This window comes from Paenibacillus curdlanolyticus YK9 (assembly GCF_000179615.1).
Classification (GTDB): Bacteria; Bacillota; Bacilli; order Paenibacillales; family Paenibacillaceae; genus Paenibacillus_T; species Paenibacillus_T curdlanolyticus.
In genome coordinates, this window is record NZ_AEDD01000001.1 from 629,992 (window position 1) to 687,662 (window position 57,671).

The 57,671-nt window shown below is 49.9% G+C and carries 53 protein-coding genes and 1 pseudogene (2 of these 54 only partly in view); 53 read left to right on the forward strand and 1 reads right to left on the reverse strand.

The genetic code is table 11. The annotated features are described in order from the left end of the window. The 31 genes and pseudogenes from PAECUDRAFT_RS02955 to dut form a co-directional block, all read left to right on the forward strand. A protein-coding gene (locus PAECUDRAFT_RS02955; RefSeq protein WP_040711104.1) for a chemotaxis protein CheD crosses the window boundary here: on the forward strand, nucleotides 1-270 show its 3' portion. Its footprint begins 225 nt before the window's first position; 270 of the gene's 495 nt are visible here — the last part of the coding sequence; its start codon lies off the left edge, out of view; its stop codon occupies nucleotides 268-270. A gap of 1 nt (nucleotide 271) precedes the next feature. Continuing rightward, on the forward strand, nucleotides 272-712 hold the full coding sequence (locus PAECUDRAFT_RS02960; protein WP_006036610.1) for a hypothetical protein: 441 nt from the start codon (nucleotides 272-274) through the stop codon (nucleotides 710-712). A 4-nt stretch (nucleotides 713-716) separates the two neighbouring features. Beyond that, nucleotides 717-1,505: a FliA/WhiG family RNA polymerase sigma factor gene (locus PAECUDRAFT_RS02965; RefSeq protein ID WP_006036611.1), complete on the forward strand. Its 789-nt coding sequence runs from the start codon at nucleotides 717-719 to the stop codon at nucleotides 1,503-1,505. Between the two features lie 18 nt (nucleotides 1,506-1,523). Next, nucleotides 1,524-2,929 (forward strand): annotated as a pseudogene (locus tag PAECUDRAFT_RS02970) (DUF342 domain-containing protein). A 49-nt stretch (nucleotides 2,930-2,978) separates the two neighbouring features. Next, nucleotides 2,979-3,299: a hypothetical protein gene (locus PAECUDRAFT_RS02975; protein WP_006036614.1), complete on the forward strand. Its 321-nt coding sequence runs from the start codon at nucleotides 2,979-2,981 to the stop codon at nucleotides 3,297-3,299. Nucleotides 3,300-3,371: 72 nt separating this feature from the next. Then, nucleotides 3,372-3,932: a DUF6115 domain-containing protein gene (locus PAECUDRAFT_RS02980; RefSeq protein WP_006036615.1), complete on the forward strand. Its 561-nt coding sequence runs from the start codon at nucleotides 3,372-3,374 to the stop codon at nucleotides 3,930-3,932. Beyond that, on the forward strand, nucleotides 3,925-4,557 hold the full coding sequence (locus PAECUDRAFT_RS02985; RefSeq protein WP_006036616.1) for a hypothetical protein: 633 nt from the start codon (nucleotides 3,925-3,927) through the stop codon (nucleotides 4,555-4,557). The genes PAECUDRAFT_RS02980 and PAECUDRAFT_RS02985 overlap by 8 nt, the downstream gene beginning before the upstream one ends. A gap of 178 nt (nucleotides 4,558-4,735) precedes the next feature. Next, the gene (gene rpsB, locus PAECUDRAFT_RS02990; RefSeq protein ID WP_006036617.1) at nucleotides 4,736-5,434 is read left to right on the forward strand and encodes a 30S ribosomal protein S2; all 699 of its coding nucleotides are present in this window, start codon (nucleotides 4,736-4,738) and stop codon (nucleotides 5,432-5,434) included. Between the two features lie 107 nt (nucleotides 5,435-5,541). Then, entirely contained in the window at nucleotides 5,542-6,192 is a 651-nt protein-coding gene (gene tsf / locus PAECUDRAFT_RS02995) for a translation elongation factor Ts (protein ID WP_006036618.1), read from the forward strand. Nucleotides 6,193-6,303: 111 nt separating this feature from the next. Continuing rightward, complete coding sequence (gene pyrH / locus PAECUDRAFT_RS03000; RefSeq protein ID WP_006036619.1) at nucleotides 6,304-7,032, forward strand: UMP kinase; 729 nt, start codon at nucleotides 6,304-6,306, stop codon at nucleotides 7,030-7,032. Beyond that, nucleotides 7,032-7,586: a ribosome recycling factor gene (gene frr, locus PAECUDRAFT_RS03005; RefSeq protein WP_006036620.1), complete on the forward strand. Its 555-nt coding sequence runs from the start codon at nucleotides 7,032-7,034 to the stop codon at nucleotides 7,584-7,586. Before pyrH ends, frr begins: the two co-directional genes overlap by 1 nt. 58 nt (nucleotides 7,587-7,644) lie before the next feature. After that, nucleotides 7,645-8,409 carry an isoprenyl transferase gene (locus PAECUDRAFT_RS03010; protein ID WP_006036621.1) on the forward strand — a complete coding sequence of 255 codons (765 nt, stop codon included), beginning with the start codon at nucleotides 7,645-7,647 and terminating at the stop codon, nucleotides 8,407-8,409. Nucleotides 8,410-8,430: 21 nt separating this feature from the next. Then, entirely contained in the window at nucleotides 8,431-9,225 is a 795-nt protein-coding gene (locus PAECUDRAFT_RS03015) for a phosphatidate cytidylyltransferase (RefSeq protein WP_006036622.1), read from the forward strand. Nucleotides 9,226-9,270: 45 nt separating this feature from the next. Further along, nucleotides 9,271-10,413: a 1-deoxy-D-xylulose-5-phosphate reductoisomerase gene (locus PAECUDRAFT_RS03020; protein ID WP_006036623.1), complete on the forward strand. Its 1,143-nt coding sequence runs from the start codon at nucleotides 9,271-9,273 to the stop codon at nucleotides 10,411-10,413. A 106-nt stretch (nucleotides 10,414-10,519) separates the two neighbouring features. Further along, nucleotides 10,520-11,800, forward strand: a complete 1,281-nt coding sequence (gene rseP, locus PAECUDRAFT_RS03025) for an RIP metalloprotease RseP (RefSeq protein WP_006036624.1) — start codon at nucleotides 10,520-10,522, stop codon at nucleotides 11,798-11,800. 7 nt (nucleotides 11,801-11,807) lie between these two features. Continuing rightward, complete coding sequence (gene proS, locus PAECUDRAFT_RS03030; RefSeq protein WP_006036625.1) at nucleotides 11,808-13,256, forward strand: proline--tRNA ligase; 1,449 nt, start codon at nucleotides 11,808-11,810, stop codon at nucleotides 13,254-13,256. Between the two features lie 204 nt (nucleotides 13,257-13,460). Next, nucleotides 13,461-17,780, forward strand: a complete 4,320-nt coding sequence (locus tag PAECUDRAFT_RS03035; protein WP_006036626.1) for a PolC-type DNA polymerase III — start codon at nucleotides 13,461-13,463, stop codon at nucleotides 17,778-17,780. Between the two features lie 190 nt (nucleotides 17,781-17,970). After that, nucleotides 17,971-18,432 (forward strand): ribosome maturation factor RimP, encoded by a 462-nt coding sequence (gene rimP, locus PAECUDRAFT_RS03040; protein WP_006036627.1) that lies wholly within the window; start codon nucleotides 17,971-17,973, stop codon nucleotides 18,430-18,432. A 37-nt stretch (nucleotides 18,433-18,469) separates the two neighbouring features. Beyond that, complete coding sequence (gene nusA / locus PAECUDRAFT_RS03045) at nucleotides 18,470-19,570, forward strand: transcription termination factor NusA (RefSeq protein ID WP_006036628.1); 1,101 nt, start codon at nucleotides 18,470-18,472, stop codon at nucleotides 19,568-19,570. Between the two features lie 46 nt (nucleotides 19,571-19,616). Beyond that, nucleotides 19,617-19,928: an RNase P modulator RnpM gene (rnpM, locus tag PAECUDRAFT_RS03050; protein WP_006036629.1), complete on the forward strand. Its 312-nt coding sequence runs from the start codon at nucleotides 19,617-19,619 to the stop codon at nucleotides 19,926-19,928. After that, nucleotides 19,921-20,265 (forward strand): YlxQ family RNA-binding protein, encoded by a 345-nt coding sequence (locus tag PAECUDRAFT_RS03055; protein ID WP_006036630.1) that lies wholly within the window; start codon nucleotides 19,921-19,923, stop codon nucleotides 20,263-20,265. The genes rnpM and PAECUDRAFT_RS03055 overlap by 8 nt, the downstream gene beginning before the upstream one ends. Next, nucleotides 20,237-23,182, forward strand: a complete 2,946-nt coding sequence (gene infB / locus PAECUDRAFT_RS03060; protein ID WP_006036631.1) for a translation initiation factor IF-2 — start codon at nucleotides 20,237-20,239, stop codon at nucleotides 23,180-23,182. Before PAECUDRAFT_RS03055 ends, infB begins: the two co-directional genes overlap by 29 nt. A 7-nt stretch (nucleotides 23,183-23,189) precedes the next feature. Continuing rightward, nucleotides 23,190-23,546, forward strand: a complete 357-nt coding sequence (gene rbfA / locus PAECUDRAFT_RS03065; protein ID WP_006036632.1) for a 30S ribosome-binding factor RbfA — start codon at nucleotides 23,190-23,192, stop codon at nucleotides 23,544-23,546. After that, nucleotides 23,543-24,544 (forward strand): DHH family phosphoesterase, encoded by a 1,002-nt coding sequence (locus PAECUDRAFT_RS03070; protein WP_006036633.1) that lies wholly within the window; start codon nucleotides 23,543-23,545, stop codon nucleotides 24,542-24,544. Before rbfA ends, PAECUDRAFT_RS03070 begins: the two co-directional genes overlap by 4 nt. Then, complete coding sequence (truB, locus tag PAECUDRAFT_RS03075) at nucleotides 24,544-25,452, forward strand: tRNA pseudouridine(55) synthase TruB (protein ID WP_006036634.1); 909 nt, start codon at nucleotides 24,544-24,546, stop codon at nucleotides 25,450-25,452. The genes PAECUDRAFT_RS03070 and truB overlap by 1 nt, the downstream gene beginning before the upstream one ends. Before the next feature lie 40 nt (nucleotides 25,453-25,492). Beyond that, nucleotides 25,493-26,479: a bifunctional riboflavin kinase/FAD synthetase gene (locus tag PAECUDRAFT_RS03080; protein WP_040711111.1), complete on the forward strand. Its 987-nt coding sequence runs from the start codon at nucleotides 25,493-25,495 to the stop codon at nucleotides 26,477-26,479. A gap of 183 nt (nucleotides 26,480-26,662) precedes the next feature. Next, on the forward strand, nucleotides 26,663-26,932 hold the full coding sequence (rpsO, locus tag PAECUDRAFT_RS03085; RefSeq protein WP_006036636.1) for a 30S ribosomal protein S15: 270 nt from the start codon (nucleotides 26,663-26,665) through the stop codon (nucleotides 26,930-26,932). A 137-nt stretch (nucleotides 26,933-27,069) separates the two neighbouring features. Continuing rightward, nucleotides 27,070-29,175 (forward strand): polyribonucleotide nucleotidyltransferase, encoded by a 2,106-nt coding sequence (gene pnp / locus PAECUDRAFT_RS03090; protein ID WP_006036637.1) that lies wholly within the window; start codon nucleotides 27,070-27,072, stop codon nucleotides 29,173-29,175. Nucleotides 29,176-29,346: 171 nt separating this feature from the next. Continuing rightward, nucleotides 29,347-30,324: a polysaccharide deacetylase family protein gene (locus PAECUDRAFT_RS03095; protein WP_006036638.1), complete on the forward strand. Its 978-nt coding sequence runs from the start codon at nucleotides 29,347-29,349 to the stop codon at nucleotides 30,322-30,324. Nucleotides 30,325-30,429: 105 nt separating this feature from the next. Beyond that, a complete protein-coding gene (locus tag PAECUDRAFT_RS03100; RefSeq protein ID WP_006036639.1) occupies nucleotides 30,430-31,695 on the forward strand; it encodes a M16 family metallopeptidase in 1,266 nt (421 codons plus the stop codon). Next, nucleotides 31,676-32,119, forward strand: a complete 444-nt coding sequence (gene dut / locus PAECUDRAFT_RS03105) for a dUTP diphosphatase (RefSeq protein WP_006036640.1) — start codon at nucleotides 31,676-31,678, stop codon at nucleotides 32,117-32,119. Before PAECUDRAFT_RS03100 ends, dut begins: the two co-directional genes overlap by 20 nt. Nucleotides 32,120-32,273: 154 nt before the next feature. Here the strand turns inward: dut and PAECUDRAFT_RS25155 are convergent. Next, nucleotides 32,274-33,625, reverse strand: a protein-coding gene (locus PAECUDRAFT_RS25155) for an IS1182 family transposase (RefSeq protein ID WP_085979454.1) whose coding sequence is annotated in 2 segments (ribosomal slippage) — nucleotides 32,274-33,058 and nucleotides 33,058-33,625 — 1,353 coding nt in all. Because the reading frame shifts where the segments join, the coding sequence is not laid out codon by codon here. Between the two features lie 231 nt (nucleotides 33,626-33,856). On the opposite strand from PAECUDRAFT_RS25155, the gene dpsA reads away from it, so the two are divergent. The 22 genes from dpsA to PAECUDRAFT_RS03225 form a co-directional block, all read left to right on the forward strand. Then, nucleotides 33,857-34,756: a dipicolinate synthase subunit DpsA gene (gene dpsA, locus PAECUDRAFT_RS03120; RefSeq protein WP_006036641.1), complete on the forward strand. Its 900-nt coding sequence runs from the start codon at nucleotides 33,857-33,859 to the stop codon at nucleotides 34,754-34,756. Continuing rightward, nucleotides 34,753-35,349: a dipicolinate synthase subunit B gene (locus PAECUDRAFT_RS03125; protein WP_006036642.1), complete on the forward strand. Its 597-nt coding sequence runs from the start codon at nucleotides 34,753-34,755 to the stop codon at nucleotides 35,347-35,349. Before dpsA ends, PAECUDRAFT_RS03125 begins: the two co-directional genes overlap by 4 nt. A 156-nt stretch (nucleotides 35,350-35,505) precedes the next feature. Beyond that, complete coding sequence (gene dapG / locus PAECUDRAFT_RS03130) at nucleotides 35,506-36,717, forward strand: aspartate kinase (RefSeq protein WP_006036643.1); 1,212 nt, start codon at nucleotides 35,506-35,508, stop codon at nucleotides 36,715-36,717. 92 nt (nucleotides 36,718-36,809) lie between these two features. Continuing rightward, complete coding sequence (gene dapA, locus PAECUDRAFT_RS03135) at nucleotides 36,810-37,670, forward strand: 4-hydroxy-tetrahydrodipicolinate synthase (protein ID WP_006036644.1); 861 nt, start codon at nucleotides 36,810-36,812, stop codon at nucleotides 37,668-37,670. A 306-nt stretch (nucleotides 37,671-37,976) separates the two neighbouring features. Then, nucleotides 37,977-39,656 carry a ribonuclease J gene (locus PAECUDRAFT_RS03140; RefSeq protein WP_006036645.1) on the forward strand — a complete coding sequence of 560 codons (1,680 nt, stop codon included), beginning with the start codon at nucleotides 37,977-37,979 and terminating at the stop codon, nucleotides 39,654-39,656. A 147-nt stretch (nucleotides 39,657-39,803) separates the two neighbouring features. Then, entirely contained in the window at nucleotides 39,804-40,553 is a 750-nt protein-coding gene (locus tag PAECUDRAFT_RS03145) for a ClpP family protease (protein WP_006036646.1), read from the forward strand. Then, on the forward strand, nucleotides 40,550-40,774 hold the full coding sequence (locus tag PAECUDRAFT_RS03150) for a YlzJ-like family protein (RefSeq protein WP_006036647.1): 225 nt from the start codon (nucleotides 40,550-40,552) through the stop codon (nucleotides 40,772-40,774). Before PAECUDRAFT_RS03145 ends, PAECUDRAFT_RS03150 begins: the two co-directional genes overlap by 4 nt. A 77-nt stretch (nucleotides 40,775-40,851) precedes the next feature. Further along, on the forward strand, nucleotides 40,852-43,716 hold the full coding sequence (locus PAECUDRAFT_RS03155; protein ID WP_006036648.1) for an FtsK/SpoIIIE family DNA translocase: 2,865 nt from the start codon (nucleotides 40,852-40,854) through the stop codon (nucleotides 43,714-43,716). 148 nt (nucleotides 43,717-43,864) lie between these two features. Continuing rightward, nucleotides 43,865-44,650, forward strand: a complete 786-nt coding sequence (sleB, locus tag PAECUDRAFT_RS03160) for a spore cortex-lytic enzyme (protein WP_006036649.1) — start codon at nucleotides 43,865-43,867, stop codon at nucleotides 44,648-44,650. A gap of 159 nt (nucleotides 44,651-44,809) precedes the next feature. After that, a complete protein-coding gene (yfmF, locus tag PAECUDRAFT_RS03165; protein ID WP_006036650.1) occupies nucleotides 44,810-46,090 on the forward strand; it encodes an EF-P 5-aminopentanol modification-associated protein YfmF in 1,281 nt (426 codons plus the stop codon). Nucleotides 46,091-46,095: 5 nt separating this feature from the next. After that, nucleotides 46,096-47,388 (forward strand): EF-P 5-aminopentanol modification-associated protein YfmH, encoded by a 1,293-nt coding sequence (gene yfmH / locus PAECUDRAFT_RS03170; RefSeq protein ID WP_006036651.1) that lies wholly within the window; start codon nucleotides 46,096-46,098, stop codon nucleotides 47,386-47,388. 17 nt (nucleotides 47,389-47,405) lie between these two features. Continuing rightward, nucleotides 47,406-48,134: an elongation factor P 5-aminopentanone reductase gene (gene ymfI / locus PAECUDRAFT_RS03175; protein ID WP_199558714.1), complete on the forward strand. Its 729-nt coding sequence runs from the start codon at nucleotides 47,406-47,408 to the stop codon at nucleotides 48,132-48,134. A 129-nt stretch (nucleotides 48,135-48,263) separates the two neighbouring features. Next, nucleotides 48,264-48,512: a DUF3243 domain-containing protein gene (locus PAECUDRAFT_RS03180; RefSeq protein ID WP_006036653.1), complete on the forward strand. Its 249-nt coding sequence runs from the start codon at nucleotides 48,264-48,266 to the stop codon at nucleotides 48,510-48,512. 176 nt (nucleotides 48,513-48,688) lie between these two features. Further along, the gene (locus tag PAECUDRAFT_RS03185) at nucleotides 48,689-49,453 is read left to right on the forward strand and encodes a DUF3388 domain-containing protein (protein ID WP_006036654.1); all 765 of its coding nucleotides are present in this window, start codon (nucleotides 48,689-48,691) and stop codon (nucleotides 49,451-49,453) included. A 79-nt stretch (nucleotides 49,454-49,532) separates the two neighbouring features. Next, the gene (locus PAECUDRAFT_RS03190; RefSeq protein ID WP_006036655.1) at nucleotides 49,533-50,516 is read left to right on the forward strand and encodes a helix-turn-helix domain-containing protein; all 984 of its coding nucleotides are present in this window, start codon (nucleotides 49,533-49,535) and stop codon (nucleotides 50,514-50,516) included. Nucleotides 50,517-50,645: 129 nt separating this feature from the next. Continuing rightward, complete coding sequence (locus tag PAECUDRAFT_RS03195) at nucleotides 50,646-51,137, forward strand: YajQ family cyclic di-GMP-binding protein (protein WP_006036657.1); 492 nt, start codon at nucleotides 50,646-50,648, stop codon at nucleotides 51,135-51,137. Nucleotides 51,138-51,342: 205 nt separating this feature from the next. Next, nucleotides 51,343-51,918: a CDP-diacylglycerol--glycerol-3-phosphate 3-phosphatidyltransferase gene (gene pgsA, locus PAECUDRAFT_RS03200; protein WP_006036658.1), complete on the forward strand. Its 576-nt coding sequence runs from the start codon at nucleotides 51,343-51,345 to the stop codon at nucleotides 51,916-51,918. 80 nt (nucleotides 51,919-51,998) lie between these two features. After that, the gene (locus tag PAECUDRAFT_RS03205; protein ID WP_006036659.1) at nucleotides 51,999-53,261 is read left to right on the forward strand and encodes a competence/damage-inducible protein A; all 1,263 of its coding nucleotides are present in this window, start codon (nucleotides 51,999-52,001) and stop codon (nucleotides 53,259-53,261) included. A 239-nt stretch (nucleotides 53,262-53,500) separates the two neighbouring features. Further along, a complete protein-coding gene (gene recA / locus PAECUDRAFT_RS03210) occupies nucleotides 53,501-54,562 on the forward strand; it encodes a recombinase RecA (RefSeq protein WP_006036660.1) in 1,062 nt (353 codons plus the stop codon). An 80-nt stretch (nucleotides 54,563-54,642) separates the two neighbouring features. After that, nucleotides 54,643-55,320: a regulatory protein RecX gene (locus tag PAECUDRAFT_RS03215; RefSeq protein WP_006036661.1), complete on the forward strand. Its 678-nt coding sequence runs from the start codon at nucleotides 54,643-54,645 to the stop codon at nucleotides 55,318-55,320. 184 nt (nucleotides 55,321-55,504) lie between these two features. Continuing rightward, nucleotides 55,505-57,046: a ribonuclease Y gene (gene rny, locus PAECUDRAFT_RS03220; protein ID WP_006036662.1), complete on the forward strand. Its 1,542-nt coding sequence runs from the start codon at nucleotides 55,505-55,507 to the stop codon at nucleotides 57,044-57,046. A 178-nt stretch (nucleotides 57,047-57,224) separates the two neighbouring features. Beyond that, nucleotides 57,225-57,671, forward strand: the 5' portion of a protein-coding gene (locus tag PAECUDRAFT_RS03225) for a TIGR00282 family metallophosphoesterase (RefSeq protein WP_006036663.1). The gene runs 348 nt beyond the window's last position; the window shows 447 of its 795 coding nt (coding positions 1-447); its start codon is at nucleotides 57,225-57,227; its stop codon lies beyond the right edge, outside the window.

A 57,671-nucleotide genomic window follows, 5' to 3' on the forward strand; every position in this document is an offset into this window, starting at 1 on the left:
ATTGAGCGGATGGTAGCTTTAGGAGCATCTAGCAAACGAATGGTCGCAAAAATGGCGGGAGGGGCGCAAATGTTCGCATTTGCGTCGCAAAGCGATTCGATGCGTATCGGCCCACGCAATGTTGAATCCTGCAAGCTTGCAATTGCTCAGCTGCGAATTCCGCTGCATGCAGAAGATACGGGAGCCAATTATGGCCGCACGATTGAATTAGATAGCGGGACGGGAATTTTGACGATTCGAAGTGTTCAGTTTGGAATAAAGGAGATTTGACATGGTAGGAACATGGCGCTGGAATGTCGGATTCGGAGTGGCCGGAGGATTACTGACGCTGCTGTTTTCTATGAACAGCAACACGTTTGGTGTCAGTGTGATCAGAAGCGGATATGCATTGGCCGCATTCTTCGTACTGGCCTATCTATTCCGAGCGGTGCTGTCGTTCGCGCTTGCACCGACTCCGGGCCCTCTCGGAGCAGATGACCGTTCTGAGGAACAGACGGCGGGCAGCCGATTCGAAGCGGTTACGCCGGATGAAACCGATGAACTGCATGATATGCTCAAAACAACAGGTACGAACAACATGAACAATGAACAGAATGTCGCGTCGTCGTCAGGATCAGGCTTTCAGCCTTTAAAGCCGCCTAAGTTAGTCTCAACACAGAATAAAGAGCCCGAAGAACTAGCCAAAGCAATACGTCACCTGACAGGAGGGTGAAACGATGACTGAGCCGAAAACGCCTCATTTGTCTAACATCGAGAAATGGCGCAAATGGAAGACAGAGAAGGACATCGAAGCGAAGAAGCAACTCATTGAGCAGTATTTGCCTTTGGTAGATTATGTTACAAGCCGGATGGCGATCGGTCTGCCAAAAACGGTATCCAAGGATGACCTATACAGCAATGGCGTAATGGGTCTCATCGATGCGATCGAAAAATTCGATTATGAGCGGGGCTTACAGTTCGAGACGTATGCCTCGTGGCGAATTCGCGGCGGTATCATCGACGGGCTTCGCCAAGGGGACTGGGTACCGCGTTCCGTTCGCGACAAGGCCAAACGGATCGAGGAAGCCTACCAGCTTCTGGAGCAAAAATATTTGCGCTCCGTTACGGATGCGGAAATTAGCGATTATTTAAACGTATCTGAGAAAGAATTCACGGGGATTTTGCAAGAAATCGCAGTGACTACGATTTGTTCGTTAGAAGATCCGATTCGAGAAGAAGAATCCGAGACGCGGTTGTCTTTGTTAGTAGATGAGAAAGCCAAAAATCCGGATTACAAAGTACATGAGTTTTATTTGAAAGAATCGCTTGTGAAAGGCATCGAGCGTTTAACAGAAAAGGAACGTACAGTCGTTTCCTTATTTTATTACGAAGAATTGTCGCTCAGCGAAATCGCAGAGGTTATGTCGCTGTCTCCTTCACGAATTTCTCAGCTGCATTCGAAGGCGATATTGCGGCTTCGCGGAGCTTTAGCTAAAAATAAAGATCAATTGCTCCAAAACACATAACGTTAAGGAGGAGCTTCTGTGAGCGAAGCTGAACACCTAGAAACGCTTATCCAGATTCAGATAGCAGCGGATAAGCTTTCAGCATTTTTGCAGTTCAATCGTGCTGACGAAACGTTCTCATGTACGCCTGAGGCATTGGAAAACTTCGTTAAAAGCAATGCGTCATCTACGGGCTGCAGTATGACATAATCCACAAGGTTGCGAAAGATCCGAAAGCGTACTTTTACGCCCAGACTCAAATTGCAATTGGGGACGAGCCTAAACAAGGCGAGGACGGTTACATACGCCTCGCCTATCAGCTTGATGATGAGGATCACCAGCGTCCCGTTGAAACAGCTGATGGCAAAGTGGACCTGAAGGAAGTAAACCGGCTGAATAACGTGAAGCGTGGTCAGCTTATTGCCGAGAAAATTCCAGCAACCGATGGCGTTGAAGGCAAGAGCGTTACAGGTGAGGTTCTTCCGGGCAGGAATGGCAAGGAAGGCCGATTCCGCATTGGCAAAAATGTCGTAGTCAATGCTGAGCAGACAGCAATGTATGCTGCGATCGACGGTCTCATAACGAAGACCGAAAAAGAAAAAATTAATGTTTTTCCGGTCTATGAAGTGAATGGAGATGTCGATTATAGTACGGGGAACATCGATTTTGTCGGCACCGTCGTTATTCGCGGCAACGTCTTGACAGGGTTTCGTGTAAAGGCATCCGGCGATATCCGCGTCATTGGGGGAGTAGAGGGAGCAGAGCTTGAGAGCGAAGCTTCTATTGAAATAACCGGTGGCGTCATGGCGGGTGACAAAGGACATCTGAAAGCCGGCAAGAACATCAAGCTGACCTTCGTGCAAGATGGCAGGCTAACGGCAGGGCAAGATATCATTGTCAGCCAAAGCATCATGCATTCGCAAATTAAGGCTGGAAAGTCTGTTATATGCGCGGGACCAAAAGGTCTTGTCGTTGGCGGATCGATATTAGCTGGCGAACGTGTGGCGGCACGTACGATTGGCAATACGATGTCGACTGCGACGACCATTGAGGTAGGCGTTCGACCGGAGCTTCGCACAGATTTGCAGGAGCTGCGCGCAAGCCTTCGCCAGCTTGCAGACGGACTGGACAAGACGGAGAAAGCGCTTGGTCTTTTGGATCATTTGGCCTCAACCGGACAGCTTTCGGACGATAAGCTTGCACTGCGGATCAAGCTTACTGCTACCAAGCGCCAAGCGGTTGAACAGATCGAGTCGAAGCGCGAGCGTATTTTTGATATCGAGAAAGCGCTCGAAGATACCGATCTAGCTCGAGTTGACGTGTTAAACACTTGCTACGGCGGTACCAAGATTGTGATTGGCCGGTATACGCGATTTATAAAAGATACTACACCACGGATGTCGTTCCGGCTGCAAGAGGGCGAAGTCATGATGGTGCCTTATTAAGACGAAGGTGCATTAGCCGGAAACCGTTTATGGAAAGGAGATGTTGAAGATGTCGTATCGTTCGATTGACTTGCAGCTTTCCGTTTCTAGAATGCCTGACCATGGCGTTGCTCATAGCCAAGCTTTACAAAAGCCAGTTATGGATCAAACGCATTTGGAGGGCGCTGCTATGAAGCAAGCTGATTTGGCACGGACACGCAATGAGGGCGTCGAAGAGCCTTCCAAGTCCTCAATACGCGATGGCGGCGGAAACAACAGCTCAAACCAGCAGGGACGGAAGAAACGGGAAACGCAAGGAGAGCATGAGGATGATCGTTCCCGAAGCGACAATCATCCCTATAAAGGGAAGCACATCGATTTTTCTCTTTAATGCGAACTAGCATCAAATAAGAAGGCAACATGTTGGAGGGCAGCCTCTCAACAACGAAGCAGGTGAAAGAATATGCAATTGGCACCGTGGGGCTATATCGTCTTGCTTGGCGCGTTTGTGCTAGTGATAGCATTGGCGTTGCCGCGTAAAAAGCCGGTACCCGAGAAGACGAACCAAACGCAAAACATGGAAATTGCGCTTGAGCAATTTATGGAAAATATGGAGTCCGATAACCGCGAGCTGGTTGAGCTGGTAAAACAAAACCGGATCGAAAACACGGCGCAGCTGCAGCAGCGAGAGCAGCGCATCAATGATCTGGAGCAGCGCTGCGCGGATTTGGAGACGAAGCTTGAACAAGCAGCCCAATTTATGGTCCAGCAAGCAGCGTCTCCCGTTCACCCTGCGCAGCCAAGTCCAGGCGCTGCGCATGATGAAAGCGCAATTGCAGCATTAGACGAAGAGCCGCCGGCCGCTCCGCCTCGTCCATCGATTCGCAGCCGCTATGCTGAATTATTCGAGATGTACGATCAAGGCAAATCGGTTGAATCGGTCGCTCGAAAGCTGGGGATGAATAAAGGCGAGGTACAATTGATTCTTCAGCTTGCCAAACAGGAGGAGGGTGCGCGTGTTTAAAGATAAGCGCTTCCTTGCTGGTTTGGGCGTAGGGATTATTGCAGGCGGCCTGCTCCTTCAAGTTATGATTGTGGGTGAAGGCGGTACTGATAATAAGAGCGATGAACGATTGTATACCGAGCAAGAAGTTCAGCAGTTGGTGGAGAAGGCAAAATTGGACAAAGAAGCAGCAGAGGCTAGCGGTGAACAGGCGAAAGTAGACAACACCACCAATGCAGGTGATAGCGGGAAGAAGCCATCTGAGCCTGCAGAGGTCACGCCAACGAAAAAACCGACGGACCCTTCCGTTGACGCGCCTGTTGATTCTAAAGCGCCTGCAGCTCCTGAGCAGCCCAAACAAGGGGCAACCGATCCCGTTACGAAGCCGACAGTACAAGAAACGGCGAAACCGGTTATTATTCGGATAAAGCCGGGCTCGAATTTAACGCAAACAGCGAAGATTTTGGCGGATAATGGCATTATTGATAGCCAGAGCAAATTTATCGCGAAGATGCGCAACGATAAAAAACTGGTGCGAGCTGGTTATTTTTCATTTACAGGAAAGCCGACTTTACAAGAAACAGTGGATATTCTAACGAGTAAACCGCTCTCGCAACAAGAGGCTGATCGAAAACAGTCGAAATAATTGATTAAAAGCGCTATGCTTGCTTGCATAGCGCTTTTATTTATGATATAGTAATTCACGGTGTTAAAACACACGCCCTGTTAATTTCGTCAACGGTGCTTGCCGGGACGGTAAGTTTTGACGAAAGATGCGACGGGCGGAGGAACATTCCAAAACCAATTATAGGAGGTGTAGTGATATGGCGGTAATTTCCATGAAACAGCTTCTCGAAGCTGGTGTACACTTCGGTCACCAAACACGTCGTTGGAACCCGAAAATGGATCGTTATATCTTCACTGAAAGAAACGGTATTTACATCATCGACCTTCAAAAGACGGTCAAAAAAGTTGACGAAGCATACAACTTCGTTAAATCGGTTGCTGCAGAAGGCGGCACGGTACTTTTCGTTGGTACGAAAAAACAAGCTCAAGACTCCGTTAAAGAAGAAGCGGCTCGTTGCGGCAACTTCTACATCAATCAACGTTGGCTGGGTGGTACGCTTACGAACTTCCAAACGATTCAAAAGCGTATCGATCGCCTGAAGCAACTTGAGAAATGGGAAGAAGACGGCACGTTCAACGTGTTGCCTAAGAAAGAAGTTATCATTCTTCGCAAAGAAAAAGATCGCCTCGAGAAATTCCTCGGCGGCATCAAAGGCATGAAAGGTTTGCCGAGCGCGCTGTTCATCATCGACCCGCGCAAAGAGCGTATCGCAGTAGCGGAAGCTCGTAAACTTGGTATCCCAATCGTCGGCATCGTCGACACAAACTGCGATCCGGACGAAATCGACTATGTCATTCCTGGTAATGACGACGCGATTCGCGCGGTTAAGCTGCTTACTTCGAAAATGGCTGACGCTATCGTTGAAGCTAACCAAGGCGAACAAACGACTGCGTAATCAATATTCGACAGCAACAAGAAAGGGTGGTCAGAAGGTGTTATACCTCCTCACCGCCCTTTCTTTCTAAACATGGAATACGAACATTTATTCAGGAGGTTATACACATGGCAGTAAGTGCGAGTGCAGTAAAAGAATTGCGTGAAAAAACGGGCGCAGGTATGCTCGATTGCAAAAAAGCATTGGATGAAGCAAACGGCGATATCCAAAAAGCTTCCGAGATTCTTCGTGAGAAGGGCCTTTCCGCTGCAGCTAACAAAGCAGGTCGTGCAGCAACTGAAGGTACTGTTGAATCCTACATCCATGCAGGCGGCCGTATCGGCGTGCTCGTAGAAATCAACTGTGAAACGGACTTCGTTGGTAAAACGGATCAATTCCGCGAATTCGCACGCGACATCGCAATGCAAATCGCAGCAGCGAGCCCTAAATATGTTCGTCGTGAAGAAGTTCCGCAATCCGATATCGATAAAGAGCGCGAAATTCTGACGAACCAAGCGCTTAACGAAGGCAAACCAGCTAACATCGTTGAGAAAATGGTTGATGGCCGCATCAGCAAATTCTTCGAAGAATATTGCTTGATGGATCAATCGTTCATCAAAGACCCAGACAAAAAAGTATCGCAATTGCTGAACGAAAAAATCAGCACGATCGGCGAAAACATTTCGATCCGTCGCTTTGTTCGTTATGAACTGGGCGAAGGCCTTGAGAAAAAAGTTGATAACTTCGTAGAAGAAGTTATGGCTCAAGCAAAACTGTAATTGACTTACAGCAGGCGGGGCGGGGTGTCTGCCCCGCCCTCTTGTATGCCCGGCGATATATGCAGAAACGATCTCGGCAATTGTCGAGGTGCAAGATGGAGGTAATGATAAATGGAACGTCCAGTTTTTAAACGCGTAGTACTCAAAGTGAGCGGTGAAGCACTCGCCGGTCAAGGCGGTTATGGCATTGAAGCAAGCGTAATCGCATCTATCGCCGAACAAGTGAAAGAAGTTATTGAACTGAATGTAGAGGTTGCAATCGTCGTAGGCGGCGGCAACATTTGGCGTGGCATCGCAGGAACTGCAAAAGGCATCGACCGCGCTACTGCTGACTACATGGGCATGCTGGCAACGGTTATGAACTCGCTGGCCCTGCAAGACGCTTTGGAGCAAATTGGCGTGCCAACCCGTGTTCAAACGTCAATTGCGATGCAGCAGATCGCTGAACCGTATATTCGTCGTCGTGCTATTCGACATCTTGAAAAGGGTCGCGTCGTTATTTTCGCAGCGGGTACGGGCAATCCATTCTTCTCCACAGATACGACAGCCGCTCTGCGTGCTGCTGAGATTGAAGCTGAAGTCATTCTTATGGCTAAAAATAAAGTTAATGGCGTATACTCCGCAGATCCGTTCAAGGATCCAACTGCAGAGAAATACGACCAGCTTACTTACATGGAAGTGCTGAACAAAAACCTCGGCGTTATGGACGCTACGGCATCCTCGCTCTGCATGGATAACAATATTCCGCTGATCGTATTCTCAATTACGGAATCTGGTAATATTAAACGTGTTATTCTAGGTGAACGAATTGGTACGATCGTGAAAGGGAGTGTCAACTAGTGCCTCAAGCGATTAAGAAAGATGCAGAGGAACGGATGGAGAAAGCAATCGGAGCGCTGAAACGTGATTTGGCAACGCTCCGCGCAGGACGTGCGACGCCAGCGTTGCTCGATCGCATTCAAGTTGAGTATTACGGCGCAATGACGCCAGTGAATCAATTGGCGAACATCAATACGCCTGATTCGCGCACGCTTCTTTTGCAGCCATGGGACAAATCTTCATTAGCTGCAATCGAAAAAGCGATCATGAAATCCGATTTGGGATTGACGCCTTCTAATGACGGCAGCACAATCCGTTTGTCGATTCCAGCACTGACTGAAGAGCGCCGCTCTGAGCTTGTGAAGCTGACGAAGAAGTTCGGTGAGGAAGCGAAGATTGCCGTTCGCAACATTCGTCGTGATGCGAATGATGATATCAAGAAGCTTGAGAAGGATGCGATCTCTGAGGACGAATCGCGTCGCCATCAAGATGATATCCAGAAGACGACGGACCGCTTTGTCGGCGAAGTAGACAAAGTGCTTGCTGCTAAAGAAAAAGAAATTATGGAAGTTTAAATAGACGATGCTGCCCCTCCGATAGGTGGGGTTTGTTGTATCATAGGAGGGGTCCCGGATGATCGATCGTTTTTGGGCCAAGTTCGGTAAACCGTCATCCGACAGCGTACATACCTTAACCAAGGATAACATGCCTAAGCATGTTGCCATCATTATGGACGGCAATGGACGTTGGGCAAAAAGTCGCGGATTGCCTCGCATTGCCGGACATCATACCGGTATGAAGGTAGTTAAGCAGATTACGATGGCAGCAGATCGGTTGGGCATTCAATATTTGACGTTGTACGCCTTTTCGACGGAAAATTGGAAACGCCCTAAAGCGGAAGTTGATTTTTTAATGCGGCTTCCACAGGAGTTCTTGTCCATTGAGCTGGAGGAATTAATTGCGAACAACGTACAGGTCAGAATGATGGGCTATCGTGATGCGTTGCCAAGCCATACGATTCGCGCGTTGGAGGAAGCCATTGCAAGAACGGCTGATAACACGGGTTTGATTCTCAACTTCGCGCTTAACTACGGCAGCCGGACGGAAATGACAGATGCCGTAAAGCGAATAGCGGAAGCCGTGCGTGATGGCGAGTTAAAGCCGGAAGACATCGAGGAATCGACGATCGCAGAACGGCTCTTTACGAACGGGCTGCCGGATCCCGACCTGCTCATTCGAACAAGCGGAGAACTCCGCCTTAGCAACTTTATGCTCTGGCAATTAGCATACAGCGAAATGTGGTTTACAGACGTCTACTGGCCTGAATTTTCGGAGAGCCATTTTCACGAGGCGATCGCGGAATATCAACGCCGTGCGCGCCGGTATGGCGGCTTGTAACGAAATAATGGAGTGAACAAGTTGAAGCAACGAATTGTTACCGGAATATTGGCAGGCATCGTATTTGCTGGCGCGATTGTTGCTGGCAGCTGGCTATATGCTGGATTAATCGTACTGTTAGCCCTTATCGGTTTCCATGAATATGTGAAAATGAATGGTTTCGGCTTGCTTCATCCGTCCTCCCTCGTCGGGTTTCTTGGCGTATTGCTGCTGGTGCTCCCGTGGGACCTGTTCGGCGTCGACCAGCCATCGGTAACCTCCGTATTATGGTTGCTCATGCTCTTGCAATTGACGATCACAGTTGTAACCAAAAATAAGGTGACGATTGATGGTGCTTCACTATTGGTGCTTGGCTCGCTTTATGTCGGATATGGCTTCGACGCGATGCTCACAGTCCGTTCGATCGACCCGCACGGACTGTATTTGTCGTTTCTAGCGTTTGGCTGCATTTGGGCATCTGATATTGGTGCATATTTTGTTGGCAAAGCGATTGGCCGCAACAAGCTGTGGCCATCCATCAGCCCGAATAAAACGATCGAAGGTTCACTTGGAGGCATTCTTCTCTCAATCGGTGTCGGCGCGATATTTGCTTGGTGCGCACCCGATTGGATTCATTTTGGAACAGCAATCGCTATTGCGGCGGTAAGCGCTTTTGCAGGACAGATGGGCGATTTGATTCAGTCCGCGTACAAACGGGTACGTGGGATCAAGGATTCTGGCGCGCTTTTGCCTGGTCATGGCGGCGTGCTGGACCGTTGTGACAGCTGGATTATCGTGTTCCCGCTACTGGTTATTACTGGACTTCTGCCTGTATAACATCGAAGTGCTATGATCTCATTGTCTGGGGGAGGAGGGAAAGCAATGGCTAAAAAAGTGACAATATTAGGATCAACGGGTTCTATTGGTACACAAACCTTGGACGTCATTGCCAACGACCGCGAGCTTTACGAGGTTGAAGGGCTTTCAGCTGGCAGCAATATCGCTTTGTTGCTGGAGCAAGTGGATCAGTTTAAACCAAAGCGCGTATGTGTAGCATCTGCTGCTGATGCTGCAGAAGTGAAACTGCATGTGCCCGCTGGAACGGAAGTCGTACACGGCGAGCAAGGTTTAATTGATTTGGCTGCAGGCGGACAGTCTGATGTTGTCGTAACGGCTATCGTTGGCAGCAGAGGGTTAGGCGCAACTTTAGCAGCGATCGAAGCGGGTAAATCGGTTGGGTTGGCTAATAAAGAAACGTTAGTAACCGCTGGTCATCTCGTGATGTCTCTTGCGAAGCAGCGTTCCGTATCCATTATGCCGATCGATAGCGAGCACTCGGCTATTTTTCAATGCCTGAATGGCGAGAACCCTCGTTCAATTAAGCGTATAACGCTAACGGCCTCCGGAGGCTCGTTCCGCGATAGAAGCAGAGATGAGCTCGCTGGCGTTACAGTGGAACAAGCGCTTAAGCACCCGAACTGGTCTATGGGCGCCAAGATAACGATTGACTCGGCTACAATGGCGAACAAGGGACTCGAAGTCATTGAAGCCCGATGGCTTTATGATATCGGTTATGACGATATCGACGTCGTGATTCACCCAGAGAGCATCATTCACTCTTATGTCGAATTCGAAGATCACAGCGTCATGGCTCAACTCGGGTTGCCTGATATGCGGGTACCGATTCAATATGCTCTTACCTATCCTGAACGGCGTCCGACTCCGACAGGCCGTCTCGACCTGGTCAAGCAAGGCGCGCTTCATTTCCGTGAAATGGATGAGCAGAGATACCCGATGATGCGGTTGGCGTATGCTGCAGGACGTGCGGGCGGTACCGCAACTACCGCATTCAATGCTGCGAATGAAGTCGCCGTTGCACGATTCTTGCAGGGCGAAATCGGTTTTCTGGATATTGATCGTATCGTAGAGACAGTCCTTGAGAAACACGCTCCAATTGCTAATCCTGATCAGGCGACCATTGCTGATGCAGATGCTTGGGCAAGGATGACGTCTTCTTCAGCTTAGATCCTAATGGACGGGTTCTCTTGTATCGGGTAGCAGAATAATGATAAATTAGTAACAAGCTTTAACACCGATACATATTGGATCAGGAACAGGAGGCTGCCAAGCCATGCCTATGATACAAGTCATCTTTTTGACTGTGCTCGTATTTTTCGTCATCGTAACGATTCACGAGTGGGGCCATTACTATTTTGCGAAACGGGCAGGGATTCTCGTTCGCGAATTTGCGATCGGCTTCGGGCCTAAGCTGCTGTCGATTAAGCGGGGCGAAACGCGATATACGCTGCGGCTAATTCCAGCGGGCGGATTTGTTCGGATGGCGGGTGAAGATCCGGAAATCGTGGAAGTTGCCGAGGGCCAGACAATCGCTGTCAGAATTGCGAATGACCAAGTCACGCGGCTGTATTTGGATCGACTGGATGAACGGAGCCAAGTCATTCGCGGTGAAGTCATTGCTATTGATCTGGAGCGGAATCTATCGGTGACGCTTGACGTGGATGGCGTTTCGGAAACCTACCGCATACACCCGCAAGCGCTGATGATTACCAAGGGCAAAGAAACGCAAATTGCGCCGATTGACCGGCAGTTTGGAAGCAAGACGGTTGGGCAACGCGCATTGGCTATCTTTGCCGGACCATTCATGAACTTTGTACTCGCGTTCGTACTAGTTGGCATTTACGTTCAACTGTCAGGAGTCCCTGTTGACCATCCGGATAAGCTTCTCGTTGGCGAGATCGTGAGCGGCAAGCCAGCGGAGAAGGCTGATTTGAAGGTCGGCGACGAGATTCGGACGATTAACGGCGTGACAATCGGCGTTGATTCCGAGAAAATGATCAAAATGATTGGCGATTCACCAGGCAAGCCGACCACTTGGGAAATTGTTCGCGATGGCGAGCTGCGCAAGCTTACCGTGACACCCATCCTCGATAAGGAATCAGGGGTAGGGAAGGTCGGGATCGCGTTTGCATATCCGACGAGAGCTGCTTCCTTTGGTGAAACCATCTCATTGTCGGGCCAATATATGAAAAACATGACGGTCGCGATATTTGATGGCTTTAAGAAGCTAGTCCTGGGACAGTTCAAGCTGGATGATCTTGGCGGTCCCGTGCGTACAGCTGAAGTAACGGGACAGATTGCAGCGCAGGGAATTACGAAGCTGACAAGCTGGGCGGCATTGTTAAGCTTATACCTCGGTATATTCAACCTGTTGCCAATTCCTGCGCTTGACGGCAGCCGGCTTATTTTCTTGGGCGTCGAGGCTGTTCGTGGGAAGCCGCTGGATCCGAATCGAGAGAGTCTGGTTCATTTCATCGGATTCGCGATGATTATGCTATTAATGGTCGTTGTTACCTACAACGATATATTGCGATTGTTTAGAGGGGAGCATTAAGGCGTCTATGGCGAAGGAGAAAGGTTTTGTAACAGAAATTACGCCGCAAAGTGAAGATTTCTCGCGTTGGTATATTGATGTAATTAAGAAGGCGGAACTTATGGATTACTCCCCGGTGCGGGGTTGTATCGTATTCCGTCCTGAAGGTTATGAATTATGGGAAAATATTCAACGCGATCTCGACCGCCGTTTCAAGGAAACGGGCCATCGTAATGCTTACTTCCCGCTGTTTATTCCAGAGAGCTTTTTCCAGAAAGAGAAAGAGCACGTGGAAGGCTTTAACCCAGAGCTTCCGTGGGTAACGGAAGCAGCAGGCGAGAAGCTGGAGGAGCGCCTAGCCGTTCGTCCAACCTCTGAGACAATGTTCGGGCATATGTATGCCAAATGGATTCAATCGTACCGCGACCTGCCGGTTCTTATTAACCAATGGGCGAACGTTGTTCGGTGGGAGAAGCGCACGCTTCCTTTCCTGCGTACAAGTGAATTCCTCTGGCAGGAGGGCCATACCGCGCACGAAACCGAGACGGAAGCGCGCGAAGAAACGATGCGGATGCTGCACGTATACCGCGATTTTGTCCAAGACTTCTTGGCAATTCCGGTTGTAGTGGGCCAAAAGACGCCTTCGGAGAAATTCGCCGGCGCAGTCGATACGTATTCCATTGAAGCGATGATGAAGGACGGCCGTGCTGTCCAAGCGGGTACGTCCCACTACTTGGGAACGAATTTCGCCGTTGCATTTGATATCAAATTCCTTGACCGGGAAAATCAACTGCAATTTACGCATACGACCTCATGGGGCGTAAGCACACGTTTGATCGGCGCATTGATCATGGTGCACGGCGACGACCGCGGTTTGGCTCTGCCACCGAAGGTTGCGCCTACGCAAGCGATCATGATTCCAATTGGACCGCCGAAGACGAGAGACGTCGTTATGCCTCGCGTAGATGAGCTGTTCGCTCAGCTGAAAGCTGCAGGCGTGCGTACTCGGGTAGACGATCGTTCAGACGTAAGCCCAGGCTGGAAATTCAATGAATACGAGATGCGAGGCGTTCCGCTTCGCATTGAGATCGGCCCTCGCGATTGCGAGAACGGACAAGCAGTGCTCGTATCCCGAGTATCGGGCGAGAAGCGTGTTGTGCAACAAGCGAATTTGGTGGAGGAAGTCGAGCGTATGCTCGAAGAAATCCACCACGACATGTTCGAGCGCGCGAAGCAATTCCGTGAAGATAACTTCAAGTCGCTTGAAACGCTGGATGAGATGAAGGCGTTCCTCGAAGACAAGCGCGGATTTGTTGAGGCTGGCTGGTGCGGTTCCGCAGCTTGCGAGAAAACTGTCAAAGAAGAGACTGGCGCTACGAGCCGAAACATTCCGTTCGAGCCAACCTCGCATAAATCGACTTGCCTCGTTTGCGGAGAGAAATCCGAGCATACGGTCGTCTTTGCAAGAGCGTACTAATTGCTCGTTCGTGCATGATTGAACAACGGCTCCCCTATTGCAACAGAGGGGGGCCGTTTTCGTTTCGGCGTCAACTGGAACAATTCCTGCATGCCATTACCGATCAGAATCAAGTATAATGAGATTCGATGAACACAAGATTCGACAGGGCTAGACAATGTCGATGAGTACGGGTCCAAGGCCGATGGAAGGGGCAAGAGGTACATGACGAATCATAAGCGTCAACGTTTTGAGCTGCTTATGAACCAAGCACAAATTCCTGAAGATTTAGTACGCTCTCACTTTCAAGATGGACAGATTGAGCGGGTCGTCGTAAGCGAGAGCAATCGTGAATGGACGATTCATCTTCATAAAACGGCGATTGTGCCGTGGGCTTCATTTTCGTTATTTTGCAGAGCGATAGCTGAACGACTTTCCCATATTGCTGCAATCTCAGTGGTTATGCATTATGATCAATCAATCGAAACATCAGCCATTACACAAGAATATTGGCCATTGTTTGTCGAATGGGCGCAGCGGGAGATGGCTTCCGTTAATGGATGGCTGGCACGCGCTGGCACTGAATCGGATGGCGACCAATTCAGCTTGAGCATGATGGACGCGACAGGCTTAGAATTAGCGAAGAAAAAAGGAATTGACGAGGCGATCGCTAGCTTTTATATGGACCGGTTCGATCGAACGGTACACGTAAAGTTGAAAGCAGGCGCTCAGAGCAATCAGGGACGCCAGGAAGCTTACGAGGAATTCCAGCGTAAAGTGGAGCAAGAAGAGCGCGAAGCGATCCAGCAGATTATGGAAAGCTCGCAACCGGAATCGTTTGACGACGCCGCCGATGAAGGGGATCTGCCCTTGGCTGTCGGATATGATATTCGCGAAGAAGCTGTGCCGATTATGAACATCCGCGAAGAAGAGAAGAAGATCGCGGTCCAAGGTACCGTGTTCGGCTTAGAATCGAAGGAGCTGCGAAACGGCAGCACGTTGTTCACCTTTAACGTAACCGACTTCTCGGATTCGATTGCGATGAAGATGTTTGCGAAGACGAAGGAAGACGTTAAGATTCTTAGCCAGCTCTCGAATGGCAAATGGATTAAAGCAAGAGGACGCGTTGAATACGATCGTTTCATGATGGAGCCCGAGCTCGTAATGATGCCAAACGATTTGCATGAAGTCAAAGCGCCTGCTGACCGTAAGGACGAAGCGGCTGAGAAGCGCGTCGAGTTTCATCTGCACTCCACGATGAGCACGATGGATGCCGTTGCGTCGATAAGCGATTATGTGAAGACCGCTGCGAAGTGGGGGCATAAGGCCATTGCGGTTACGGACCACAGCAACGTGCACTGTTATCCAGAGGCGGCGAAAGCGGCCAAAAAGCATGGCATTAACGTATTGTTTGGTTTGGAAGCGAACGTCATCAACGATGCAGTGCCGATGGTCATCCATCCGAGAGAAGAGACGCTAGCGGATGCAGAGTATGTCGTATTCGATATCGAGACGACGGGTTTGTCCATCATTAACTGCAAGATTATCGAGTTAGCTGGCGTTAAGATGCGGGGCGGACAAGAAATTGACCGATTCTCCACATTCATTAATCCACATGAGAAAATACCGTACCATATCCAGCAACTGACGAATATCACAGACGAAATGGTGGTTGATGCGCCAGAGCTGGAGCCGAAGCTGCGGGAGTTTGTCGAATTTATCGGCGATGCTGTTCTTGTTGCGCACAATGCACGGTTCGATATTGGGTTTATCCAAGCGAATTGCAAAGCGATCGGTCTGCCAGAGGTGATGAATCCGGTGCTTGATACGCTGGAGCTCGCGCGATTTCTTCATCCATCGATGAAAAACCATCGGCTGAACACGCTGTCAGCACGGTATAAAATTAATCTTGAAAATCATCACCGCGCTATAGACGATTCCATCGCATTAGGCGGCGTTTTATTCGGCTTGATTAAAGACTGTAACGAACGTAACGTAACGGGCCTTCATCAATTAAACGATTATGTCGGATTAGATTTGTCGAATAGCCGTCCTTTCCATTGCGGGATCTATGCATTAAACGCAGTAGGGAAGAAGAACTTGTTTAAGCTGATTTCGCTTTCGCATACGGAGCACTTCAAACGGGTGGCATGCATCCCTAAGAGCAAGCTGACGGAGCTGCGCGAAGGTTTGCTTATCATATCTGGCTGCGAGAAGGGCGAGTTTTTCGAGAGCGTGCTGAATAAGACCGAGGAGGAAGCCGAGGATGTTGCGCAGTACTATGATGTCCTCGAAATTCAGCCGGTTGATTTTTATATGCATCTTGTTGAAAAAGGCCTTGTCGGCAGCCGTGCCGAAATTGAAGAAGCGCTGCGTCGGGTTGTTCGAATTGGCAAGAAACTGGACAAAATGGTCATCGCAACGGGGAACGTGCATTATTTGAACCCGCGTGACAAAGTGTTTCGGGATATTACGATTCAAGGCATCACCGGCTTCAGCCCGCTCAAAGGGATGCGAAAGCCGGATGCGCATTTCCGGACGACGGACGAGATGCTTCGGGAATTTGCTTTTCTAGGCGAGGAGAAGGCGTTCGAGGTTGTCGTGCGCAACACGAATGAGCTGGCAGACCGCTTCGAGAAGTTTGATATGTTCCCTTCCAAGCTGTTCACGCCAATCATCGAAGGAGCAGAGGAAGAAATTCGCGCGACCTGCTATGATACAGCCAAGCGCTTGTACGGCGATGAAGTGCCGGATGTTATCGTACAGCGTCTGGAGAAAGAACTCGTTCCGATTATCGGCTACGGCTTCTCCGCCAACTATTTGATTTCCGAGCGATTGGTTAAGAAATCGAATCAAGACGGTTACTTGGTCGGTTCGCGGGGTTCCGTAGGCTCGTCTGTCGTTGCTACGTTCCTTGGCATTTCGGAGGTAAATCCGCTTCCCCCGCATTATCTGTGCCCGAATACAGCATGCAAGCATAGCGAGTGGTTCCTCGACGGCAGCATTCGCAGCGGCTTCGACTTGCCGAACAAGGCGTGTCCGAACTGCGGGACGAACATGAAGGGCGAGGGCCAGGACATTCCGTTCGAAACGTTCCTTGGATTTAAAGGGGATAAGGTACCGGATATCGACTTGAACTTCTCAGGCGAATATCAACCTATTGCCCATAACTATACGAAAATCATGTTTGGCGATAAAAACGTGTTTCGTGCCGGTACCATTGGTACGGTTGCGGAGAAAACGGCGTACGGCTTTGCCAAAAAATATGAGGAAGAGCAAGGGAAAAAGTGGCGCGGCGCAGAGCTAAGTCGTCTTGCATCGGGCTGTACAGGCGTGAAGCGGAGCTCGGGACAGCATCCCGGCGGTATCGTCGTCGTGCCTGATTATATTGAAGTCGAGGACGTTACGCCGGTTCAATATCCAGCGGATGATGTGAACGCAGAGTGGAAAACGACACATTTTGACTACCATGCCTTCGAAGAAAACTTGCTCAAGCTTGATATTCTCGGACACGACGACCCGACGATGATGCGGATGCTGCAGGACTTAACCGGCGTCGACCCGACGACCATTCCGATGAACGATCCGAAGGTTATGAGCATGTTTAACTCGACGGATGCGCTCGGCGTGCTGCCGCAGCAGATTCGTTCGGCTGTAGCGACCTACGGCGTGCCAGAGATGGGCACAAAGTTCGTACGGCAAATGCTTGAAGAGACGAAGCCGTCAACCTTTGCGGATTTGCTGCAAATATCAGGGCTGTCGCACGGTACGGGAGTTTGGCTGGGCAACGCCCAGGAATTAATCAAAAACAATACGTGTACGATCAAAACCGTAATCGGTTGCCGGGATGAGATCATGCTCTTCCTTATTTACAAGGCTGGCATGGATGCTGCGCTAGCTTTCAAAATTACCGAGAGCGTGCGGAAGGGCAGAGGCCTTACGCCGGAATGGATCGAAGAGATGAAACGATGCAAGGTGCCGCAATGGTACATTGATTCTTGCCTCAAAATCGAGTACATGTTCCCGAAGGCCCATGCTGCTGCTTACGTTATTTCAGCCGTTCGTACGGCGTTCTTCAAGCTGTATCATCCGATCGAATATTATGCGACGTATTTCACCGTTCGTGCGGAGGATTTTGATCTGGATTTGTTATGTCAAGGCTATGACGCAATCATGCGCAAATTAGTAGAGATAGAGGAGAAGGGCTTCAACGCTACGCCGAAGGAGAAGAACAGTGTCTCCCTGTTGGAAATGGCGCTTGAAATGACGGCACGCGGCTTCTCGTTCAAGCCGATCGACTTGTATCGCTCCGATGCGACGAAGTTTATCGTGGATGGACAATCGCTCATTCCGCCATTCGCAGCGATTGCGGGCATTGGCGACAACGCGGCACGAAACATTGCGGCGTCACGTGATGACGGCGAGTATTTATCGATTGAGGACTTCCAGATGAAATCCAAAGCGACCAAAACAATTATCGAGGTGCTCGGATCGATGGGCTGCTTCCGCGGCTTGCCGGAATCGAATCAGCTCTCGCTCTTCTAACTGTTGCAATCAGTTGCAACGCTGGCGGCACCTGTGCTTTTCGAATAGGCGGTTGTCACCTGTGATATGGTTATGTTATAATTTTTCTGGTAAAGATGTGGATAGGCTGGCTAACGAAGAGTGGGGAAACCCACTCTTTACGTTTTGTCTCGCCATTTTTCCATTGTCACATTCGGGAGGTCCGTAACATTTGAGTATTTCGATAATCAAAAGCACCGTTGAAGAAATGGTTAAACCTTTCATTGACGAGAATGGGTTCGAGCTTGTAGACGTGGAATATGTGAAGGAAGGCAGCAACTGGTTTCTTCGCATTTTCGTTGATAAGGAAGGCGGCATCGACATCGATGAATGCGGTCGTGTCAGCGAATATTTGAGCGAGCAGCTCGATCAGAAGGATCCGATTACGGATGCTTATTTTCTTGAGGTTTCATCACCTGGTGCGGAACGCCCGCTTAAGAAGCCGGAAGACGTGCATAAAGCCGTCGGGAAGCATGTCTATATGACTACTTATGAACCTGTGCATGGCCAAAAGGAATTCGAAGGTCTGCTGCAGTCGTTTAATGGGGAAGTCGTTTCGATACGCGAGGGTCAGCGGAATTTTGAGATCCCGTATGCAAAGATTGCTTCTGCACGATTGGCTATCGTATTCTAGCACGTTTGTGATTGAATGAAAGGGGGAGCTCATTCTAATGAGCATGGAGTTTATTGAAGCTTTGCAGGAAATTGAGCGAGAGAAAGGGATCAGTAAGGACATCCTTATTGATGCGATCGAAGCAGCGCTCATCTCCAGCTATAAGCGCAATTTTAACACTGCGCAGAACGTGCGCGTCGACGTGAACCGTTTTACGGGCGTAATCAAAGTGTATGCGCGTAAAACGGTTGTCGACGAGGTGCTCGACTCGCGCATGGAAATAACCGTTGAAGCGGCGAGGGAGATTAACCCTCATTACCAGCTCGACGACATCGCTGATATCGAGGTAACGCCGCGTGATTTTGGCCGCATTGCAGCCCAAACCGCGAAGCAAGTCGTGACGCAGCGTATTCGCGAAGCAGAACGGGGACTTATCTATAACGCGTTTATTGATAAAGAAGAAGATATCGTCAATGGTATCGTTCAGCGTCAAGATACGCGCAACCTCTTCGTCGATTTAGGGAAGGTCGAAGCGGTGCTTCCGTTGACGGAACTGATGCCGACCGACAAGTTCAAGCATGGCGATCGCGTCAAATCGTTTATCACGAAAGTTGAAAACACGACTAAAGGGCCGCAAATCATCATGTCCCGGACGCATCCAGGACTGTTGAAGCGGTTGTTCGAGCTTGAGGTGCCAGAAATCTATGACGGCGTCGTCGAGATTCGTTCCGTCGCTCGCGAAGCGGGCTTCCGTTCGAAGATTGCAGTCCATTCGCGCAATGTTGAGGTTGATCCTGTCGGATCATGCGTAGGCCCTAAAGGCATGCGCGTGCAAACAATCGTCAACGAGTTGAAAGGCGAGAAAATCGATATCGTCCGCTGGTCGGAAAATATTGATGAATATGTCGCAAACGCGCTCAGTCCTTCGAAGGTGCTTGAGGTTATTGTCTTTGAGCAAGAGAAGATGGCCCGCGTAATTGTGCCTGACTATCAACTGTCCCTTGCGATTGGTATCAAAGGCCAGAACGCTCGCCTTGCGGCAAAGCTGACGGGCTGGAAGATCGATATCAAGAGCGAGACGCAAGCGGAGCAAGAGTTCGGGCGTCCTAGGTCGGACGAGTCGGATACGATGCATCAAGATTCCGTATCTATCGACTAATAACGCTCTAACGAGAAAAGCTTGCTTCGGAAAGGGGGGATGCACGGTGAGACCGAGAAAGGTGCCATTGCGCAAATGTGTAGCATGTCAAGAAATGAAGGCAAAGAAAGAGCTCATTCGCGTCGTCAGGACGCCGGATGGGGATGTGCTTATTGACTTGACAGGGAAGAAAGCAGGCAGAGGCGCATACCTGTGCGGACAAGTCAGCTGCTTCCGGCTGGCCAAGAAGAGCAGGTCATTCGATCGGGCGTTGAAAGCGCAGGTGGAGCCGGCTATCTACGACCAACTGGAGCAGGATTTTATCGCTGTCGAGGATGAATTCGTTGCTGGCAAGGAGAGTGCAGAAGACGATGAGTAAAGCATTTTCGCATCTTGGCATGGCAATGAGAGCTGGTAAACTCGTTACAGGTGACGACACGGTATTAAAGTCTATACGTCAAGGCAAAGCACATCTAGTCATCGTTGCGGGGGACGCTTCAGACAACACGAAAAAAAAATTTCGTGATAAATGCGGGTTTTACAACGTGAAAATGGCTGAAGCGTTCGATCGAGTGGAACTGGGCAAGGCAATTGGCAAGGAAGCGCGGGTGCTTATTGCAGTAACCGATGCTGGCTTTGCTCGTATGATTGCCACTCAGTTGACCTCATATTCGGAGGTGGACCATATTGACAAAACAACCGGACAGCAAAGATAACAATAAAGATAAGCTTCGCGTATACGAATATGCCAAATCGCTCAACATGAGCAGTAAAGAAATCATTACGATTTTGAAACGGCTGGATTTGCCAGTCAACAATCATATGAGTGTCATGGAGAACCAAATGGTCTCCAAGGTTGAAGGTTTTTTTCGTGATATTAAGCAGAGTGCCGCAGTGAAGCGAGCATCAGAAAGCGCGACGGTTTCGTCTGCAGCAACGCAGCGTCAACCGGAGCATCGCAAGCCAAGCGCGGCTTCTGAACAGGCAGCGGTTCAGCCTTCATCAGAACCGAAAAATCTTATACAGGATAGACAGGGGACTATGAATTCTATTAAAACGACTACGAATACATCCAACCAACAAGGCGATCAACAAGAGCCGCGCGAAGAACAGCGCAATTCGGCGCAACAGCCGACACAGCAAGCTCCACGTCAGCAACAATCAGGTCAAGGCGGCGGTGGATACCGCGGCGGTCAAGGCGGACAGGGCGGAAGCCGAGGTCCAGGTCAAGGCGGTCAAGGCGGCGGCGGATACCGCGGCCAAGGCGGGCAGGGCGGAAGCCGTCCTCCAGGCCAAGGCGGTCAAGGCGGCGGCGGATACCGCGGTCAAGGCGGTCAAGGCGGAAGCCGACCTCCAGGTCAAGGCGGTCAAGGCGGCGGCGGATACCGTGGCGGCCAAGGCGGCGGACAGGGCGGAAGCCGACCTCCAGGTCAAGGCGGACAGGGTGGCGGCGGTGGATACCGCGGTCCAAGCGGCCAAGGCGGAAGTCGTCCTCCAGGCCAAGGCGGTCAAGGCGGCGGCGGATACCGTGGCGGTCAAGGAGGCCAAGGCGGAAGCCGTCCTCCAGGTCAAGGCGGCGGACGTCCAGGCGGATTTGGCGGTGGCGGTTCCCAAGGTTCTGCTCCTCGCACTGGAGCGCCTAGCGGTACGAGCAGAGCGACGGACTCACGTTCCGGCCAAGGCGCACGCCCGTCGGATAACAGCGGCAACAACTGGGCATCGAGAAAGACGAAGCCAGGCGGCAATAACAACAATGGCAGCAGACGTTTTGACGATGGCAAAGGCGGCAACTTCCGCGGCGGCAACGCGCGCGGTGGCAAAGGCGGCAGAAACGGCCGTGGCAGCGTGCCGCAAGTTCATCGTGAGAAAATTGACAACACGCCGAAGAAAATTATCGTTCGCGGTACTATGACGGTTGGCGAACTTGCGAAGCTTCTTCATAAGGATGCTTCGGAAGTTATCAAGAAGCTGATCTTCATGGGCGTTATGGCAACGATCAACCAAGAGGTTGATTTGGATACGATTCAATTGATCGCTACGGAGCTGGGTGTTGAAGAAGTAGAGATCAAGATCCGCGTCGAAGAGGATCAATTCGAGACGGTGGAAGAGAACGACGATGAGTCTGAACTGGAAGCACGTCCAGCTGTCGTAACGATCATGGGTCACGTTGACCATGGTAAAACGACGTTGCTTGATGCGATTCGTCAATCGAACGTAACAGGCGGCGAAGCTGGCGGCATCACGCAGCATATCGGCGCTTACCAAGTCGAAGTTAACCATAAGAAAATTACGTTCCTTGATACCCCAGGCCACGAAGCGTTTACGCTCATGCGTGCCCGTGGTGCTCAAGTAACGGACATTACCATTATCGTAGTTGCTGCTGACGACGGCGTTATGCCACAAACAGTAGAAGCGGTTAACCATGCGAAAGCCGCTGGCGTACCGATCATCGTTGCAGTCAACAAAATCGATAAAGAAGGCGCGAATCCAGATAAAATCAAGCAAGAGTTGACCGAATACGGCCTCGTACCGGAAGAGTGGGGCGGAGATACGATCTTCGTTAACCTGTCGGCGAAGCAGCGCATTAACCTGGAAGGTTTGCTTGAAATGATCTTGCTCGTTGCGGAAGTGAACGACTACAAAGCGAACCCGAACAAACGCGCTCGCGGTACGGTTCTCGAAGCCGAGCTCGACAAAGGTAAAGGTCCAGTTGCACGGGTTCTCGTACAGCATGGTACACTGAAAGTCGGCGATGCTTTCATAGCAGGCAACAGCTTTGGCCGCGTTCGCGCAATGGTCAACGATAAAGGCCGCCGTCTGAAAGAAGCGGGTCCATCGACTCCTGTCGAAATTACGGGCTTGACGGAAGTTCCGCTTGCAGGCGATCCATTCCTGGCATTTGAAGACGAGCGCAAAGCACGTCAAATTGCCGAAACGCGTGCAACGAAAGCGCGTCAATCCGAGCTTACGACGACTAGCCGCGTCACGCTGGACGATCTTTACAAGCATATCAAAGAGGGCGAGATCAAGGATCTGAATGTCATCATCAAAGGTGACGTACAAGGTTCGGTTGAAGCACTCAAAGGCGCACTTGCAAAAATTGACATCGAAGGCGTTCGCGTTCGCGTCATCCATAGCGGTGCTGGCGCTGTAACGGAGTCCGACGTTAACTTGGCATCGGCATCCAATGCAATCGTAATCGGCTTTAACGTTCGCCCAGAGCCGCAAGCTAGTGCAGCTGCGGAGCAGGAGAAGGTTGATGTTCGTCTCCATAACATTATTTACAACGTCATTGATGAGATTGAACACGCGATGAAGGGCATGCTAGATCCGGTGTTCAAGGAAGTTGTTATTGGTCATGCAGAAGTTCGCAACCTGTTCAAAGTAACCAAGGTCGGCACGATCGCTGGTTGTATGGTAACGGACGGCAAAATCACGCGTTCGGCAGAAGCGCGCCTTATTCGCGGCGGCATCGTCTTGTTCACGGGCAAAATCGACTCGCTGAAACGCTACAAGGATGATGCTAAAGATGTGGCACAAGGCTATGAGTGCGGCATTACGCTTGACAAGTTTAATGACATCCAAGAAGGGGACATCGTCGAAGCCTTCGTCATGGAAAAGGTAGAGAGGTGATCGCGTAATGGCAAAAGTCCGAGTGGGACGGGTCGGCGAGCAAATTAAGAAAGAGCTGAGCCAAATTATCCAGACGGAATTAAAAGATCCGCGCATCGGGTTTATTACCGTTACCGGCGTTGATGTAACGAACGATTTGTCACAAGCGAAAGTGTACCTAAGCGTGCTAGGCAGCGATGAGCAGAAGGAAGAAACGCTCAAAGCGATCGCAAGGGGAACAGGCTTTATCCGCTCTGAACTGGGCAAGCGAATGCGTCTTCGCCATACGCCAGTGCTCTTGTTTAAATTCGATGCGAGCATTGCATATGGCAGCAGAATTGAAGCATTGCTGGAACAAATTAATAGCGGAGAGAGTTCGCTATGACCGGCCATACGGTTTACGTGCCGATCGCTCACCAGCTTGAACAAGCGTTGGCATTTATACGTGAAGGAGACGACTTCTTAGTCGTCTCCCACGTACAGCCGGATGGCGATGCCATTAGTTCAACTGTCGTCATTGGATGGCTGTTGGATAAGCTTGGCAAACGTTACACTTTAATAAATGAAGGAGCACCTCCTTCGCGGCTTCATTTTCTCCATCTTTCGAATTCGATTATTAATTATAGCCTCAACAAACCAGAACGTACCTATCAACGAATCATTGCCGTGGACTGTGCTGATTTCAGACGTATTGGCGATGTTGCGAACTGTTTTGCAGAGGGCTACGAGCTGCTGAATATCGACCACCATCCGACCAATGATTTATTTGGCTCCGTTAACCTCGTTTTGCCTTTCGCTGCAGCAACTGTTGAAATCTTGTATGAAATGCTCGAGCAAGCGGCAATCCAATTGGATGAACCGGTTGCTACTGCTGTTTATACGGGTTTATTGACGGATACGGGCGGCTTCCGCTATTCGAACACGACACCACGCGTAATGGAAATTGCATCTCAACTTCTACAACTGGGCGTCTCTGGCCATTGGATTGCTGATTATTTGCTCGAGCGAATGACGATGCCGCAGCTTAAGCTGCTTCAGCTTGCGTTGAACCGGCTTTCGTTCTCCAATGACGCAAAGATTGGCTGGTTATACATAGAGGCGAACGACTTGGCGGCTACCGGTGCAGCGCCAGAGGATCTGGAAGGTCTTGTGAATTACGCGCGCAATGTTGACGGGGTAGAGGTTGGCATTTTGTTTAAAGAAATGCTGAACGGCTCTGTTAAAGTGAGTTTGCGTTCCGCCGGGCGAGCAGATGTGGCAGCGATCGCGCAATCCTTTGGTGGCGGCGGACATGTGCGAGCAGCAGGTTGCCGTCTTGACGGTCCACTCCAGGACTCGGTTGAATTCGTTGTTGAGGCCGTTAGAAAGGCGTTGAGCAGTTAATGGATGGCATCTTGGCAGTATGGAAGCCAGCAGGTTGGACGAGTCATGACGTGGTGGCCAAAGTACGTGGAATAACGCGCGTTAAGCGTATCGGACATGCAGGCACGCTCGATCCGCAAGTGACGGGCGTTCTTCCGCTCTGTATCGGACGCGCAACGCGAGTCGTCGAATATTTGCAAGAACGGCCGAAAGCTTATGAAGCCGTGCTTCAGCTAGGCATTGCGACAGACACGGAAGATATGACGGGCACGACGGTTGAGGAAGTGGACTCGGTATCTGTCACGCGCGAGGAAGTAGCAGCTGCGCTTGCTGCTTTTATCGGCGAGATCGACCAAGTGCCCCCCATGTATTCCGCGTTGAAGGTAGACGGCAAACGTTTGTATGAGCTGGCACGCGAAGGCGTAACCGTTGAACGGAAATCGCGCAAGGTGCAAATTTATCAAATTCGTCTGCTGGAATTCGTTCAGGACGAGCGCCGGCCACGTATCCGTTTTGATGTCGAATGCTCCAAGGGTACCTATATTCGAACGCTTTGCGTGGACATTGGTAAACGGCTTAACGTACCCGCAACAATGGCGGAATTAACGCGTACAATGTCTGGCGGTTTGACGCGAGAGCATTGCTTCACGATTGAACAAATAGCTGCTCTGCAGCAAGAAGGCCAGCTGCAGGCGCAATTGCTTCCTTCAGATGCTGCGCTCACGCATATGACCAAGCTTGTTACGGATCGTCAATCCGCTGTCGTTGCATTGCAGGGGCGCAAGCTTCCCGCTCATCGGGTAACCGGCTTGACCGAAGCGCTGCCTGACGAACCCGTCCGGTTATACGATGAGGATGGGCGTTTTCTAGGCGTATTCGAGTGGGATCGAGCGTTGAACCTGCTTAAGCCGATCAAAGTATTCAATTAAATTAGTTTTGGAAAATGAGTGGAATGCGGGTGTTAGGTCTATGAAATTGATTCCCATTGGATATCCGTTGAACATGACCACTGTCACGGACGCGGGTGAGGAGCTTTCGATTGCGATCGGACATTTTGACGGCGTGCACAAAGGACATCAGGATGTGATTCGACGTGCAGTTGAAGCAGCTGGAAATCAGCAGCGGAAGTCAGCCGTCTTGACATTTCATCCTCATCCCAAAGATGTGCTATCGCACGGCGACCAATATGTCAGCTGCTTGACACCGCTCGATGCAAAGCTGGAGCGATTCGCTGAGCTCGGCGTCGATTACACGTTTGTTATGAAATTCGATCAGGATTTCGCGAATGTTTCGCCTGAGCGGTTTGTATCGGACGTACTCGTCCCTCTTGGTGTTCGACATGCCGTAATTGGCTTCGACTTTCATTTCGGGCATCGTGGTGCAGGAGATGCTGGCATGCTGACATCGCTCGGCAGCGAGCTGAACATAACGACGGAGGTTGTTGAACCTCTACTGTTGAATGGTAAGAAGGTGAGCAGCACCTATGTGAGAGAAGCACTGGGCGAGGGTGATGCGGAGCTTGCGAAGTATTTGCTTGGCCGACCGTATGAAGTAAATGGAACGGTCGTGCACGGACATGCTCGTGGGCGCACGATCGGCTTCCCGACAGCGAACATCGGCTTGACTGCGCCTTATGTAACGCCGCGACTCGGCGTATATGCCGTATTTGCTGAGGTAGGTGGCGTAACCTATCCTGCGGTAATGAATCATGGAATGAAGCCAACCTTCAAGGATGGCGAGACAGCGCCTGTCATGGAGGTCCATTTGTTCGATTTTTCTGGCGACCTATATGACCAAACCATGACTGTTCGATTCCATACATTTCTACGGGCAGAACGCAAGTTCGATTCCATCGACGAGCTCATTGCCCAGATTGGCCGTGATCGCGATGAAGCCAGAGACCGACTCATACAAGCCGATGAAGCGGCGCTTTCTTCGACCAAACGGCCAGTCTAGCATTGGTCTTCATAAGTAGAAGGTGTTCAGTTTACATAGGACTAGCACTTGTGCTATACTGAATGACGTTGTTAGTTATGGCGTTTGTCCATGACAGCAGCAATTGAACCTCAGCTTGGTTGCTCGCTCTCACCGGCGGCTACGAGGCTGATGGCGATTATTAGATTAGGAGGTGAACATCGGATGGCAATCACACAAGAGCGTAAACATGAAATCATCGACACGCACAAGAAACACGCGAGCGATACTGGGTCACCTGAAGTTCAAGTCGCTATCCTTACGGAGAACATCGTGAACTTGACGAACCACTTGCGGACGCACAAGAAAGACCACCACTCGCGCCGCGGTTTGCTCAAAATGGTTGGTCAGCGTCGTAAACTGCTGGCATACCTGAAAAACAACGACGTTAAACGTTACAGCGCATTGATCGAAAAACTCGGCCTTCGCCGATAAGCATGGGGAAAAGCAACCTGGTCCACTATCGGCCCGTCACACGGGCGGACAGCGACGGGTTGCTTTTTGTAATGATACAGAATTCAGCATGATTTTCCATGAAAGCTACAATAATGAAGTTTGACAGGAGGGATACGATGTTGCAAAAAGTGGAATTGACACTAGGCGGTCGTCCGCTCGTGCTCGAAACAGGACGTTTGGCGAAGCAAGCGAACGCAGCTGTAACTGTACGATATGGCGAGACGGTCGTTCTCTGTACGGTAACGGCTTCTTCGGAGCCGAAAGATCTGGATTTCTTCCCGTTGACTGTGAACTATGAAGAAAAGCTGTATGCAGTCGGTAAAATTCCAGGCGGGTTTATTAAACGCGAAGGTCGCCCAAGCGAAAAAGCAATTTTGTCGAGCCGTCTTACGGACCGTCCGATTCGCCCTTTATTCCCGGATGGCTTCCGCAACGATGTTCAAATCGTGAACCTCGTCATGAGCGTGGACCAAGACTGCTCGCCTGAAATCGCGGCAATGATTGGTACTTCCGCTGCGTTGTCCATCTCGGATGTTCCATTCAATGGCCCGATTGGCGGCGTTGTTGTAGGACGTATTGACGGCCAATTCGTAATCAACCCAACCGTTGAGCAAGAAGCCCAGAGCGACATCTTCGTTGTCGTTGCAGGTACGAAAGACGCGATTATGATGGTTGAGGCTGAAGCGGATGAAGTTCCTGAGAGCGTGATGCTCGAAGCGATTATGTTCGGACATGACGAAATCAAGAACATTGTGAAGTCAATCGAAGAATTCCAATCGATCGCGGGCAAGACGAAGATGGAAGTGAAGCTGCATGCCGTTGACGAGCAAGTAAACGCTGACGTTCGCGCTTATGCATCGGAACGCTTGACGCAAGCGATTCGCATTGCAGAGAAGCATGCACGCCAAGATGCGATTGACGCGATCAACGTGGAGACGGTTGCTCATTTCAATGAAATTTATGCAGAGACGCCTGAACTGATGGATGACGTCAAAGAGGTATTGTACGACATCGTCAAAGAAGAAGTACGTCGTCTCATTACGCATGACAAGGTTCGTCCAGACGGTCGCGGATTGAATGAGATTCGTCCGATTGATTGCGACGTTGCACTGCTTCCGCGTACGCATGGTTCCGGCTTGTTCACACGTGGGCAAACGCAAGCACTTAGCATTTGTACGCTTGGCGCGCTCGGCGATGTGCAAATCTTGGATGGCATTTCGCCTGAAGAGTCCAAACGTTTCATGCATCACTACAACTTCCCGCCGTTCTCGGTAGGCGAAGCGCGTCCGCTGCGCCCTCCAGGCCGCCGTGAAATCGGACATGGTGCGCTCGGCGAGCGTGCATTGTCTAAAGTGATTCCGCCTGAATCGGAGTTCCCATATACCATTCGTCTTGTGTCCGAGTGCCTGGAGTCCAACGGTTCGACTTCACAAGCAAGCATTTGCGCGAGCACGCTCGCAATGATGGATGCAGGCGTTCCGATCAAAGCGCCAGTAGCGGGTATTGCAATGGGTCTCATTAAAGACGGTGAGCATTTCTCCATTTTGTCCGATATCCAAGGCATGGAAGACCACCTCGGCGATATGGACTTTAAAGTTGCCGGTACCGCTGAAGGCGTGACTGCCATTCAAATGGATATCAAAATCGAAGGCATCGACCGTGCGATTTTGACACAAGCTTTGGAGCAGGCAAAAGAAGGTCGTATGCACATCCTCGGCAAAATGCTTGAAGTCATGGGCGAGCCGCGCAAAAACCTTTCGAAATATGCACCTAAAATTATGACGCTTCGCATCAATCCGGATAAAATCCGTGATGTTATCGGTGCAGGCGGCAAAATTATTAACAAAATCATCGAAGAAACAGGCGTCAAAATCGACATCGAGCAGGATGGTATGGTATACATCGCTTCATCCAATGAAGAGATGAACCAAAAGGCCCGTGCGATTATCGAAGGCATCGTGAAAGAAGTTGTCGTTGGCGAGATTTATCTGGGAACGGTAAAACGGATCGAGAAATTCGGCGCATTCGTTGAAATTTTGCCAAATAAAGACGGCTTGGTTCACATTTCCCAAGTATCGACGGAACGCATCGCCAAGATCGAAGATGTTCTCAAAATCGGGGATCAAATTACGGTGAAAGTAACGGAGATTGATCAACAGGGACGTATTAATCTTTCGCGCAAAGCGGTACTGACGCCGGAATCGGAAGTGCCGGCACAATAATGGAACTGCGTGCGGTTAACGGCTATGCCGAATGACACACGCAGCACCATTTTTATACGTATGAGCCTGAAGAGTCAGATCTGATCTGTCTCTTTTTTACTTTGTCCGGACAACCGCATAATCTCGTCCTTCTTTTCATAAAATTGAAAGCATAGGAAGGTGGGAGCGGGGATGAAGTATGGTAAAACGATTGCAATGGCGGGTTGTATGCTCGCTGTATTGATGCTGGCGAATGCAAACGGCGCAATGAACCATTACATAACTACGATCAAATCAAGCAGTGCTACTGCTGAAGCTGCTTATGGCACCAGCGAGAATGATCGATTATTGGCATCCATACGTGAGGAGGCGGCAAAGCGTCGAATTGCTCCTATTGATGCTGTCGTAGATCGGGTATGGAAAGCAATACCGGGCTATAATGGGCTTGAGGTTGATATAAGTCGGACCTATCAGGCTAATATGGGCAATGCGGAGGGCGCTCCCTTACAGCTTATTTATAAACAGGTGAAGCCGGCGGTGGGGCTCGAGGATCTTGGCGTTGAACCCACTTATCGTGGAAATCCGAATAAGAAAATGGTCTCCTTTATGATTAATGTCGCTTGGGGGAATGAGTATATCGGCTCAATCCTTAAGACGCTTGACGAATATAAAGTGAAAGCTACTTTCTTTCTTGATGGAAGCTGGCTGAAGCGGAACCCAGAGCTAGCGAAGGAAATTCAATCGCATGGGCATGAAATGTCTAATCACGCATATAGTCATCCGATGATGAGTCATTTGAGCCGAGATGCACAGTATCAGCAGATCACGAAAACGGAAGCGCTGCTGAAATCGACGCTAGGCGTTAAGAACCGCTGGTTCGCGCCGCCTTCGGGCGATTTTAACGCAGGTACGGTCAAAGTCGCCTACAGCCAAGGTTTAAGGACGGTTTTGTGGACGATCGATACGATCGATTGGCGCAAACCGGCGCCTTCGACGATTGTCGCCCGGATTCGCTCGAAGCTGGAGCCGGGCGCTTTAATTCTGATGCATCCAACGGCGTCATCGCGTGATGCTTTAGCGGATATGATTAAGTTGGTTCAAGCAAAAGGGTACCAGATCGGAACGGTGAGCCAGACATTGTCCTCCGATCGGATCGATGCGAACGGTTGAGCGCCCTCACTTATTTTGTTATAGTGGTACTATTCAACAAACGGCCAGACTGCTGCTCCTCGTGTGTACAACGTCTAGTTCCGTCAAAACGAAGGAGGACTCCGAGTGAAAAAATATACGTTGAGCAACGGCTTGCGCGTCGTCGTAGAGCCGATTCCGACATGCAGATCGGTATCATTCGGCATTTGGGTCAAAACCGGATCTCGCCATGAGAATGAGCAGGATAACGGGGTGTCCCATTTCATCGAGCATATGCTCTTTAAAGGAACAGAGCGCCATACGGCTAAAGATATTGCGGATCTGTTCGACGGTATCGGCGGCAATGTGAATGCTTTTACGTCCAAAGAGTACACGTGCTACTTTGCCAAGGTGCTCGATCAGCATCTACCGATCGCTGTAGATGCATTAGCCGACATGTTTTTCGAATCGAAATTCGATGCGGATGAGCTCGCTAAAGAAAAGAACGTTATTTTAGAAGAAATCGCCATGTATGAGGATACGCCTGACGATAAGGTCCATGACGAAGCGTCCCGTGCCGCATACGGTGATCATCCGCTTGCTTATTCCATTCTAGGTCTTGAGGACCGCTTGACAGCGATGACCGGGGATGATCTGCGTACTTATATGCGCAATCAGTATCGCATTGACAATGTTGTCATCAGCGTGGCTGGCAACATCGAAGAGCAGAGTCTGCTCGTTTTGCTTGAGCAGCACTTTGGGGCGTTTGCCAATCATGGAACGGAACCGGTTCTCAGCACGCCAACGTTCAGAGGCGATTATGTGTTCCATCAAAAGCAAACGGAGCAAAATCATATTTGCCTGTCGTTCCCAGGCTGCTCGATTGCAGACCCGAATTTGTATGCGATGGTTCTGCTCAATAACGCGCTCGGCGGCGGAATGAGCTCAAGACTGTTCCAGGAAATTCGGGAAAAACGCGGATTAGCTTATTCCGTATATTCCTACCATACCTCGTTTGCAGACAGCGGTTTATTTACGATCTATGCGGGCACCGCGCCGAAACAAACGACAGAGGTGCTTGATATAACGATGGAGCTGTTAGGCGAGCTTGCCGCCAACGGCTTGACGGATGCGGAGCTGCATCGAGGCAAAGAGCAGCTCAAGGGCAGCTTGATTTTAAGCCTGGAGAGCACGAGCAGTCGAATGAACCGCAATGGCAAGAACGAGCTTATGCTGGGCAGACATTATACGTTGGATGAAATGCTTGATCGCATCGATGAGGTTTCGATGAATGATATCGTCAATATGACGAAACGAATGCTGAATGTTCCGTTCTCTGTGGCCGTCGTCGGCACGAACGATAAAGCGGCAGCCAAACTCAGGAGGGATCAGTTTGTACCAGGTACTATTTAAGCGGCTGGCTGGCAATGAAGATGTGAATCTTCCTCAAAAAATGTCTGAGCTGGCAGCCGGATTTGATCTGCATGCAGCAGTGCAAGAGCCAGTCATTCTCGCCCCAGGCGAACGTAAATTAATTCCCGCAGGCTTTGCGATGGCAATGCCAGGCGAGCTGGAAGCGCAAATCCGCCCAAGAAGCGGCCTTGCCTATAAGCATGGCATTACATGCTTGAATTCGCCGGGAACGATTGATGCCGATTATCGGGGAGAAGTAAAGGTGCTTCTCGTTAATTTGGGCCAAGAGCCGTTTGCCATTACGCGCGGGGAACGCATCGCCCAAATGGTATTTCAAGTTGTGCCGGCTGTTTCCATCGCTGAATGCGATGAACTGCCAGATACCGTACGAGGCGAAGGCGGATTCGGACATACGGGCGTTTAATTCTGAACTTTTTATGATATTCGTACAAGTACGAGCAGAGACCGGATAAAACCGGTCTCTCAGATTGTAGAGAAACCCACGTTTTTTCAAAACGCTGGGTTTCTCTTTGTTTTATCGAGGCTGTATTTAAAGGCAAAAAGGGTGGTTTAACGCCTTACGCCCTCCTTTCGAGGTGGAGGGCAATCTTTTTCATGTTCTGCACCGCAGCGGTCATCAACGCTTGTTCCATCACGTTTTTTAACCCCCGCAAACGGCAATAGCGAAACCCGTGGAGCTGTTTAGCATCCGCGAAGCTTCGCTCAATCGTTTCTTTTCTCTTTTTGTAGAGCCTTTTGCCCGACTTACTGAGGCGGTTTAATCGCACTTGTTCTTTACTGTCTTCCCAAATATGTCTGGTGATCACTTTGCGTTTGGTAGCGGAACGTGTACACTGCTCCAGCATCGGACATGTTTCACATTGTTTTGGATCCGACGCATAATGCCGGTAGCCATGTCGATCGGTTGTTCGGTATGACAGTTCTTGCTGCTGCGGACAAACATACAAATTACGTTCTGCATCATAGATAAACTTCCATTTTGGATGTAAGCCTTGTGTGGGATGGAATCGTCGATGTGCAATGACACCAAAGATTTTACGTTTCTCTAATCCTTTGCAAATCGGAGTCGTCAAATAGCCGGAATCCAATGCAACTGCCTCTACTGTAAACCCAAAACGCTGACGTTGACGGTCTAAACGAGAAAGATACGGTACGGAATCATGGACATTGCCGGCGGTGACGAAAACATCGGTAACTAGGTTGTACTTCACATCAACTGTGCGATGATCCAAGTAGAAGAAGCCTTCCGGCTTACCTTCTCGGTACATATATCCGCTGTCCGGATCAGTCGTGCTAACCTTCACTTCCTTGTCTTCCGTCACCTCCTCCCGTGGTTTTAGTGCTTTTTTCCTTGCGATTTACGGTCTGCTTCTACCGCCGCATTCAGTTCATCCACGTAATCCCGCGTGTTCTGTTGCACTTGCTCTTTCGTGTATTTATGTTTATTCGCATTAGCCTTTACATGAGTTGAATCGGAGATCAGGACACGTCCGCCAATCATTCGATGTGACACAGCCTGAAGTACAATCTCATCAAAAATATCTTGGAACACAGACGTATCTTTGAACCGGGTTCGCCGGTTCCAGCTAATCGTCGTGTGATCAGGGACTCGATCAGTTAGTCCAAGCCCAAGAAACCAACGGTAGGCGAGGTTGGTTTGAACTTCGCGTTCCAATTGACGTTCCGAACGAATGCCATAGAAGTAACCCAGAAAAATCATCTTGAACAGCACGAGGGGGTCGATGGCTGGACGCCCGTTATCTTGGCAGTAAAGGTGGCGTACTTTCTCATCGATGAAAGAAAAGTCGATATACTTATCGATCTTGCGGAGCATATGATCAGCGGGAACTAAATCTTCAATGGAGACTAACTCATAGTTTTGTTGTTTATCTCGATTAGAACGCAGCATGCGACACCATCCGTTCATAGTTATTACCACTATTATACTATATTAACGCGGTGTCGTGTTAAATTACATGCACATAAGAAAGGCTGCCGAGACTTTCTCGACAGCCTGAGAGACCGGATAAAACCGGTCTCTTTTTTTATATCTATAACAGCAGCTTCCTCACGCACCCCCACATAGGCGGACGCATACGATGATTTATATCTTACGAGCGCAGAAAGGAGTGAAGCCTTCATGCTCACCGGCGTTCAGGTGCTGCTGATCGGCGGCGACGCCCGGCAATTAGAAGTGATTCGGAAGCTGACGGAACTTGACGCTTCGGTCACAGTCGTCGGCTTCGAAGGTTTGCATACGCCTCTGGATGGGGCGATCCATGCAGAGCTGCGCGATGAGTTGTTCGATTCAGCCGATGCTTTGCTGCTGCCAGCTGTTGGGACTGATGACAATGGTCTCATTACCGCTGTATTCAGTGATCGTGAATTGAGATTGACGGAAGCGCAAATTGCAAGGCTGCCAAAGCATGCCACGGTATATGCAGGGATGGCGAAGTCCTATTTGGTCCAATTATGTGCGAAGCATGGTATCGGGCTGATGGAGCTATTCGAGCGCGACGATGTCGCGATTTACAATTCCATTCCGACTGCTGAAGGCGCCATTATGATGGCGATCCAGAACACGGATATAACGATCCACGGGTCTACTTGCATGGTTCTTGGCATCGGCAGAACAGGGCTTACTTTAGCGCGTACGTTGCAAGGATTGGGTGCAAAAGTAAAGGTTGGCGTTCGCCGGCAGGAGCACTTTGCAAGGGCGTGGGAGATGGGCGTAACGCCTTTTTACATCGACCGTTTGCTGCATGAGGTTGGCAACATTGACTTGCTTTTTAATACAATTCCGACTATGATAGTCACAGCGCAAATTATCGCGAATTTGCCCTCTAGGGCGGTCATTATCGACCTTGCCTCGAAGCCTGGCGGCACCGATTTTAGGTTCGCTGAGAAACGAGGTATGAAGGCGATGCTGGCTCCTGGTCTCCCAGGTATTGTCGCGCCGAAGACGGCTGGACGAATCATAGCGGATTGCTTATGTCAGCTTATTATGGACAATGCGAAGCTATGGGGGGAGAGGCCATGAATTGGTCGGGGAAAACGGTCGGATATGCTTTAACGGGGTCGCATTGCACCTTTGCTGAGGTTATGCCTCATGTTCAACGGTTTGTTGATCTTGGAGCTAATGTTGTACCGATTGCATCACATACGCTGATGACGACGGATACCCGTTTTGGCACATCGGAACATTGGCAATCGGAACTGAAACGGATTACGGGCAACGACATCATTTCGACGATCGTTCAGGCAGAACCGCTAGGACCGTCGAAGCTGAATGATGTTTTGCTGATTGCGCCTTGTACCGGCAATACGACAAGCCGATTGGCGAATGCGTTGACGGATAGCGCTGTACTTATGGCAGCCAAAGCACAGATGCGCAACGGCAGGCCTTTGGTTTTAGCCATTTCAACGAATGATGGACTTGGCCTGAATGCTGCCAACATTGCAAAGCTGCTCGTAGCGAAGAACATCTATTTCGTTCCTTTTGGTCAAGATAATCCAGAGCAGAAGCCGAATTCGCTCGTTGCTCGCATGGACCTTGTAGTCGAGGCTTGTGATGCAGCGCTTCGAGGGCAGCAGCTCCAGCCGATGCTCATAGAGCGTTACCAATATAATTAATGGATTAATTACCTCGTTTCTGATAACTAGCTGAGGGGCGCTGCAAGAACGCCGTTCAAATTGCTGAATACATCGCTGATCAGAACGACTAATAGATGAATGAACGGCGGCTCCCGGCGTCCTGTTGTCTTTATAACATAACGGAGGATTGACAACATGCGAATACTCGTTCAGAAGTTCGGGGGCACCTCGCTTGCTACAGCGCAGGCGAGGGAATTCGTCGTTCGTCATATTGCAAGGGAGCGCGAACTTGGATATGCAACCGTCGTTGTGGTCTCGGCAATGGGAAGGAGCGGGGATCCGTATGCTACGGACACGCTGCTTCGTTTGATTACCGAGAATGGTGACATGTTGCCTGCCAAGGAGAAGGATATGCTGCTCGGCTGCGGAGAGATTATTTCGGCAGCTGTCTTGTGCAGCCGCTTACGCTCTGAGGGAATTCCAGCTGTAGCATTAACTGGCGGCGCTGCTGGCATTGTTACGGATTCATCCTTTGGCCAAGCGCGCATTGTCGATATTCAGAACGAGCCGATGTTAAATCGACTAAGGCAAGGCGAAGTCGTTATCGTTGCCGGGTTTCAGGGACGTACTGACCAAGGCGAAATGACTACGCTTGGAAGAGGCGGCAGCGATACTTCCGCAACAGCGATTGGCGCTGCTTTGCGTGCAGAGCGCGTTGACATTTACACTGATGTAAATGGCATTTTGACTGCGGATCCGCGATTCGTTTCTGAAGCCAAGCCGATCGCGACTGTTGGCTATGCTGAAATTTGCAATATGGCGCGGCAAGGCGCGAAAGTGATTCATCCTCGTGCGGTTGAGATTGCTCAGCAAGCGCGCATTCCTTTGCGGGTGCGCTCGACGTTTTCGGATGATGAAGGAACACTAGTGACAGATGACCGAACAGTACCGATTCCAACCGTTCGTGATAAGCATGTCACGGGTATTGCGCATGTCGCTGGGGTTACCCAAATTTCAGTATTTTCAAAAGACGGACAGAACGATGTCCAGCTTCAAGTCTTTCAGTCGATGGCTCGAAACGGCATTAGCGTCGATTTTATTAATGTTACGCCTGGCGGTGCAGTTTATACGGTTTTTGATCACGATGCTGCGAAGGCTGTGGAAGTCCTTGAGAAGCTTGGTTATGTTCCTAACATGATTAATGGCTGCGCCAAGGTCTCGGTTATTGGCGGAGGCATGAACGGCGTTCCAGGCATAATGGCGCGGATTGTTGAGGCGTTAAGCGAGTCCGGCGTGACGATTCTACAATCGGCGGATTCCAATACGACGATCTGGGTTCTAGTGCAGCAAGAAGATATGGTCGCAGCGCTCCGGGCTTTGCATGCGAAGTTCGAGCTGCATTTGTAAAGAAAATAACGAGATGAACTCTTGTTAAATAGATGAATAAGTACAACAACAGTAGAAATAGAAGCAGATTCAATTAAGCAGGAGGGGTCGTAATGGATTTCGGAAGACTGATAACAGCAATGGCGACGCCATTCGATGCGGATGGCGCTATTGATTGGGAAGCGACAGGCAGACTAATCGACCATTTGATTGAAGTGCAGCAGAATGACAGCATTGTGATCTCGGGTACGACAGGTGAATCCCCGACGTTAACCGAACAAGAGAAAGAAAGCTTATTCCGTTTTGCCGTCGAGCGAGCAGGCGGCCGCGCCAAAATCATTGCAGGCACAGGAAGCAATGACACCGCTCATACCATCCATTTGACACAAGTTGCTGAAAATTGCGGCGTCGATGGTATTTTGCTTGTTACTCCATATTATAATAAGCCCAATCAAGAAGGCTTGTTCCAGCATTACAAAGCGGTTGCGCAATCGACTAGTCTTCCAATCATGCTTTATAACGTGCCATCGCGTACGGGAATCACCATGACGGCGGCGACAACGCTTCGTCTGGCTGAAATTCCGAATATCGTGGCGACGAAAGACTGTGCGCCACTCGATCAGCTTACTGAAATTGCATGTCAAGCGCCTGAGCATTTCCGCGTTTATAGCGGCGACGATAGTGCAGCATTGCCAGCAATTGCAGTGGGTGCATATGGCATTGTAAGCGTTGCAAGCCACATCGTTGGAAGCAAAATGAAAAAAATGATTAATGCTTATTTGAACGGAGAAGTAAGCACGGCTGCACAATTGCATGCGGAGTGTTTGCCAATCTTTAAAGGGCTGTTTGACTATCCGAGTCCGGCTCCAGTCAAATATGCATTAGCGTTGAATGGCCTTCCGGTAGGGGGCGTACGCTTGCCGCTCGTTGCACTTACGGACGAAGAAGGCGAATACTTGCGCCAGCTTGTTTAATCGGTCTACGAGTTACAAGGGGATCGATCTGAAGCGGGATTAAAACCGGTGCAACGGTCGCGAGCGCAGCTTGCGGCCAAGCATCGGTTTTTATTTTACGGGGTAGTATAGCAATAGATGCGATAACATGCTCACTTGTATTCCATCTTTTGTATCATGTATAATGGGGTACAAGTGACTCGGTGCGGCAAGTATTGGGATTTAATAACCGAATAACGTTAGAGCGGCGATCCATTTCATATAAAATAACAACGCTTACGGAGGCTGGTTACGCTTACGCAGAGCTTGTAGGAGGTATAGATTCATTTGTCAAAGAAAAATGTTCAAGATAAATTGCTCATCTTTGCACTTGGTGGCGTAGGTGAGATTGGTAAAAATATGTACGTTGTGCAATACGGCAACGACATCGTAATTGTCGATGCAGGACTTAAGTTCCCTGAAGAAGATATGTTGGGAATCGACATTGTCATCCCTGATATCTCGTATTTGACTGAAAATCGCGACAAAGTTCGCGGCATTCTCGTTACACATGGTCACGAGGACCACATCGGCGGACTGCCATTCGTTCTTAAGAACCTGAATGTGCCAGTATTCGGAACGAAGCTGACGCTAGGACTTATCGAAGGCAAGCTGAAGGAAGCTGGCCTGCTTGGCGAGACTAAACGGATTCTCATTAATGCAGATTCCGAAGTGCAGCTAGGCTCGATCGTGGCAACGTTCTTCAAGACGAATCACAGTATTCCTGACTCGCTCGGCGTTTGTTTGGATACGCCAGAAGGCCGCGTTGTACATACAGGCGACTTTAAATTCGATCACACTCCTGTTAATAACGAGTTTGCTGATCTTCAACGTATTGCAGAGATCGGACGCGAAGGTGTTCTAGCGCTGCTGTCGGATAGTACGAATGCAGAACGCCCAGGCTTCACGCCTTCTGAGAGCGTTGTCGGAACGAATCTGGAAGAAATTTTCCGTAAAGCGACACAACGCGTCGTTGTTGCAACGTTTGCATCGAACGTTCACCGAATTCAACAAGTCGTTAACGCTGCAGCAGCGACCCGCCGCAAAATTGCGGTTGTAGGCCGTTCGATGGTTAACGTTGTATCCATTGCTGGCGATCTTGGTTACTTGAATATTCCAGAAGGCATGATTATCGAGCCTGAAGAAGTAAATAAAATGGCAGCAGACCGTGTCGTTATTTTGTGCACAGGCAGCCAAGGCGAGCCAATGTCGGCGCTTACACGCATGGCCCGCTCAACGCACCGCAAAATCGATATTTTGCCAGGAGATACCGTTATCATTGCGGCCACACCAATTCCAGGCAATGAGCGGCATGTAGGCCGTACGGTGGACGAGTTGTTCCGTCTTGGCGCCAATGTCATCTACGGACCAGGCTCGGTATCGGGCGTTCACGTATCAGGCCATGGCAGCCAAGAAGAACTAAAGCTGATGCTCAACCTGATCCGTCCGAAGTTCTTTATTCCTATCCACGGCGAGTACCGTATGCTTCGCCACCACGCGCAGCTCGGCGAGTCGGTTGGAATCGAGCGAGAGAATATTTTCATCATCGATAATGGCGATACGGTGGAGTTCCAAGGCGGCAACGCGCGTAAAGGCTCCAAAGTTCAAGCAGGCAACGTCCTGATTGACGGTCTGGGCGTAGGCGACGTAGGCAATATCGTGCTTCGCGACCGCAAATTGCTGTCCCAAGATGGTATTCTTGTTGTTGTTGTTACCCTTAGCAAACAAGATGGAACGATTCTGTCCGGTCCGGACATTATCTCCAGAGGCTTCGTCTATGTTCGTGAATCCGAAGGCTTGTTGGATGAAGCGAATCGAATCGTGACATCTACGCTGAACAAGCTGATGAATGATAACGTAAATGAGTGGGCTTCGCTCAAAACGAATGTGAAGGACGCGCTCGGTCGGTTCTTGTACGAACAAACCCGTCGTCGTCCAATGATCTTGCCGATCATTATGGAAGTGTAATAACCGATCAAGGATCTGCTGTCGTAAGCTGCTTGCAGCTGCGAAGGCGGATCCTTTTTTTGCGTATAGGGGAATAATCGATGGGTTCGATACCATACTATGACGAGCCACACTTTCGTACACGTACGAAACAAAGGAGCCTATACGATGAACGAAGAGTTCGCTTACATGAAATCCGAGCAGCCTGATCCCGCAGCAGACGACAAGAAAAAGGGCGCTTCCGTCGTCGAGACGATTACGCAATTCGGACAAACCTCGACACCTGCGCCAGCAGATTCCAATATTTATTGCATGACGATCATTGGTCAGGTGGAAGGGCATCTCGTGCTGCCGCCGCAAAATAAGACGACAAAGTATGAGCATCTCATCCCGCAGCTGGTTGCAGCAGAGCAGAATCCAAAAATTGAAGGCATCCTCATCGTTCTAAATACGGTTGGGGGAGATGTAGAGGCTGGCCTAGCGATTGCTGAAATGATTTCATCGCTGACGAAACCGACTGTCACGCTCGTTCTAGGTGGAGGTCACTCGATAGGCGTTCCAATTGCAGTATCGGCGAATCGCTCATTTATTGCTGAATCAGCCACGATGACCATACACCCAATACGGTTAAATGGCCTAGTGATCGGTGTCCCGCAAACCTTCGAGTATTTGGACAAAATGCAGGAGCGCGTCGTACGGTTCGTCACCTCACATTCGAACATTTCGGAGCAGCTGTTTAAAGAACTTATGTTCAAGACCGGCGAGCTAACGCGAGATATTGGAACGACAGTCATTGGCGCCGATGCAGTCAAGCATGGACTAATCGATGCGGTGGGCGGGATTGGAGATGCGCTAATCGCGTTAAATGCAATGATAGATCAGCGCAAAAGCATGCCAAGCGGAGTGCTGCCATCATGACGATTTATACAAGCATGCCACTAGAGCTCGTATTAGCGGGAATGACGGATGACCGCGATCCGTTGGTGGAGCTGGAGCTTGACGGAGCGCTGCTGCAAATCGAGCCAGTTGCGCCTGGCATTGGCAAAGTAGTTCGGTTGATTCATGCGCCACTTCAGCAGTACTTGAATCCAAAGTACTACCCTGGTTCTCTAATCGCATATCCTGCTAGCCCGTCGTAATGGACGGGCTTTTTGCTGTCTGTTCGATAGGAACAATTGTCCACCTATGGTATAATGATATATTAGAGGTGAGCATAATGGCGAAGCGAAAACGGAAGAAACGTAAATCCATTGGCGAAAGCTTAAAGTACGAAATATATGGCATTTTGCTCATCACAATTTCGGTAATTGCCCTTTCCGGAGAGGCTGCGGTCGGCCGCTCCTTGTCCAAGCTTTTCGGACTGTTATTAGGCAAGTTTTTCTTTGCGATCGCATTAGTTGGCATTTATGTTGGGCTAGCCGTTATGATCAAGCGCGCTTGGCCCAAGGGATGGTCAAATCGCAAAACGGGCTTGCTCGTGCTTGTACTAGCTTTAACCTTATCAAGCTCCATTGCCGAAATCGGCCGGAAGTTTGGCCCTGTATCGTCTTCGGTTGAGGTAACGTCAAGCGATATTTTGCATCAATTAGGCAGTGATTTGCAAGGAGAGCTGCTAGCGCCGGATTCTCCGAGTACCCCGGTCATGTCGCGCGATATTGCGGGGGGCTATGTGGGGGCCGTGCAATATACGATCCTTTATGCGTTATTCGGCAAGTACGGCTCTAAGTTTCTGATGATTGTCATGTATGCGATTGCGATCATGCTCATTACAGGTAGGTCTTATGTTGATATTGCAGACGGGGTCAGAACGAGGCTTGGCCGGCTAATTACGCTGCTCAGAGCAAAGTATGCAGGGAGAAGGCCTAGAACAGTAGCTGTAGCAGCACGTGCGAATGCCGCAAACACTGGTCAGTCTCCAAGCTTGAGTCGTCGAACCATCGATGATTTTGATGATGATGCAGAGGATGAGGATGACGACGCGCAAGACTTCGCAGATGCGAATAAACGGAAGTCGATGTTTTTCTCTTGGATGAGGGATCAGCAGCATGATTCGAATGAGCATGCAAGCGAATCTCGCGAATGGACGATGGACCATGATGACGACGAAGAGCAGCAGCGAAAAACGCCTCTCGTTCGTATTCGTTCGAATCGAACTGCCGACCAGCCGGAAGCGCGTAAGCCTGAAGGGGATACGTTGTTAAGCCGAATGCTGCGTAGAGCGGGCAAACCTTCCGCTGACGAACGCGAGACAGACTCGGATAATGAAGCGAGGGCTCCGTTCGCGAGTTTGAATGATGAAGGGGTTGGCCGGACGGATCGACCAACATGGCCGAATCACCCGAGTGAGTTTAATGAAGATGCAGCGTTCGAGCCAGGCGCTACTGCTGGCGATGATTGGGATAATAAATATCCGGAGCAGCAAGCTGCGGCGCCAAGCGCCCGCGTATCGCCTTCTTCGCTCTCGCCAGCATTTGAGGACGGCGAAATCGATGGCGGCTCAACAGGGTTTGATGAATATGATGCTTCGGCGGACGAGCGATACCCAGAGGGGAATGCCGAATATGATGCGGATGAACCTCTAGAAGGGGGAGCACTCGTTGAAACATCGCCGAATGAGCATCCTGCGGATGCCGTTATGGCCGCTGCACCCAAGCCTAGAATATACCGTCTGCCGTCGCTTAACTTACTACTAAAACCGACTGGCGGCGTTAAAGGTTCCGATGGCGTCGATAAGCTGGACTCGCAGCGGACGCTCGAGGCAACCTTGGAAAGCTTCGGTGTGCGAGCGAAGGTGCTGGACGTTGTACAAGGACCTGCCGTAACGCGCTACGAAGTGCAGCCTGCTACTGGCGTGAAGGTTAGCCGTATTGTCGGCTTGCAGGACGATATTGCACTAGCGCTGGCAGCCAAGGACATTCGGATGGAAGCGCCGATTCCGGGCAAGTCTGCTATCGGGATCGAAGTGCCGAATTCAGAGGTTTCCGTGGTGACGATGCGTGAAGTAATGGAGTCATCTGCATTCCAGAACTCAAACTCGAAGCTGTCCATTGCTTTCGGGCGTGACATATCTGGACAATCAATTGTTGGCAATCTGGCGAAAATGCCTCACTTGCTCGTCGCGGGCGCTACGGGCTCGGGTAAGTCGGTTTGTATCAACGGCATTATTACGAGCATTTTGTATAAGGCAAAGCCAGATGAAGTTAAATTTATGATGATTGACCCTAAAATGGTCGAGCTCAACATGTATAATGGAATTCCGCATTTGCTTGCTCCAGTCGTAACCGATCCACGCCGCGCTTCACTTGCGCTCAAGAAGATCGTTGTCGAGATGGAAAAACGGTACGAGTTATTTTCCAAATCAGGAACGCGGAATATCGAAGGATACAATACATTGATGGAGTCGAATCCTGCTGCGGTACTTCCATATATCGTCGTAATCGTCGATGAGCTTGCCGATTTGATGATGGTCGCAGCCAATGATGTAGAGGATGCAATTACGCGTCTTGCCCAGATGGCGCGCGCCGCGGGCATCCATTTGATCATTGCGACGCAGCGACCGTCCGTTGACGTTATTACTGGCGTTATTAAGGCGAATATCCCGTCTCGTATCGCCTTTGGCGTTTCATCGCAAGTGGATTCCCGTACCATTCTGGATATGGCGGGCGCAGAGAAGCTGCTGGGCCGCGGGGATATGTTATTTTTGCCAGTCGGAATGTCCAAGCCAATCCGGGTTCAAGGCGCATTCCTATCCGATCCTGAGGTCGAGGCGGTTGTCGCGCATGCGAGATCGCAGGGCGAGGCTGAATATAAGCCGGAGTTAGTTCCGGAAATTGATGAGTCGAGCAACGACCCAGATGAAATTGTGGACGAGTTGTTTGATCAAGCAGTCCAAATTGTAGTCGAGGCAAAACAAGCCTCGGTTTCCTTACTGCAACGACGAATGCGTGTCGGCTATACGCGTGCTGCGCGTTTGATCGACCAGATGGAAGCCCGAGGCGTTGTAGGCCCTTACGAGGGCAGCAAACCGCGGGAAGTGCTTATATCAGCCGACTATCCTGGAGGTCGAGTTGGCGGCCAGTAGTGCCTAGAATACGATATTCTGAGAGATCCGAAGCCTGCTTCGGATCTTTTTTTCCGTGAATAGAATATCCTTCCGTTTCTCATACTAGCCACAGAGTCGCTTCCAACGAAAGCGCACCAACCTGCATGAGAAAGGCAGATCTGACACTATGAGAAATCGCCTGATTATGATGACCATTGTCATCGTGCTGCTGCTGTTTGGCGCATATTCGCTGCGTTACTCAGATCCAGGCAAATCTGCAGAAACGTTCAGCAGCGCGACGATCAAAATGGGCTCTTCCGGCAAGGATGTTTATGAACTGCAAGGAAGGCTCAAGTTTCTTGGTTTTTACAGCGGCAAGGTAGACGGAAACTTCGGTACGACAACATTGAATGCAGTCAAGTGGTTTCAATGGAAATTTGGGATGACGGCAGATGGCGTAGTCGGCGCAAAATCCAAGCTTAAGCTGTGGGAAGCTTCGAAAAATTGGAAACCGACTGCAGCAGATTTGCCGGCTCAGAACAATTCATCAGGAAGCGGCGAAAAAGCGACATCGACCGGCAACGCTCAGACGATTAGCAAATCTAATCGATTAGGCTTGTCCGCTAATGATTTGAAAATTATGGCTAACGCTGTATACGGCGAATCTCGCGGCGAGCCCTATAACGGACAGGTAGCGGTTGCAGCGGTTATTCTAAACCGATTGAAATCGCCTAGCTTCCCTAATTCGATATCAGGCGTTATCTTCCAGCCTGGGGCATTTACAGCGGTAGCGGATGGCCAGATCTATTTAACACCAAATGAAAATGCCAAACGCGCGGTTCAGGATGCAGTAAACGGATGGGATCCGAGCGGCGGATGCATCTATTATTTTAACCCGGCTACTGCTACCTCCAAGTGGATCTGGAGTCGTCCGCAAGTGAAGACAATCGGCAAACATATTTTCTGCATGTAAGCTCAATAACGAAATTTGTGAACAAGAAGCAGCCCGCCGTTTCGTGCAGGTTGCTTCTGCCATTTCCAATCCGGTAGAATGGTATTGAACATCATGGCTTGGAATACATTGACTATAGTATGTAAGTGATTATGTTGGGATATGGAAGGAGCTGGCTACGTGAGTTCTAGCACTTTTGAGCGGGGGCAAGTTAACCGCATTCGATTGCATGTAATGCCAACGAAACGTTTTAAGACATTTGCCATTACGTTGTACGCAGGCATTCCGCTAGAGGAGAAGCAAGTCACATCGACGGCATTGCTGCCCTTCATCCTCCGTCGCGGTACGAGCCGGACGCCTGAAACGATTGCATTGCGGGAGCGCCTGGACGATTTGTACGGGGCCGGATTTGGTTTTGACGTATTCAAGCGCGGAGACAGCCAGTTTATCCAGTTTCGGATGGATGTTATTCACGATCAATTCGTACAAACGAATGAATCGCTGCTGGCAGCCTCGCTCCGTTATATGGGAGAAGTGGTAACCGAACCAGCGCTTGAGAATGGCCATTTTGTAACCAAATACGTAGATGCGGAAAAGGAAACGCTGCGCAAACGGTTGGAATCCATTATTAACGACAAGATTCGCTATGCGGCGGAACGCTGTGTTGAGGTCATGTGCGAGGATGATCCTTATCGACTTCATGCGCTTGGCAATCGAGCGGATCTTACCAGCCTCACGGCAGACGTGCTATATGAACGTTATCATCAATGGTTGAATGAGGCGGTGTTTGACCTGTATGTTGCAGGCGATACGACGCTGGAAGAAGTGAAAACGATCGTTGAGCAATCGTTTAAGCTGCCTACCGGGGAATGCGGCGATTATGGGCTGGCACCGTTGATTTCTAACTCAAGACAACTTAAGACGGTTGTAGAGAAGATGGATGTCAAGCAAGGCAAGCTGAATCTCGGCCTTCGCACGGGCATTTCTTATGCGGATGATGATTATGCAGCATTGCTTGTGTATAACGGCGTGCTCGGCGCTTATCCGCACTCCAAGCTGTTCTTGAATGTACGGGAAAAAGCTAGTCTTGCTTATTATGCGTCATCTCGATTGGATGGGCATAAAGGCATGATGACGATTCAATCCGGCATCGAAATTGACAAATACGAGAAAGCGGTTGCGATCATCCGCGAGCAGCTGGCTGATATTGAAGCGGGCAAAATATCAGAGCTTGAAATCACCCAGACGAAAGCGATGCTGATCAATCACGTGCGCGAGATGCAGGATTCGGCATATGAGATGATTGGCTATGATTTCAATGCTGTGTTTTCCAGCAGCAAACGCACAGGCGAACAATTGATTGCGCAAGTAAACAGCGTTACGGCAGATGACATTGTGCGCGTCGCTAAGCAGATCGAACTGGATACGATTTACTTTTTGCGTGACGGGAAGGAGGCATAAATCGGATGGAAACTTTAGCATACCCTGGCGTACAGGAGACGTTATATCGCGAAGTTATGCCCAACGGGCTTGAGGTGTTCGTGCTTCCGAAGGAAGGCTTCCAAAAAACCTATGCAACGTTTTCGACCAAATATGGGTCGGTTGATAACCGGTTTGCTGTCGAAGGAAAGCCGCTGGAGCGGGTACCGGACGGGATTGCCCACTTCCTAGAGCACAAAATGTTCGAAGAGCCTACGGGCGATATTTTCGCTACGTTTTCCAATCAAGGCGCTTCAGCCAATGCGTATACAAGCTTTGACCGCACGGTCTATCTATTCTCGGCGACCGAGCAGATCTCGGCTAATCTGGAGACGCTGATCAACTTCGTACAGCATCCTTATTTTACAGATGAGAATGTAAATAAGGAGAAGGGGATCATTGAGCAAGAAATTCAGATGTATCAGGATAATCCGGATTGGCGCGTATACTTCGGTTTATTTGACGCGATGTACCATGCGCATCCGATCCACATTGACATCGCTGGAACCGTAGAATCGATTTATCAGATAAGCAAGGAAACGCTGTACAGCTGCTACGAAACGTTCTATCATCCGACCAATATGATCCTGTTTGTGGTTGGCGGCGTCAATGCGCAAGAGGTATTTGATCTTGTCCGCCGTAATCAAGCAAGCAAGTCATTCCCTTCGCAAGGTCGCATTATTCGTGATTTTGATGCGGAACCAACAGGCGTAAAAGATAAGAAGCGCGTGCTGCATTTGCCCGTATCGCTTCCTAAATGCATGTTTGGCTTGAAGGAGACCAAGGTCGGGTTTACAGGAGAAGCTTTGCAGAAGCGAGAAGCGGTTACACGCGTCATGCTTGATACCGTGTTTGGTGCCAGCTCTCCGCTCTACCAGTCCTTGTACGATGAAGGTCTCATTTCAGACTCTTTCTCGCATGAGTATAACTCTGCGCCGGAGTATGCCTTCTCTGTTATTGGAGGCGAGACCAAAGATCCGGATGCTCTGCTGAGCCGAGTGAAGGACGCTGTCAACAAGCTGCTGGAAACAGGCATCTCGAACGAAACATTCGAGCGATCCCGTCGCAAAAAAATTGGCGGATATCTTCGCATGCTTAACTCCCCTGAAGCAATTGCAGGCGAATTTACGCGATACCGCTTCCGTGGCGGCGATCTATTTGCTCTGTTGTCGCAATATGAGCAAGTTACGCTGCAGGAGCTTAACGAGCGATTGCGCGAGCATTTTGATTGGAATCAGCTTGCGGTTTCGATCGTCGCTTCGAAGGAGCAGATCGGTTGAGCAAGCCGCTTCATGAAATGACGGTTCTCATTACGGGGGGAAGCCGTGGCATAGGCGCTGCTATCGCGCAGCGCTTTGCCGCGGAACGGATGAACATCGTTATTCACTATTTGCAATCCCATGAGGCGGCCAATGAGACCGCCCGCCGCTGTATGCGTTTAGGCGCAAACGTGTCGACGATATCCGCAGATTTGCGTTCGAAGGACCAGCTTGTTCGCATGCGGGAAAAGCTGCAGGACAGAGGCATGGTACCTGATATTTTGGTAAACAACGCAGGTATCGCCCATTATGGGATGCTCGCAGACGTTTCGGAGAACGATTGGGAGGACGTCATGTCCGTCAATCTCAAAGGCATGTTCTTGACTACGCAATTGTTTATGGAATCGATGGTACGTCAACGATTCGGGCGAATTATTAACGTATCTTCGGTCTGGGGCATGTCAGGCGCGTCCTGCGAGGTGCTTTATTCTACAACAAAAGGCGGCATGAATGCTTTTACCAAAGCGCTTGCCAAAGAATTGGCTCCTTCAGGCGTTACGGTTAACGCGGTTGCGCCCGGCGCTGTGGACACCGTTATGCTGGATAAGCTTGATGATGGCGAAAAGCAAGCGTTGGAGCAAGAGATTCCATTGGGACGGTTTGCGCAGCCCGATGAGATCGCTTCGCTTGTCTATTTTTTGTCCTTGCCGGAATCAGCATACATAACAGGCCAGATCATTAGCCCCAACGGCGGTTGGGTCACTTAACGGTATTGCTTGCCCGGGAATGAAACTTTTGTTAAACGCTATTCGTCGTATAAGTGGACGGATGAAGGCACACACTACAAGTGTTGTTCTTTATGACGCTGAGTCAACATTTGAAGGAGGCGAACAGCCGTGTCAACCGTCCTTACTAACTTCGATTCGTGGAAACAATTTTTGGCTGAACGAATGGAGCAAGGCAAGAAAATGGGCTTATCCGAGGATACGATTGCGAATCTCGCATACGAGATCGGTTCATTCCTGGACGAACGCGTCGATCCGAAAAATGACGAGCAGCGCATTTTGAAAGAAATTTGGGATGCTGGCGATGAAGAGGAACGCAAGACGCTTGCGCGCATGATGTGTAAGCTTGTGAGTCCGTAACGGAATTTTCAGCAGAGAGGCTCCCTTCAAGGGGGCTTTTCTGCGAATTCGAATGTGATTCCGCTTACTTTGCACAGAAAACATTTGAAATATGAAGCGCAGCACTTGCAGGAAAGTGGCGAAAATTGTAGAATTATTTTTTGTAGTACGAACGGCTCATGGGGGACGGTGGAATAGTGGAAACTAGACAATGGTATATGGAATATAAGATACATAAGAATCGTCCCGGGCTTCTTGGCAACATCGCATCACTGCTCGGTATGATGAGTGTAAACATCTTAACCATTAACGGGGTTGAGGATCGCACGCGAGGCATGCTGCTGGAAACGGACGATGACGAGAAAATCGATTTGCTTAGCAAGATGCTAACGAAAATGGATTACATTACGGTCAATAAGCTTCGCCCTCCAACTTTGCTAGATATTCTCGCTGTTCGGCATGGCCGATATATCGAGCGGGATTCAGATGATAAAAAGACATTCCGTTTTACGCGCGATGAACTAGGTTTACTTGTCGACTTTTTGGGTGAAATATTCAAAAGGGATGGCAATCAGGTCATCGGACTTCGCGGCATGCCGCGTGTCGGAAAGACGGAATCGATTATTGCAGGCAGCGTATGCTCGAATAAGCGCTGGACATTCGTGTCCTCCACGCTGCTGCGCCAGACGGTCAGAAGTCAGCTGTCAGAGGAAGAGATGAATCCGAACAGCATCTTTATTATTGATGGAATCGTGAGCACGATGCGCTCCAATGAGAAGCATTATGCGCTAATTCAAGAGCTGATGGCGATGCCTTCTACGAAGATTATTGAGCATCCTGATATTTTCGTGAAAGAGTCTCACTTTGATTACAGCACTTTTGATACGATCATTGAGCTTCGCAATACGCCGGATGAAGAAATTTCATACGAAAAAATTACGAACGGATTCCATGATTTTTAAATGACGTCATGACGTCTGGAAGCGTTGCCCGACGCTAGCTTATGCTGGTCGGTTACTACAAACATCAGGAGGTGCAGGCATGTCGGATTTGGGCGACTTGCTGAAGAAGGCAAGGGAACAGCGCGAACTGTCGCTCGATGATATTCAAGAAGCGACCAAGATCAGAAAACGATACTTGGAGGCGATTGAATCAGGCGATTACAAGGTGCTCCCAGGCAGCTTCTATGTCCGCGCGTTTGTGAAAACATACGCTGAGGCAGTAGGATTAGATGCAGATGACGTTTTGCGGCTATATAAGCATGAAATGCCGGAGCCTGCGCCTGAGCCCGTAACAGAATCAGTCGTAAAACAACCGCGGAGATCATCGCAAACCTCTTCGGATCGGTGGAGCAAATTCGGATTTACCGGTATAATGCTGTCCTTCGTTGTCGTGATAGCCGTTATTATATGGGTCTATGCAATAAACACGAACGATAACACGGACGATACGCCTAAAGCAGATGATCAAACGAAAATTACGGATTCGACGGATCTGCCGAAAGAACCAGTTAAAAATGCAGATTCCAATGGCACAGGGCAGGCAGGCACGAGCAACGGCAATTCCAATGGCACAGGCGGCAATGCCGTAACGCCAGAAACGCCTACAACACCGGAAACGCCGTCCAATACGACGGTTACTTTTGCAAGCAAATCAGGACGAACGGATCATTATGATGTAGGTCCTGCCGGTTCGCATACGGTGCAAATTACGATCAAAGGCGGCAAGAACTGGCTTGAAGTCCGCGAGGGCAGCTCCAAAGGCAAAAAGCTGGTTTATGAGAATGCAGCAGACGGAACGGTACAATCGTTCCCGCTTAACACATCGCTTTATATTAACGTAGGCCGTGCAGATCTGGTTGAAATTGCGGTGGATGGCGTTGCAGTCGAGGACGGGGATCGCGCAAGCTCCAAGCGCGTGCAATTCGACCCAGTCAAATCGGATAACCCAGCGTCCAACAATCAAGCGGGTACAACAGATACAGGCGCTACAGATGCAGGTACAGGTAACAACGCTGCTCAGTAAAAGCATGTTCAAGGGCATTCGCTTGTTGTCGAGAGCGGATGCCTTTTCTTTGTTCATTGAATCAGTTATAATACGGCACAAGAAAACGTTCGTTTTCATGCTGACAATTCAAGAAGGGGTTGTAATGATATGAGTAGCGAAAATGCGTTTGATATCGTATCCAAGGTAGATATGCAGGAGCTGACGAATGCCATTCAGCAAGCTGAACGCGAGATTGATACGCGATTTGATTTCAAAGGCAGCAAGAGCAGCATCGCAATTGATAAAGAGGATCTAATCGTCGCATCTGACGATGATTATAAGCTCCAAGCGGTGCTGGACATTTTGTTATCCAAAATGATCAAGCGAGGCGTCCCAATCAAAAACCTCGATTACGGCAAAATTGAAGCTGCTTCGGGATCTACTGTGCGCCAACGGATTAAGCTCCGTACCGGTATTGATCAGGATGCTGCCAAAAAGATAAACATCCTAATTCGTGACTCCAAGCTTAAAGTGAAGAGCCAGATTCAAGGCGATCAAATTCGGGTAACGGGGAAGAGCAAGGATGACCTCCAGTCGGTCATGGCGCTTCTTCGCGGTGCTGACCTGCCTGTAGAGCTTCAATTTACGAACTTCCGATAGCATATAAGTGAGCCCATCGCACCGTTAGGCTGAAGCCTGCCGTGTTTTTGACACGCAAAAGTGCTTGTATTATACTTTGTTAAGATAGCTTTACGGATTCAGATCTGGGGGATAGCAACGTTATGACGGGACGAGAGAAGTTAGTGGATCAACAAGGAAGCATGAACGATGCGATTCATCAGGGCCTAACTAGGGAGGGAATCGCATGAATTTAGCGAATCGAATTACGCTCGCCCGTATTTTTTTAGTCCCAATCATTATGATCTTCTTGCTCGTAAAGATGGACTTGGAGCCGATCAAATTCGCCGACTTTTCCATTACATACAATCAAATTGTTGCTGCACTTATCTTTATTATTGCGGCTAGCACCGATGGGCTCGACGGATATATCGCCCGCAAGAATAAGATCGTAACAAACCTAGGCAAGCTGTTGGACCCTCTTGCAGATAAGGTGCTTGTAGCGGCCGTCCTGATCTCGCTCGTGGAGATGGACAAGCTGGATGCATGGATTGCAGTCGTCATTATTTGCCGTGAATTCGCGGTGACAGGTCTGCGTCAGATCGCCTTGCTCGAGAACAAAGTCATCGCGGCGAGCAAGTGGGGCAAATGGAAAACGGCAGTCCAAATTACGATGATTATTGCTTTGATGCTTAACAATTTCCCGTTTACGTTTATCGATTTCCGATTCGATCTCATCGCAAGCTGGATCGCGGCGGTCATTACGGTTTACTCAGGCATTGACTACTTTGTCAAAAACAAAAATTTAATACCTATTGCTTAACTCGTCGGACATCTTCCTTGCGGAAGGTGTCCTTCCTTCCTTTATAAACCAATCTGATGCTTCGGCGTGGAGGTCATGGAATGAAAGCTGAAATTATTGCGGTAGGCACGGAGCTGCTTCTTGGTCAAATTGTGAATACGAACGCGCAATATTTGTCCCGTCGATTAGCCGAGCTGGGGATTGATGTTTATTACCAGACGGTCGTAGGCGATAACCCGTCGCGCATTCGGCTGGCAATTGAGACGGCTCGCGAGAGAGCGGATCTGCTTGTATTTACTGGGGGCTTGGGACCTACGCAGGATGATTTGACAAAGGACGTATTGGCGGACTACTTGGGCCGGGCGCTTGAATACGATGAGCCGTCGATGCGTAAAATCGTTGATTTTTTCCAATCACGCGGCGCACATATGGTGGAGAGCAACAAACGGCAAGCGACGTCTATCGCTGGAGCAGCGACATTGTTTAATGAAGCGGGACTGGCTGTAGGCAATGCGCTGGAATCGGAGGGCATTCGCTACATGCTGCTGCCAGGGCCTCCTCGCGAAATGAAGCCGATGTTTGACGGTGCTGGCGCGACGTGGCTGCGGTCTGAACTGGGCGAAATGCTTCCGCTGTATTCAAGAATTCTAAAGTTTGCCGGCATCGGCGAGTCCAAGCTGGAGGACGCCTTGATTGATTTGATCGAGAGCCAGACCGATCCGACGATTGCGCCTTATGCCAAGGAAGGCGAGGTAGCGATTCGGGTATCAACAAAGGCTGCTTCCGCAAATGAAGCAAATCAGAAAATAGACGCTACAGTCGATCAAATTCGCCAACGCGCAGGGCAGTTTTTGTTCGCTGAAGAAGATATCCCCTTGGAGGAAGCGATTGTTCGCCTGCTTCGCGCATCTAAGCGGACTTTGGCTTCTGCCGAAAGCTGCACGGGCGGCATGTTTGCTGAGCTTGTCACGAATATTCCTGGCAGCAGCGGCGAATTTGCCGGAGGGGTTGTCACGTATACGAATGTAATGAAGCATCAGCTGCTAGGCATTCCAATGGCTCAGTTAGAAGGCGAAGGCGCTCCAGGCGCGATCAGCGAGTCGACGGCAGCTATGATGGCTGAGCGTGTTCGCGAACGGGCTGCAGCTGATTTTGGCATCTCGATTACTGGCGTAGCCGGTCCAGCGGAATCGGAAGGCAAACCGGTTGGACTCGTCTATTATGCAATCGCACAGCAAGGTAAGCCAACAGACGTGCATACGATGCATTTAAGCGGCTCGCGGGACATCATTAGGGTAAGAGCCGTCAAGGCAGTGCTGTATCGCCTGTGGCTGGCGCTGAATGGTTTTGAGGGCAAGCTATAAGGTATACTGCCGACGCTCATCATTTTCCGGTTGCTGAACGGCGGTGTTCATGCTATATTATCAGTAGTTGACGGAGGAACCGCGGCGAATGTTTCATTTGCTGCGGTTCTTTTTCTGTTCTCAGATGACTGTTCGTTAGGCATGGGCAAAAAAAGCGAATGTATGTTCGAAAAAATGCTTGGCAACCGATACGAAATAGGCTATTATAATTACTATATTGAATGAAGGATGTGAGTTGGTTGTCAGATCGTCGCGCAGCGTTAGAAATGGCACTCCGTCAGATTGAAAAGCAGTTCGGTAAGGGCTCCATCATGAAGTTAGGCGAATCGACGCATATGCAAGTGGAAACCGTATCGAGCGGGGCGCTTGCTTTAGATATTGCCCTCGGCATTGGAGGGTTTCCGCGTGGTCGTGTTATCGAGGTCTATGGCCCGGAGTCATCCGGTAAAACGACAGTTGCGCTTCATGCAATTGCAGAAGTACAGAAAATGGGCGGACAAGCTGCATTTATCGATGCGGAGCATGCACTTGATCCGTTATATGCAAGCAAGCTTGGCGTAAATATTGACGAATTGCTTCTTTCACAACCCGATACGGGCGAGCAAGCGCTTGAAATCGCTGAGGCGCTCGTACGCAGCGGTGCTGTTGATATTATCGTTGTCGACTCGGTTGCAGCGCTCGTTCCGAAGGCTGAAATCGAAGGCGATATGGGCGATTCTCACGTGGGTCTTCAAGCACGACTCATGTCACAAGCGCTTCGCAAGCTGTCTGGTGCGATCAGCAAGTCGAAGACGATTGCTATTTTCATCAACCAGCTTCGCGAGAAGGTTGGCGTCATGTTCGGTAACCCTGAGACAACGCCAGGCGGCCGCGCTCTGAAATTCTACTCCAGCGTTCGTCTAGATGTTCGCCGGATTGAATCCATCAAACAAGGCAATGACGTGGTAGGTAACCGTACGCGTATTAAAGTCGTGAAGAATAAGGTAGCTCCTCCTTTCAAGCAAGCAGAGGTTGACATCATGTATGGTGAAGGCATCTCGAGAGAAGGCAGTATTATCGATATCGGCACAGAGCATGAAATCGTTCAGAAGAGCGGTGCATGGTTCTCCTATAATGGCGACCGACTTGGCCAAGGGCGCGAGAATGCGAAGCAGTTCTTGAAGGATCATAAGGATGTTGCTGCAACGATCGAGCAGCAAATTCGTCAGGCGACTCAGCTTTCTGAGTCGGCTATTCAAGCAGCGACACTTGCTGGCGAGAAGGAAGATGAAGAAGAACCAAACTTCGACGATCTGCTGTAAAGGATATTGTTGATGAATCGATCAATAGAGATTGGCACCTTTCACAGGGTGCCTTTTCTTGTTAAATGGAGGCATCTGCATTGAGCTACACCATTCGTTCAGTCGAACAAGACCGAAAACAACGACGGCGTTATCTTATCTATGTGGAACAAGTGGAACAATCGTTGTTTTCGGTGCATGAGGACCTGCTCATTCGCCATAGGCTGTTTAAAGGCTTGGCGCTTACAGAGGAAACGGTCTCGGCTATCGTGGCTGAGGATAACCGCTATCGCGCGTATGCGTTAGCGATTTATTATCTTGGGGCTCGACCGAGAACGGCCAAGGAAATCGAACGGTATTTGCTTCGAAAAGAGCTGGAGGAGGAGCCGATTGCCTATGCAATCGAGAGGCTGCAGCAAGAACGCTTAATCGATGATGCGGATTACGCACAGCGATTCGCCGAGAGCAGGTTGCGATCTAGCGGTAAAGGAAGGCTTTACATCCAACAGGAGCTGAGAATGCGCGGCGTGGATAAGCATACTGCCGATCAAGCGGCCTCTGCATTAAGCCGCGATATGGAACAAGCCGCTGCAGATCAGGCAGCAGTAAAGCGATGGCGTTCTTTGACGGGCGAGACCTATGAAAAACGTCGTAAATTGGCGCAATTTCTACTTCGCAGAGGGTACCCGATGGAGGTGTCAATGACTGCGGTTAAGCGCGCAATAGCGCAATCAGGAGACGAAGATGACGACGAAGACGTGGTTTGGCTTGACAACTGATTTTGTCAAAAGATAAAATGAGTTTGTATTCCTTCTTTTTGAATCGATTTTCCTTCCAAAAATTGATTCGAAACAGATTATTTTCACCTGAGTTTAGTCGATTATTCGGTAATGGAACCGGCTAAGAAAACAAAATATCATCCCAAGCGTTGACCTTGGTGTATGCAACGGGGAGGTGAACAAGATGCACACGGCTGTATGGATCTTGATCGTTCTCGTTGTTGGTGCGATTTTCTTTGGGATAGGTTATTTCATTCGCAAGTCGATCGCCGAAGCCAAAATTCAAAGTGCTGAGCAAGCTGCAACTGTCATTGTAGAAAATGCAAAGAAAGAAGCAGAAGCACTGAAGAAAGAAACTGTGCTTGAAGCGAAAGATGAAGTCCACAAACTCCGTTCGGAAGCTGAGAAGGACATTCGTGAGCGGCGTAATGAAACGTCGCGCTTGGAACGACGTCTTCAGCAGAAGGAAGAGTCACTGGATAAAAAATTAGAAGCGCTTGAGCGCAAAGAAGAGCAGGTAGCCAACAAGGAGAAACGAATCGAGGAAACGCAAGAGCAGATCGATGTTCTCTACAAACAGCAAGTGACGGAGCTGGAACGGATTTCGAACCTTTCGATGGAGGATGCGCGTAGTATCATCTTGTCCAACGTCGAGCAGGAAGTGCGCCATGAAACTGCGCAGATGATCAAGGAAATTGAACTGCAGGCAAAAGAAGAAGCGGATAAAAAAGCGCGTGATATTATCTCGCTGGCAATTCAACGCTGTGCGGCAGATCATGTAGCCGAAACGACAGTTTCGGTTGTTACACTGCCGAACGAAGAGATGAAAGGCCGCATTATCGGACGCGAAGGCCGCAATATTCGTGCTCTGGAAACATTGACCGGTATCGATCTCATTATCGACGATACACCGGAAGCGGTCATTTTGTCGGGCTTCGACCCGATCCGCCGGGAGATCGCCCGGACGTCCTTAGAGAAGCTTGTAGCAGATGGTCGGATACATCCGGCACGTATCGAAGAGATGGTCGAGAAGTCCCGCAAAGAAGTGGACGAGCGTATCCGCGAATACGGAGAGCAGGCTACATTCGAGGTTGGCGTGCATGGGTTGCATCCGGATCTGATCAAAATTTTAGGGCGTTTGAAATATCGTACAAGCTACGGTCAAAACGTACTCAAGCATTCGATGGAGGTAGCTTATCTGACTGGCCTGATGGCAGCCGAGCTGGGCGAAGATGTTACACTCGCCAAGCGTGCTGGTTTGCTGCATGACATCGGTAAAGCACTTGACCATGAAGTCGAAGGCTCACATGTTGAGATCGGCGTAGAGCTTGCTAAGAAGTACAAAGAGCATCCAGTCGTTATTAACAGTATCGCATCCCATCATGGCGATTGCGAAGCCACTTCGGTCATTGCAATGCTCGTAGGCGCTGCTGACGCCTTGTCAGCTGCACGTCCTGGCGCTCGTCGCGAGACGCTGGAAACGTACATTAAGCGTCTGGAGAAGCTGGAGGATATTTCGGAGTCGTTCGAAGGTGTCGAGAAATCGTATGCCATTCAAGCTGGACGCGAGGTTCGCGTTATGGTTCAGCCTGAGAAGATCGATGATACGGAAGCTTTCCGCTTAGCGCGTGATATTACGAAGAAGATCGAGAGCGAACTCGACTATCCGGGACATATTAAAGTTACGGTCATTCGAGAAACGCGCGCGGTCGAATACGCCAAATAACAGAATCGGAACAAGCGAAAGTGGCTGCGTGTCAGCCACTTTCGTCGTTTGTATAGAGCTGTACTCGTACATACTAATGGATCAATGGAGCGACTTCGACAAGGCTCAGGGGGAAACCCTTGAGTTCTTCTTATGAAGGAAGGAACTAGCGGATAGAGGCTCGAGGAGGAAGAAGCAAATGAAAGTATTGTTCATTGGAGACATTGTGGGAAGCGTAGGCCGTGGAGCGGTCAAAAAGGTGCTTCCTGCGCTAAAATCAAAATATAACCCGCACATCATCATCGCGAACGGGGAAAATGCAGCTGCTGGCAGGGGCATTACAGCAGCAATCGCGAAGGAGTTGTTCGATGCCGGCGTGCATGGCATTACGATGGGTAACCATACATGGGATAATCGAGATTTATTCGAATGGATCGATGATGAGCCGCGAATTGTACGACCAGCAAACTTCCCGCCAGGCGCGCCGGGCAGCGGAGCGGCAGTGATCAAGGCGAATGGAAAGAAGCTTGGCATCATCAATCTCCAAGGCCGGACGTTTTTGCCACCGATTGATTGCCCGTTTCGCGCCGCAGACGAGCTCATCGATGAAATGCGAAACGAGACGAATCAAATTCTCGTCGATTTT

What these genes read in the sequence shown, in the direction of transcription:
- PAECUDRAFT_RS02960 (WP_006036610.1), top strand. Translation starts at nt 272, where the DNA reads ATGGTAGGAACATGGCGCTGGAATGTCGGATTCGGAGTGGCCGGAGGA.
- PAECUDRAFT_RS02965 (WP_006036611.1), top strand. Translation starts at nt 717, where the DNA reads ATGACTGAGCCGAAAACGCCTCATTTGTCTAACATCGAGAAATGGCGC.
- PAECUDRAFT_RS02975 (WP_006036614.1), top strand. Translation starts at nt 2,979, where the DNA reads ATGTCGTATCGTTCGATTGACTTGCAGCTTTCCGTTTCTAGAATGCCT.
- PAECUDRAFT_RS02980 (WP_006036615.1), top strand. Translation starts at nt 3,372, where the DNA reads ATGCAATTGGCACCGTGGGGCTATATCGTCTTGCTTGGCGCGTTTGTG.
- rpsB (WP_006036617.1), top strand. Translation starts at nt 4,736, where the DNA reads ATGGCGGTAATTTCCATGAAACAGCTTCTCGAAGCTGGTGTACACTTC.
- tsf (WP_006036618.1), top strand. Translation starts at nt 5,542, where the DNA reads ATGGCAGTAAGTGCGAGTGCAGTAAAAGAATTGCGTGAAAAAACGGGC.
- pyrH (WP_006036619.1), top strand. Translation starts at nt 6,304, where the DNA reads ATGGAACGTCCAGTTTTTAAACGCGTAGTACTCAAAGTGAGCGGTGAA.
- PAECUDRAFT_RS03010 (WP_006036621.1), top strand. Translation starts at nt 7,645, where the DNA reads ATGATCGATCGTTTTTGGGCCAAGTTCGGTAAACCGTCATCCGACAGC.
- PAECUDRAFT_RS03020 (WP_006036623.1), top strand. Translation starts at nt 9,271, where the DNA reads ATGGCTAAAAAAGTGACAATATTAGGATCAACGGGTTCTATTGGTACA.
- rseP (WP_006036624.1), top strand. Translation starts at nt 10,520, where the DNA reads ATGCCTATGATACAAGTCATCTTTTTGACTGTGCTCGTATTTTTCGTC.
- proS (WP_006036625.1), top strand. Translation starts at nt 11,808, where the DNA reads ATGGCGAAGGAGAAAGGTTTTGTAACAGAAATTACGCCGCAAAGTGAA.
- PAECUDRAFT_RS03035 (WP_006036626.1), top strand. Translation starts at nt 13,461, where the DNA reads ATGACGAATCATAAGCGTCAACGTTTTGAGCTGCTTATGAACCAAGCA.
- nusA (WP_006036628.1), top strand. Translation starts at nt 18,470, where the DNA reads ATGAGCATGGAGTTTATTGAAGCTTTGCAGGAAATTGAGCGAGAGAAA.
- PAECUDRAFT_RS03055 (WP_006036630.1), top strand. Translation starts at nt 19,921, where the DNA reads ATGAGTAAAGCATTTTCGCATCTTGGCATGGCAATGAGAGCTGGTAAA.
- rbfA (WP_006036632.1), top strand. Translation starts at nt 23,190, where the DNA reads ATGGCAAAAGTCCGAGTGGGACGGGTCGGCGAGCAAATTAAGAAAGAG.
- PAECUDRAFT_RS03070 (WP_006036633.1), top strand. Translation starts at nt 23,543, where the DNA reads ATGACCGGCCATACGGTTTACGTGCCGATCGCTCACCAGCTTGAACAA.
- truB (WP_006036634.1), top strand. Translation starts at nt 24,544, where the DNA reads ATGGATGGCATCTTGGCAGTATGGAAGCCAGCAGGTTGGACGAGTCAT.
- PAECUDRAFT_RS03080 (WP_040711111.1), top strand. Translation starts at nt 25,493, where the DNA reads ATGAAATTGATTCCCATTGGATATCCGTTGAACATGACCACTGTCACG.
- rpsO (WP_006036636.1), top strand. Translation starts at nt 26,663, where the DNA reads ATGGCAATCACACAAGAGCGTAAACATGAAATCATCGACACGCACAAG.
- pnp (WP_006036637.1), top strand. Translation starts at nt 27,070, where the DNA reads ATGTTGCAAAAAGTGGAATTGACACTAGGCGGTCGTCCGCTCGTGCTC.
- PAECUDRAFT_RS03095 (WP_006036638.1), top strand. Translation starts at nt 29,347, where the DNA reads ATGAAGTATGGTAAAACGATTGCAATGGCGGGTTGTATGCTCGCTGTA.
- dpsA (WP_006036641.1), top strand. Translation starts at nt 33,857, where the DNA reads ATGCTCACCGGCGTTCAGGTGCTGCTGATCGGCGGCGACGCCCGGCAA.
- PAECUDRAFT_RS03125 (WP_006036642.1), top strand. Translation starts at nt 34,753, where the DNA reads ATGAATTGGTCGGGGAAAACGGTCGGATATGCTTTAACGGGGTCGCAT.
- dapG (WP_006036643.1), top strand. Translation starts at nt 35,506, where the DNA reads ATGCGAATACTCGTTCAGAAGTTCGGGGGCACCTCGCTTGCTACAGCG.
- dapA (WP_006036644.1), top strand. Translation starts at nt 36,810, where the DNA reads ATGGATTTCGGAAGACTGATAACAGCAATGGCGACGCCATTCGATGCG.
- PAECUDRAFT_RS03145 (WP_006036646.1), top strand. Translation starts at nt 39,804, where the DNA reads ATGAACGAAGAGTTCGCTTACATGAAATCCGAGCAGCCTGATCCCGCA.
- PAECUDRAFT_RS03150 (WP_006036647.1), top strand. Translation starts at nt 40,550, where the DNA reads ATGACGATTTATACAAGCATGCCACTAGAGCTCGTATTAGCGGGAATG.
- PAECUDRAFT_RS03155 (WP_006036648.1), top strand. Translation starts at nt 40,852, where the DNA reads ATGGCGAAGCGAAAACGGAAGAAACGTAAATCCATTGGCGAAAGCTTA.
- sleB (WP_006036649.1), top strand. Translation starts at nt 43,865, where the DNA reads ATGAGAAATCGCCTGATTATGATGACCATTGTCATCGTGCTGCTGCTG.
- yfmH (WP_006036651.1), top strand. Translation starts at nt 46,096, where the DNA reads ATGGAAACTTTAGCATACCCTGGCGTACAGGAGACGTTATATCGCGAA.
- ymfI (WP_199558714.1), top strand. Translation starts at nt 47,406, where the DNA reads ATGACGGTTCTCATTACGGGGGGAAGCCGTGGCATAGGCGCTGCTATC.
- PAECUDRAFT_RS03190 (WP_006036655.1), top strand. Translation starts at nt 49,533, where the DNA reads ATGTCGGATTTGGGCGACTTGCTGAAGAAGGCAAGGGAACAGCGCGAA.
- PAECUDRAFT_RS03195 (WP_006036657.1), top strand. Translation starts at nt 50,646, where the DNA reads ATGAGTAGCGAAAATGCGTTTGATATCGTATCCAAGGTAGATATGCAG.
- pgsA (WP_006036658.1), top strand. Translation starts at nt 51,343, where the DNA reads ATGAATTTAGCGAATCGAATTACGCTCGCCCGTATTTTTTTAGTCCCA.
- PAECUDRAFT_RS03205 (WP_006036659.1), top strand. Translation starts at nt 51,999, where the DNA reads ATGAAAGCTGAAATTATTGCGGTAGGCACGGAGCTGCTTCTTGGTCAA.
- rny (WP_006036662.1), top strand. Translation starts at nt 55,505, where the DNA reads ATGCACACGGCTGTATGGATCTTGATCGTTCTCGTTGTTGGTGCGATT.